This is a genomic window from Marinobacter sp. UBA5687 (assembly GCF_002420325.1).
Taxonomy (GTDB): Bacteria; Pseudomonadota; Gammaproteobacteria; order Pseudomonadales; family Oleiphilaceae; genus Marinobacter; species Marinobacter nauticus.
Genome location: NZ_DIHV01000084.1, coordinates 1 through 56,936 on the forward strand (window position 1 = coordinate 1; position 56,936 = coordinate 56,936).

At 57.6% G+C, this 56,936-nt stretch carries 48 protein-coding genes, 2 tRNA genes and 1 pseudogene; 31 read left to right on the top strand and 20 right to left on the bottom strand.

The features are described from left to right. Both B3Y70_RS08455 and B3Y70_RS08460 read left to right on the top strand, forming a co-directional pair. Positions 1-271, top strand: a pseudogene (locus B3Y70_RS08455) (ATP-dependent protease); the annotation flags it as partial. After that, positions 246-1,121, top strand: a complete 876-nt coding sequence (locus B3Y70_RS08460) for a universal stress protein (RefSeq protein ID WP_228285442.1) — start codon at positions 246-248, stop codon at positions 1,119-1,121. The pseudogene B3Y70_RS08455 and the gene B3Y70_RS08460, both read left to right, overlap by 26 nt. 27 nt (positions 1,122-1,148) lie before the next feature. On the opposite strand, the gene ftsH is transcribed toward B3Y70_RS08460, so the two are convergent. From ftsH to ggt, 3 genes are read right to left on the bottom strand one after another with little or no spacing between them, the layout of a single operon-like run. Then, positions 1,149-3,050, bottom strand: coding sequence for an ATP-dependent zinc metalloprotease FtsH (gene ftsH / locus B3Y70_RS08465; protein WP_199451788.1), 1,902 nt, complete (start codon positions 3,048-3,050; stop codon positions 1,149-1,151). Further along, a complete protein-coding gene (locus B3Y70_RS08470) occupies positions 3,047-3,295 on the bottom strand; it encodes a YkoF family thiamine/hydroxymethylpyrimidine-binding protein (RefSeq protein WP_023008138.1) in 249 nt (82 codons plus the stop codon). The genes ftsH and B3Y70_RS08470 overlap by 4 nt, the downstream gene beginning before the upstream one ends. Before the next feature lie 44 nt (positions 3,296-3,339). Further along, a complete protein-coding gene (gene ggt, locus B3Y70_RS08475) occupies positions 3,340-5,100 on the bottom strand; it encodes a gamma-glutamyltransferase (protein WP_286895022.1) in 1,761 nt (586 codons plus the stop codon). A gap of 144 nt (positions 5,101-5,244) precedes the next feature. On the opposite strand from ggt, the gene purU reads away from it, so the two are divergent. The 12 genes from purU (at position 5,245) to pyrF (ending at position 19,593) form a co-directional block, all read left to right on the top strand. Continuing rightward, on the top strand, positions 5,245-6,099 hold the full coding sequence (gene purU / locus B3Y70_RS08480) for a formyltetrahydrofolate deformylase (protein WP_011784530.1): 855 nt from the start codon (positions 5,245-5,247) through the stop codon (positions 6,097-6,099). A gap of 126 nt (positions 6,100-6,225) precedes the next feature. After that, positions 6,226-8,796 (top strand): DNA gyrase subunit A, encoded by a 2,571-nt coding sequence (gyrA, locus tag B3Y70_RS08485; RefSeq protein WP_199451790.1) that lies wholly within the window; start codon positions 6,226-6,228, stop codon positions 8,794-8,796. Next, positions 8,793-9,875: a 3-phosphoserine/phosphohydroxythreonine transaminase gene (gene serC, locus B3Y70_RS08490; protein WP_199451791.1), complete on the top strand. Its 1,083-nt coding sequence runs from the start codon at positions 8,793-8,795 to the stop codon at positions 9,873-9,875. The genes gyrA and serC overlap by 4 nt, the downstream gene beginning before the upstream one ends. A 2-nt stretch (positions 9,876-9,877) precedes the next feature. After that, positions 9,878-10,975 (top strand): prephenate dehydratase, encoded by a 1,098-nt coding sequence (gene pheA, locus B3Y70_RS08495; protein WP_011784533.1) that lies wholly within the window; start codon positions 9,878-9,880, stop codon positions 10,973-10,975. Between the two features lie 29 nt (positions 10,976-11,004). After that, positions 11,005-12,129, top strand: coding sequence for a histidinol-phosphate transaminase (gene hisC / locus B3Y70_RS08500; protein WP_288589619.1), 1,125 nt, complete (start codon positions 11,005-11,007; stop codon positions 12,127-12,129). Position 12,130: 1 nt separating this feature from the next. Beyond that, on the top strand, positions 12,131-14,359 hold the full coding sequence (locus tag B3Y70_RS08505; protein ID WP_113879800.1) for a bifunctional prephenate dehydrogenase/3-phosphoshikimate 1-carboxyvinyltransferase: 2,229 nt from the start codon (positions 12,131-12,133) through the stop codon (positions 14,357-14,359). Further along, entirely contained in the window at positions 14,359-15,039 is a 681-nt protein-coding gene (gene cmk, locus B3Y70_RS08510; protein ID WP_011784536.1) for a (d)CMP kinase, read from the top strand. The genes B3Y70_RS08505 and cmk overlap by 1 nt, the downstream gene beginning before the upstream one ends. 129 nt (positions 15,040-15,168) lie before the next feature. Beyond that, entirely contained in the window at positions 15,169-16,860 is a 1,692-nt protein-coding gene (gene rpsA / locus B3Y70_RS08515) for a 30S ribosomal protein S1 (RefSeq protein WP_011784537.1), read from the top strand. A 132-nt stretch (positions 16,861-16,992) separates the two neighbouring features. Beyond that, on the top strand, positions 16,993-17,289 hold the full coding sequence (locus B3Y70_RS08520) for an integration host factor subunit beta (protein ID WP_011784538.1): 297 nt from the start codon (positions 16,993-16,995) through the stop codon (positions 17,287-17,289). 71 nt (positions 17,290-17,360) lie between these two features. Next, entirely contained in the window at positions 17,361-17,663 is a 303-nt protein-coding gene (locus tag B3Y70_RS08525; protein WP_011784539.1) for a LapA family protein, read from the top strand. Beyond that, positions 17,663-18,835 carry a lipopolysaccharide assembly protein LapB gene (gene lapB, locus B3Y70_RS08530; protein ID WP_153741063.1) on the top strand — a complete coding sequence of 391 codons (1,173 nt, stop codon included), beginning with the start codon at positions 17,663-17,665 and terminating at the stop codon, positions 18,833-18,835. The genes B3Y70_RS08525 and lapB overlap by 1 nt, the downstream gene beginning before the upstream one ends. 47 nt (positions 18,836-18,882) lie before the next feature. After that, complete coding sequence (gene pyrF, locus B3Y70_RS08535) at positions 18,883-19,593, top strand: orotidine-5'-phosphate decarboxylase (protein WP_286894847.1); 711 nt, start codon at positions 18,883-18,885, stop codon at positions 19,591-19,593. Between the two features lie 236 nt (positions 19,594-19,829). Here pyrF and B3Y70_RS08540 read toward each other — a convergent pair. Together B3Y70_RS08540 and B3Y70_RS08545 are read right to left on the bottom strand one after the other, a co-directional pair. Then, a tRNA-Asn gene (locus tag B3Y70_RS08540) sits at positions 19,830-19,905 on the bottom strand. Positions 19,906-19,975: 70 nt separating this feature from the next. Next, positions 19,976-21,160 carry a pyridoxal phosphate-dependent aminotransferase gene (locus tag B3Y70_RS08545; protein WP_153741064.1) on the bottom strand — a complete coding sequence of 395 codons (1,185 nt, stop codon included), beginning with the start codon at positions 21,158-21,160 and terminating at the stop codon, positions 19,976-19,978. A 193-nt stretch (positions 21,161-21,353) separates the two neighbouring features. Between B3Y70_RS08545 and uvrB the strand changes: the two genes are divergently transcribed. After that, complete coding sequence (gene uvrB / locus B3Y70_RS08550; protein ID WP_286714961.1) at positions 21,354-23,411, top strand: excinuclease ABC subunit UvrB; 2,058 nt, start codon at positions 21,354-21,356, stop codon at positions 23,409-23,411. Here uvrB and rimI read toward each other — a convergent pair whose 3' ends face one another. Continuing rightward, entirely contained in the window at positions 23,412-24,527 is a 1,116-nt protein-coding gene (rimI, locus tag B3Y70_RS08555) for a ribosomal protein S18-alanine N-acetyltransferase (RefSeq protein ID WP_222533618.1), read from the bottom strand. 202 nt (positions 24,528-24,729) lie between these two features. On the opposite strand from rimI, the gene B3Y70_RS08560 reads away from it, so the two are divergent. Continuing rightward, positions 24,730-26,229, top strand: coding sequence for a RimK family protein (locus B3Y70_RS08560; protein WP_014421813.1), 1,500 nt, complete (start codon positions 24,730-24,732; stop codon positions 26,227-26,229). Positions 26,230-26,238: 9 nt separating this feature from the next. Here B3Y70_RS08560 and B3Y70_RS08565 read toward each other — a convergent pair whose 3' ends face one another. Continuing rightward, positions 26,239-27,402, bottom strand: coding sequence for a cation diffusion facilitator family transporter (locus B3Y70_RS08565; RefSeq protein ID WP_222562422.1), 1,164 nt, complete (start codon positions 27,400-27,402; stop codon positions 26,239-26,241). Positions 27,403-27,806: 404 nt separating this feature from the next. On the opposite strand from B3Y70_RS08565, the gene B3Y70_RS08570 reads away from it, so the two are divergent. After that, complete coding sequence (locus B3Y70_RS08570) at positions 27,807-28,829, top strand: quinone-dependent dihydroorotate dehydrogenase (RefSeq protein WP_286714960.1); 1,023 nt, start codon at positions 27,807-27,809, stop codon at positions 28,827-28,829. 174 nt (positions 28,830-29,003) lie between these two features. On the opposite strand, the gene rmf is transcribed toward B3Y70_RS08570, so the two are convergent. Continuing rightward, a complete protein-coding gene (gene rmf, locus B3Y70_RS08575; protein ID WP_011784548.1) occupies positions 29,004-29,216 on the bottom strand; it encodes a ribosome modulation factor in 213 nt (70 codons plus the stop codon). Between the two features lie 321 nt (positions 29,217-29,537). On the opposite strand from rmf, the gene rlmKL reads away from it, so the two are divergent. Further along, on the top strand, positions 29,538-31,715 hold the full coding sequence (gene rlmKL / locus B3Y70_RS08580; RefSeq protein WP_286894837.1) for a bifunctional 23S rRNA (guanine(2069)-N(7))-methyltransferase RlmK/23S rRNA (guanine(2445)-N(2))-methyltransferase RlmL: 2,178 nt from the start codon (positions 29,538-29,540) through the stop codon (positions 31,713-31,715). Here rlmKL and B3Y70_RS08585 read toward each other — a convergent pair. Further along, positions 31,703-32,305 carry an outer membrane beta-barrel protein gene (locus B3Y70_RS08585; RefSeq protein WP_286894835.1) on the bottom strand — a complete coding sequence of 201 codons (603 nt, stop codon included), beginning with the start codon at positions 32,303-32,305 and terminating at the stop codon, positions 31,703-31,705. The two genes, rlmKL and B3Y70_RS08585, sit on opposite strands and share 13 nt — an antisense overlap. A 106-nt stretch (positions 32,306-32,411) precedes the next feature. Next, entirely contained in the window at positions 32,412-32,894 is a 483-nt protein-coding gene (locus B3Y70_RS08590; RefSeq protein ID WP_288589620.1) for a hypothetical protein, read from the bottom strand. Positions 32,895-33,008: 114 nt separating this feature from the next. Here B3Y70_RS08590 and B3Y70_RS08595 point away from each other — a divergent pair, with 114 nt between their 5' ends. Beyond that, a complete protein-coding gene (locus B3Y70_RS08595; RefSeq protein WP_286894226.1) occupies positions 33,009-34,298 on the top strand; it encodes a M18 family aminopeptidase in 1,290 nt (429 codons plus the stop codon). Between the two features lie 51 nt (positions 34,299-34,349). On the opposite strand, the gene B3Y70_RS08600 is transcribed toward B3Y70_RS08595, so the two are convergent. Continuing rightward, positions 34,350-34,425 (bottom strand) — tRNA-Asn (locus B3Y70_RS08600). 73 nt (positions 34,426-34,498) lie between these two features. Here B3Y70_RS08600 and B3Y70_RS08605 point away from each other — a divergent pair. Then, on the top strand, positions 34,499-35,464 hold the full coding sequence (locus B3Y70_RS08605; RefSeq protein WP_286714957.1) for a YheT family hydrolase: 966 nt from the start codon (positions 34,499-34,501) through the stop codon (positions 35,462-35,464). Between the two features lie 4 nt (positions 35,465-35,468). On the opposite strand, the gene B3Y70_RS08610 is transcribed toward B3Y70_RS08605, so the two are convergent. Then, positions 35,469-36,110 carry an arylesterase gene (locus B3Y70_RS08610; protein ID WP_286714956.1) on the bottom strand — a complete coding sequence of 214 codons (642 nt, stop codon included), beginning with the start codon at positions 36,108-36,110 and terminating at the stop codon, positions 35,469-35,471. A gap of 61 nt (positions 36,111-36,171) precedes the next feature. On the opposite strand from B3Y70_RS08610, the gene B3Y70_RS08615 reads away from it, so the two are divergent. Together B3Y70_RS08615 and B3Y70_RS08620 are read left to right on the top strand one after the other, a co-directional pair. Then, positions 36,172-36,891, top strand: a complete 720-nt coding sequence (locus B3Y70_RS08615) for an ABC transporter ATP-binding protein (protein WP_288589625.1) — start codon at positions 36,172-36,174, stop codon at positions 36,889-36,891. Beyond that, complete coding sequence (locus B3Y70_RS08620; RefSeq protein ID WP_153741072.1) at positions 36,891-39,377, top strand: ABC transporter permease; 2,487 nt, start codon at positions 36,891-36,893, stop codon at positions 39,375-39,377. Before B3Y70_RS08615 ends, B3Y70_RS08620 begins: the two co-directional genes overlap by 1 nt. Positions 39,378-39,384: 7 nt before the next feature. Here the strand turns inward: B3Y70_RS08620 and B3Y70_RS08625 are convergent, their stop codons facing one another. The 4 genes from B3Y70_RS08625 to B3Y70_RS08640 all read right to left on the bottom strand — a co-directional run bounded on the left by B3Y70_RS08625 (position 39,385) and on the right by B3Y70_RS08640 (position 43,496). Continuing rightward, the gene (locus B3Y70_RS08625) at positions 39,385-40,155 is read right to left on the bottom strand and encodes a substrate-binding periplasmic protein (RefSeq protein ID WP_011784557.1); all 771 of its coding nucleotides are present in this window, start codon (positions 40,153-40,155) and stop codon (positions 39,385-39,387) included. A gap of 174 nt (positions 40,156-40,329) precedes the next feature. Continuing rightward, positions 40,330-41,517, bottom strand: a complete 1,188-nt coding sequence (locus B3Y70_RS08630) for an iron-containing alcohol dehydrogenase (protein ID WP_286714955.1) — start codon at positions 41,515-41,517, stop codon at positions 40,330-40,332. Then, positions 41,517-42,062, bottom strand: a complete 546-nt coding sequence (locus B3Y70_RS08635) for a hypothetical protein (protein WP_031209808.1) — start codon at positions 42,060-42,062, stop codon at positions 41,517-41,519. The genes B3Y70_RS08630 and B3Y70_RS08635 overlap by 1 nt, the downstream gene beginning before the upstream one ends. A 159-nt stretch (positions 42,063-42,221) precedes the next feature. Next, the gene (locus B3Y70_RS08640) at positions 42,222-43,496 is read right to left on the bottom strand and encodes a M48 family metalloprotease (protein WP_273031559.1); all 1,275 of its coding nucleotides are present in this window, start codon (positions 43,494-43,496) and stop codon (positions 42,222-42,224) included. Positions 43,497-43,664: 168 nt separating this feature from the next. Between B3Y70_RS08640 and B3Y70_RS08645 the strand changes: the two genes are divergently transcribed. From B3Y70_RS08645 to B3Y70_RS08680, 8 genes are all read left to right on the top strand, one after another. Beyond that, on the top strand, positions 43,665-44,405 hold the full coding sequence (locus B3Y70_RS08645; protein WP_014421798.1) for a DUF599 domain-containing protein: 741 nt from the start codon (positions 43,665-43,667) through the stop codon (positions 44,403-44,405). An 18-nt stretch (positions 44,406-44,423) separates the two neighbouring features. Beyond that, positions 44,424-44,894: a PaaI family thioesterase gene (locus tag B3Y70_RS08650; protein ID WP_011784562.1), complete on the top strand. Its 471-nt coding sequence runs from the start codon at positions 44,424-44,426 to the stop codon at positions 44,892-44,894. After that, positions 44,891-45,325, top strand: a complete 435-nt coding sequence (locus B3Y70_RS08655) for a PaaI family thioesterase (protein ID WP_286714954.1) — start codon at positions 44,891-44,893, stop codon at positions 45,323-45,325. Before B3Y70_RS08650 ends, B3Y70_RS08655 begins: the two co-directional genes overlap by 4 nt. 101 nt (positions 45,326-45,426) lie before the next feature. Beyond that, the gene (gene htpG / locus B3Y70_RS08660) at positions 45,427-47,319 is read left to right on the top strand and encodes a molecular chaperone HtpG (protein WP_288589623.1); all 1,893 of its coding nucleotides are present in this window, start codon (positions 45,427-45,429) and stop codon (positions 47,317-47,319) included. A 14-nt stretch (positions 47,320-47,333) separates the two neighbouring features. Next, positions 47,334-47,552, top strand: coding sequence for a DUF2835 domain-containing protein (locus B3Y70_RS08665; RefSeq protein WP_014421794.1), 219 nt, complete (start codon positions 47,334-47,336; stop codon positions 47,550-47,552). A gap of 350 nt (positions 47,553-47,902) precedes the next feature. Further along, a complete protein-coding gene (gene katG, locus B3Y70_RS08670) occupies positions 47,903-50,074 on the top strand; it encodes a catalase/peroxidase HPI (protein WP_273031551.1) in 2,172 nt (723 codons plus the stop codon). 150 nt (positions 50,075-50,224) lie between these two features. Next, entirely contained in the window at positions 50,225-51,202 is a 978-nt protein-coding gene (locus tag B3Y70_RS08675) for a tRNA dihydrouridine synthase (RefSeq protein ID WP_273031549.1), read from the top strand. Positions 51,203-51,328: 126 nt separating this feature from the next. Continuing rightward, complete coding sequence (locus tag B3Y70_RS08680; protein WP_273031579.1) at positions 51,329-52,285, top strand: MBL fold metallo-hydrolase; 957 nt, start codon at positions 51,329-51,331, stop codon at positions 52,283-52,285. Positions 52,286-52,292: 7 nt separating this feature from the next. Here B3Y70_RS08680 and B3Y70_RS08685 read toward each other — a convergent pair whose 3' ends face one another. Then, complete coding sequence (locus B3Y70_RS08685; RefSeq protein WP_286714952.1) at positions 52,293-53,312, bottom strand: class I fructose-bisphosphate aldolase; 1,020 nt, start codon at positions 53,310-53,312, stop codon at positions 52,293-52,295. Between the two features lie 150 nt (positions 53,313-53,462). Between B3Y70_RS08685 and B3Y70_RS08690 the strand changes: the two genes are divergently transcribed. Continuing rightward, complete coding sequence (locus B3Y70_RS08690) at positions 53,463-55,517, top strand: dehydrogenase (protein ID WP_286714950.1); 2,055 nt, start codon at positions 53,463-53,465, stop codon at positions 55,515-55,517. A 7-nt stretch (positions 55,518-55,524) separates the two neighbouring features. On the opposite strand, the gene B3Y70_RS08695 is transcribed toward B3Y70_RS08690, so the two are convergent. From B3Y70_RS08695 to B3Y70_RS08705, 3 genes are all read right to left on the bottom strand, one after another. Beyond that, the gene (locus tag B3Y70_RS08695) at positions 55,525-56,010 is read right to left on the bottom strand and encodes a GNAT family N-acetyltransferase (RefSeq protein ID WP_014421789.1); all 486 of its coding nucleotides are present in this window, start codon (positions 56,008-56,010) and stop codon (positions 55,525-55,527) included. 6 nt (positions 56,011-56,016) lie between these two features. After that, positions 56,017-56,349, bottom strand: a complete 333-nt coding sequence (locus B3Y70_RS08700; protein ID WP_113879638.1) for an SMR family transporter — start codon at positions 56,347-56,349, stop codon at positions 56,017-56,019. A 67-nt stretch (positions 56,350-56,416) separates the two neighbouring features. Continuing rightward, on the bottom strand, positions 56,417-56,936 hold a 520-nt coding region (locus B3Y70_RS08705; RefSeq protein ID WP_288589624.1), incomplete at its 5' end, for an aspartate/glutamate racemase family protein.

A 56,936-nucleotide genomic window follows, 5' to 3' on the forward strand; every position in this document is an offset into this window, starting at 1 on the left:
CAATGTGGAGCATCTGATGTTGAACGAATCGGTGCGGGAAGCCGTCCGTAACGGCGCCTTCTCAATCTATCCGGTGACTCATATCGACCAGGCCATTGAGTTGTTGACGGGCCTGGAACCGGGGCAACCGGATGCTGATGGCGTGTTCCCTGAGGGCAGCTTTAACCGGCGCGTGGCAGACAGGCTGGCCGCATTTGCCGAAGTTGGCAAAAGCAAGGACAAAGACACGGGTCAGGATAATGGCAATGGCGGACACAACGGTCAGTCATAAAACTCCGGAGCCAGACCCCGCCGTAGCCCGGCGGATATTGGTGTTGCTGGATGGTTCCAGGCGGAGTCTGGCAGCCCTGGAGGCTGCGGCAGACATTGCTCGTGCGCAGCAAGCCGAAGTTCTGGGTATCTTTGTGGAGGAAGTAAGCCTGCTGCGTAGTGCCGGTTACGGTTTTGCCCGGGAAGTGGGCCGGAGTTCCGGCGTGGCGAGGCCCATGGATGTCGACGCTCTGGAAGTCCGTATGCAGGCAACTGCAGAGAAGCTTCGCCGTACTCTCGAGCGAACCCTGGCGCCCTGGGGTGTGGCCCAGGCACTGAGATTATGCCGGGGTGAAGTGGTAGAGCAGGTATTGGGGCTGGTACAGCCTGATGATTTGTTGGTGCTCGGCGGGGCTGGCTGGTCCGGTATTTCATCTTTCAGGCTGGGCTCAACCGCGCGGAGCCTGTTACGGCAGGCGCCGGGAGATGTGCTGTTGTGGCCGGAATCTCGTTCATTACCACCGGGCAGGGTGGTGGTGTTGTTGAACCACGATCAGGGCGCGAATCATCGGGCTGTGCGGGTAGGCGTGGAGCTGGCCAGGCGTGGGCAGCGGGCGCTGACGGTTCTGGTGCGCTCAGACGCCGCTGATGATCGCGAATTTCTTGAGGAGCTTGCAGCCATGCTTGAAGCCGGGGGCATTTCTGCCCGGGTCAGGCGTTTGCCCAAAGCCGGTGCTGCTGCCATGGCGAGGGCCGTGCGGGAGGAGGGAGCCGCACAGCTGGTGATCAGCCGTCAGTGCAGCCTGTTTGAGCAGCAGGGCGCGGAGTCCCTGCTTTGCCAGCTGAATCTACCGGTCACCATCACGCCCTGAGCAAACCGCTGTTGTGCCGGCAGTTGTTCAGGCGGTCTCCCGGCTGCGAGCTTCCTCCAGCACCTCGGTTATTTCCCCGGCTGACAGGGTTTCCCTTTTCATGACGGCTCTGGCAAGGGCATCCAGTTCCTGCCGGTGTTCGGTCAGGAAGTTCACGGTAAAGGCTTCAAAGGCCAGTAATTGCGACTGGATTTCCGAGTCGATCATTTCCGCGAGTTTTTCGCTGTACTCCCGGGGCGCGCCCATTTCCCGGCCAAGGAACACATGTTCTTCGCCGATGCCCAGGCCCAGCGGGCCGATCTTTTCGCTCATGCCCCACTGGCCGACCATTCGTCTCAATAGTTTGGTGGCTTCTTTCAGGTCATTCTGGGCACCGGTACTGACTTCCCCGTAGATGATTTTTTCGGCAGAACGCCCGCCCAGCATCACCTTGATGCGGTCCTCCAGGTAACTTTCGGTGTAATTGTATTTGTCTTCTTTCGGGGTCTGTTCGGTCACTCCCATGGCCATGCCGTGGGGAATAATGGTGATCTTGGTGAGAGGATCTGCCTTGGGCATGTAATAGGCCATAATGGCATGCCCGCATTCGTGGTAGGCCACGGCTTCACGCTCTTCCGGTGTTAACTGGGCGTCCCGTTCCTCTCCCAGAATCAGGCGATCGTGGGCCGCTTCAAAACAGTGGTTGTTTACCTCAACGAGGTTGTCGCGGGCGGCTGTAAGGGCCGCTTCGTTCACCAGGTTTTTCAGGTCGGCGCCGGAGAAGCCGGTCGTGCGTGCGGCCACCTGCGTCAGGTCCACATCCGCAGCCAGCGGCACCTTGCGCACATGTACCTTCAGAATAGCTTCCCGGGCCTCCCGGTGAGGGCGGTCCAGGGTGATTTTCCGGTCAAACCGGCCCGGGCGCAGCAGAGCGGTGTCCAATACATCCGGGCGGTTGGTGGCGGCCAGCACAAGAACGTTCTCATGGGCCTCGAAACCGTCCATTTCCGTGAGAATCTGGTTCAGGGTCTGTTCGCGCTCGTCGTGGCCGCCCCCCAGGCCAGCTCCCCGTGAGCGTCCGACGGCGTCCAGCTCATCGATAAAGATCAGTGCCGGTGCTTCTTTGCGAGCCGTCTGGAACATGTCCCGAACCCGTGCCGCGCCAACGCCCACGAACATTTCGATGAACTCGGAGGCGCTGATGCTGAAGAAGGGGACTTCCGCCTCGCCGGCAATGGCCCGCGCCAACAGGGTCTTGCCGGTGCCCGGCGGGCCGACCAGGAGAACCCCTTTAGGCATCACGGCGCCCAGGCGACGATACTTATCCGGCGACTTCAGGAAGTCGATAATTTCCGAAATGTCCCGTTTTGCGGACTCGATGCCCGCCACGTCGTCCAGTGTCGTGGTGGAGGTTTCCCTGCGGGCGCGGCGGGCCCTGGACTTGCCATAGTCAAAGGGGCCGCCGCCCTGAGTCATGCGTTTCTGGGCGGCACCCCAGAACCAGAACATCAGCGCCAGTAACAGGATCCAGGGCAGGAAGCCCAGGATCAGCTCCTGCCACCAGGGGCGGCCGGAGCGGGAGCCCCGAACCAGGACTTGCTGTCTTTCCAGTAGTGGTAGTAGCTCCGGGTCTTCCACCTGTGGCCTGAGCGTTATGAAACTGCTCGACGGTGGCCGGCTGTCGTTGGCAAACCGGCTGGCACCGGAATCCGTAAAGCGTCCGCTGATCTCTTCGGTGCGCAGGGTAACTTCGGCAACCTGGCCGCTTATGACGGCCTGTTTGAACTCGGAATAGGCCAGTTCCTGTTGTTGCTGTTGGTTGTTCCCCTGTAGCCACAAGAACATCAGGAAAATGGCCGCGCTCAACCACAGAAACGAGTACTGGTTGGGTATCGTCGGTTGCGGCTGCGGTGTCTGGTCCTGCTTTCCGGGTTCGTTGCTGGGTGTCATCTCGGCCTCCGGTCACCCTCCATGATTTTTGCTACAAACACCGATTTGCCGTAGGTCTCGAAAGACCATTTCATGGTGTCTGAGAGCACCTTCATCACTTCGTCATACTCGCCGAAGATCTCGGTACTCATGCGACCAGGGTGGACCTCAAGGCTGGTCTGTTCCAGGCGTGCAATCAGATCCCAGATCGGTTGTTTGTAGTCGTCCTTGAGCGGATAGCAGCTCAGTTGTACGGAAAGATACATCAGTTACCTCCTGTCCGGGATGCGCCCGGTCAATATTGAATGGCTCAGAATCCCATGGCAGACGAGGTGCTGCGCCGGGGATCGGCTCCGCCGTAAAGCGTGCCGTCTTCGCCAATCAGGATGCTCTGGATGGCGCCCATGGCCGAGCCGGTGTTGATGGTGTGCCCTCGCGCCCGGAGCAGATCCAGAGTGTCCGGGCTGATACCCTGTTCCACCCGAATCTCGTCCGGTAACCACTGGTGGTGGATGCGCGGCGCACTGACGGCTGTCTGTATGTTCATATTATGGTCGATCACATTCATGATCACCTGCAAGGTGGTGGTGATGATTCGGGAGCCGCCGGGGCTGCCGGTTACGAGGAAATTGCGGTCGTCCTTTCGTACGATGGTCGGCGACATGGAGCTGAGCATGCGTTTACCTGGCTCCACCTTGTTGGCTTCGCCGCCGATCAGGCCATAAGCATTGGGAACCCCCGGCTTGGCGCTGAAATCGTCCATCTCGTTATTGAGCAGAAAGCCGGCACCGGCCACGGTAATGCCCGAGCCATAGCTGAAATTGATGGTGTAGGTGTTTGATACCGCGTTGCCCCAGCGGTCCACCACCGAGAAGTGTGTGGTCTCCGGGCTTTCCCAGGGCCCAGGTTTTCCAGGCGCGATCTCGCTGGCGGGCCGGGCCTTGTCTGCCTTGATGGATGTGCGAAGTTGGTCGGCGTAGCCCTTGCTGGTCAGCCCTTCCAGCGGCACAGCTACGAAGTCTGTATCACCCAGGTATTCCGAGCGAGCTGCGTATGCCAGTTTCATGGCCTCGGCCATGTGGTGAATGGTGTTTGCGGAGTTGTGCCCCCATTCGCCGATGGGGTAGTCCTCCAGAATGTTGAGGATCTGCACGATGTGAGTGCCGCCAGATGAGGGCGGCGACATGGAGTAGATATCAAATCCCCGATAGGTGCCGTGGACCGGCTGGCGAACGGCCGGTTCGTAGTTGCGCAGGTCTTCCAGAGTAATCAGACCCTCGCCCCGTTGCATTTCCGCCACAATCAACTGTGCGGTTTCACCTTCATAGAAGCCTTTTACGCCCTGCTCGGCAATGCGCTGGAGGGTGTCGGCCAGTTCCGGCTGGCGAAACACTTCGCCAGGTTGTGGGGCCGATCCATCTTTTATATAGAAGGTTGCGCGGGTGGCTGGCCAGCGTTCAAGGCGGTCCCGGGCCTGCTCCAGGCCTTCGGTGAATCGGTGGGGTACCACAAAACCCTCCCGGGCCAGTCGAATCGCCGGGGCCAGGGCCTGGCTCAGGCTCAGGGTGCCGTGCCGCTCCAGTGCCAGCGCCAGCCCGGCTACGGTGCCGGGTACCCCGGCGGCCTTATGGCTGAACCGGCTGCGCTCGCTCACGACATTGCCGTCCTGATCCTGAAACATGGTTTCGGTGGCTGCAGCCGGTGCGGTTTCGCGATAATCAATGGCTTCCGGGGCATCGCCGTTACCGGGCGAGTAGACCAGAAAGCCGCCACCGCCAATATTGCCGGAACGGGGTTGGGTGACGGCCAGGGCGAAGCCGGCGGTAACAGCGGCATCAATGGCGTTGCCCCCGTCTTTCAATACCTTCAGGGCAACCTCTGTGGCCAGGGTGTGGCTGGTGGCAACCATACCCTGGGAGCCCTGTACCGGATGGAAGCGCTCCCCTTCCAGAATGGCCTGTTCGTTGGCGTTTGTGCTACTGGCAAGCAGGAAAAGCATCAGCGCGGCTGTCGCTCTCCAGAGCCGCCTGTGGCTGATTTTCGAAGCGGGGCTGTAGATCACTCTGTCCATGGTCGGATTCCTCGTTTCTGGCTGTCAGATAGGCTATCATAGCCGGTCATTTTTACCGGTGCGTACCGACCATCGCCGTGAATGTCCGGTTTGTGGTTTCCTGTCGCGCCCGCTTTCCCCGGATTCAAGTTAAGGAAAGGCTTCATGGAGCATACCTATCGTCTTGTTATTTCCTGCCCGGACAGGGTCGGGATTGTTGCCAAGGTGAGTAATTTTCTGTCCACCTATAACGGCTGGATTACCGAGGCGAGCCACCACTCCGATACCCAGGCCGGCTGGTTTTTCATGCGGCATGAAATCAAGGCCGAATCGATACCGTTCGGGCTGGATCAGTTCCGTGCCGCCTTTGAGCCGATTGCCCGCGAGTTCAACATGAACTGGCACATTGCTGATTCCGCGCGCCCCAAGCGGGTTATCCTGATGTGCAGCAAGGAATCACACTGCCTCGCCGATCTGTTGCACCGCTGGCACAGCAAAGAGCTCAACTGCGAGATCGTTGCGGTGATTTCCAACCACGATGATCTGCGCCGCATGGTGGAGTGGCACGAGATTCCTTACCACCATGTGCCGGTGAGCAAAGAGAACAAGGCTGAGGCCTTCGCCCATATCGACGAGCTGTTCCAGCAATACGAAACCGACGTGGTGGTGCTGGCCCGTTACATGCAGATTCTGCCTGCCGAGCTGTGCGGAAAGTACTCCGGCAAGGTGATCAATATTCACCACAGCTTCCTGCCGTCGTTTGCGGGTGCCCGCCCATACCATCAGGCCTACAGCCGGGGTGTGAAGCTGATTGGTGCCACCTGCCACTATGTCACCCAGGATCTGGACGAGGGCCCGATCATCGAGCAGGACGTCATCCGGATCAGTCACAGTGACTCCATCGAAGACATGGTTCGCCTGGGTAAGGATGTGGAGAAAAATGTTCTGGCCCGGGGCCTGCGGTCCCACATTGAAGACCGCGTGATTACCTACGAAAACAAGACCGTGGTGTTTGATTAAGGCTTTACCACAGTTGCCCCCGGTGGGGGCGGTCTGTGGTATGCTTGGCGGCTTGTTGAAGAATAAAGACGGGGCCCGGAAACGGCCCCGGAACGACTTCCAGATAACGCAAAGGAACCTTTCTCGATGGGTGAGTTAGCCAAAGAGATCCTGCCGGTCAATATTGAAGACGAGTTGAAACAGTCCTACCTCGATTACGCCATGAGCGTTATCGTTGGCCGGGCATTACCCGATGTCCGGGACGGCCTGAAGCCGGTACACCGCCGGGTGCTGTTCGCCATGTCCGAGTTGGGTAACGACTGGAACAAGGCCTACAAGAAGTCTGCCCGTGTGGTGGGTGACGTTATCGGTAAATATCACCCCCACGGTGACTCTGCGGTATACGACACCATCGTTCGAATGGCCCAGCCATTCTCCCTGCGCTATCCGCTGGTAGACGGCCAGGGTAACTTCGGTTCCATCGACGGCGACAATGCCGCCGCCATGCGTTACACCGAAATCCGCATGGAGAAGATCGCCCATTCGCTGCTGGCGGATCTCGACAAGGAAACCGTCGATTACGTTGATAACTACGACGGCACCGAGCGTATCCCGGAAGTTCTGCCGACCCGTGTGCCCAATTTGCTGGTAAACGGTTCCTCCGGTATTGCCGTGGGTATGGCCACCAATATTCCGCCCCACAACCTGACGGAAGTGGTGAACGGCTGCCTGGCACTGATCGATAACCCGGATCTCACGGTCGATGAGCTGATGGAATTCATCCCGGGCCCGGACTTCCCCACCCAGGGCATCATCAATGGCCGTGCCGGTATCGTGGAAGCCTACCGCACGGGGCGGGGCCGCATTTATATCCGTGCCCGCCACGAGATCGAGCAGGACAAGAAAACCGGCCGCGAATCCATCATCATCACCGAGCTGCCTTACCAGCTGAACAAGGCCCGTCTGATCGAGAAGATCGCGGAACTGGTGAAGGAAAAGCGCCTGGAGGGTATCTCCGAGCTGCGTGATGAATCGAACAAGGAAGGTATCCGGGTTGTGATCGAATTGCGCCGGGGCGAGAACCCGGATGTGATCATCAACAATCTGTTCGCCCAGACCCAACTGGAAACCGTGTTCGGTATCAACATGGTGGCGCTGATCAACGGCGAGCCCAAGACCCTGAACCTGAAAGAAATGCTCGATGCGTTTGTGCGTCATCGTCGGGAGGTGGTCACCCGCCGCACCATTTATGAGCTGCGCAAGGCTCGTGAGCGGGGCCATATTCTGGAAGGTCTCACCGTTGCCCTGGCCAACATTGATGAAATCATCGAGTTGATCAAACAGTCGCCCTCCGCCGCAGAAGCGAAAGAAAAGCTGATGGACAAGGGCTGGGCACCTGGTGACGTACTGGCCATGCTGGAGCGTGCCGGTGAGGATGCTTGTCGTCCGGACGACCTGCCCGAGATCTATGGCCTGCGAGACGGCCTGTACCACCTGTCGCCGGAGCAGGCCCAGGCGATTCTGGATCTGCGACTGCACCGCCTGACCGGTCTGGAAACCGAAAAGCTCCAGAACGAGTACAAGGAAATCCTGGAGAAGATTGCCGATCTGCTGGATATCCTGGGTGATCCCGAGCGTCTGATGCAGGTGATTCGTGACGAACTGGCAGAGATTGTCAGCCAGTATGGCGATGAGCGCCGCACTGAGATCACCAGCTCTCGTCGCGACCTGACCATTGCAGACCTGATCGACGAAGAAGATCTGGTGGTGACTATTTCCCACAGTGGCTATGCCAAGACCCAGGCCGTTGAGGATTACCAGGCCCAGCGCCGTGGTGGCCGGGGTAAAGCGGCAACGTCGATGAAGGACGAAGACTTTATCGAGAAGCTGCTGGTGGCGAATTCCCACGACACCATTCTGTGCTTCTCCAACAAGGGTAAGGTGTACTGGCTGCGGGTATTCGAGATTCCCCGTGGCAGCCGCGGGTCCCGTGGCCGGCCCATGGTGAACATCCTGCCGCTGGACGAAGGAGAGCGTATTACCACCTTCCTGCCGGTGCGGGATTACCCGGAAGACCAGTTTGTGCTGATGGCCACCTCGGCTGGTGTGGTCAAGAAGACACCGCTGCCGAACTTCTCGCGCCCGCGCAGCAGTGGCCTGATTGCCCTGAATCTCGATGAGGGTGACACCCTGATTGGTGCCGCCATTACCGATGGTTCTGCCGAAGTGATGCTGTTTTCCAGTGCCGGTAAAGCGGTGCGCTTCCAGGAAGAGCAGGTTCGCCCGATGAGCCGGACGGCTCGTGGTGTCCGCGGTATCAAAATGCCGGAAGGCCACCATGTCGTGTCCCTGATCATTCCGCAGGAAGGCGGTGTGATTCTGACCGCCAGTGAGCATGGTTACGGCAAGCGCACGGCCATTGATGAATTCCCGGCCTACAGCCGTGGTAGCCAGGGCGTTATCGCCATGCAGTGCTCCGAGCGTAACGGTAATCTGGTGACCGCACTGCAACTGTTTGAAGGCGATCAGATGATGCTGATCTCCGACAAGGGCACCCTGGTGCGAACCCGCACTGATGAGGTGTCGGTGCTGAGCCGGAACACTCAGGGCGTGCGTCTGATCCGTCTGGCCCAGGAAGATGAGCGCCTGGTGGGTGTGGAGCGGATTGCAGAATCCGATGATGAAGAAGAAGTGGAAGGCGAGGAAACAGAAGAATGAGCAGGGCGTTCAATTTCTGTGCTGGTCCGGCCACCTTGCCGGAAGCTGTGCTGAAGCAGGCCCAGAGCGAAATGCTCGATTGGCGTGGCACTGGCATGTCAGTGATGGAGATGAGCCATCGCAGCGATGAGTTTGTTGCCATCGCAGAAGCGGCTGAGAAGGATCTCCGTGAATTGGCCGGTATTTCAGATGATTACGCCGTACTCTTCATGCAGGGTGGAGCTTCCAGCCAGTTCTCGACCATCCCGCTGAATCTGCTTGGTGACAAGACCTCGGCCGATTATGTGAACACCGGTATCTGGTCGAAAAAGGCCATTGCCGAAGCCAAGCGCTACGGTAATGTGAATGTGGTTGCGAGCTCTGAAGATAGCGGGTTTACCACCATTCCGGATCAGTCCGCCTGGAACACCAGCGCCGATGCCGCTTACCTGCATTACACGCCGAACGAAACCATCGGTGGTCTGGAATACGATTTTATTCCGGACAGTGGCAATGTGCCGCTGGTGGCGGATATGTCTTCCACCATGCTATCCCGGCCGCTGGATATCAGCAAATTCGGTCTGATCTATGCCGGCGCCCAGAAGAACATCGGCCCCTCGGGCCTGGTGGTGGTAATTATCCGTAAGGATCTCCTGGGTAAGGCCCGGAAAGAGACGCCGACCATGATGAACTATCAGGTCATCTCCGATAACGGCTCCATGTACAACACCCCGGCGACCTATTCCTGGTACCTGTCCGGGCTGGTGTTCAAGTGGCTGAAAGAGCAGGGCGGTGTTCAAGCCATGGGCGAGATGAACGCCCGGAAAGCAAAGAAGCTGTATGGTTTCATTGATGGCAACGATTTCTACGCCAACCCCATTGAACCACGCTTCCGCTCCTGGATGAACGTACCGTTCACTCTGGCCGATGATGCGCTTAATGCTGAATTTCTGAAAGGCGCTGAAGCCCGGCATCTGCTCAACCTGCAGGGCCACCGTTCGGTCGGTGGTATGCGTGCCAGCATCTACAACGCCATGCCGGAAGAAGGTGTCGACGCACTGATCGACTACATGGCGGAATTTGCGAAGGAGCGCGGCTGATCATGACGGATGAGAAGACCCGCCTGGGGGAGCTAAGGGAAGAGATCGACGCCCTCGATCAGCAGATCATGGAGCTGATCAGTGCGCGGGCGAAATGTGCGCAGGAAGTGGCCCATGTCAAAATGGCGGCCAATCCCGGTGAAGATGTGTTCTTTTACCGGCCTGAGCGGGAAGCTCAGGTGCTGCGCCGGATCAAGGAAAAGAACCCGGGGCCTTTGCCCGCTGAAGAAATGGCGCGGCTGTTCCGTGAGATCATGTCGGCTTGCCTGGCGCTGGAAAAGCCCATGCATATTGCCTTCCTGGGCCCGGTTGGCACCTTCACCCAGGCGGCGGCGCTCAAACACTTCGGCCACTCTGTCGTCAGCGTGCCGCTGCCTGCGATTGATGCGGTATTCCGCGAGGTGGAGTCCGGTGCGGCGCATTACGGTGTGGTGCCGGTGGAGAATTCCACTGAGGGTATGATCAATCACACCCTGGATATGTTCATGTCTTCGCCGTTGAAAATCTGCGGTGAGGTGCAGCTTCGCATTCATCATCATCTGCTGGTATCGCCGAAGCACAAGGATGAGGAAATTACCCGCATCTATTCCCATCAACAGTCGTTCGCCCAGTGCCGGCAGTGGCTGGATACACATCGCTACGGTATTGAGCGTATTACCGTTTCCAGCAATGCCGAGGCGGCGCGCCGTGCGGCTGAAGAGCCGGGTGCGGCGGCGATTGCCGGAGATATGGCGGCGGAGCTGTACGGTCTGGAAAAGCTGGCTAACAGCATTGAGGATCGCCCGGACAATACCACCCGCTTCCTGATCATTGGGCGGGAAGAGGTGCCGGCCAGTGGCCAGGACAAGTCCTCGATTCTGGTCTCCATGCGCAACAAGCCGGGCGCTTTGTACCAGCTGCTTGAGCCGTTCCATCGTCACGGCATCAGCCTGACACGGATTGAAACGCGGCCTTCGCCCAGTGGTACCTGGGCTTATGTTTTCTACATTGATTTCGAAGGTCACATGCAGGATGACAGGATCAGCAAGGTACTGGCTGAAATTGATGAAGAAGCCGTGGAGCTGAAGCGCCTGGGGTCCTATCCCATCGGCGTACTTTGATTTCGAATGTCGATCCTGAGGAGAGTTCAATGTCAGTGGATTACCAGAGTCTTGCGGTAAAAGGTGTTCAGGCTCTGTCTCCGTACCAGCCCGGCAAGCCGATTGAAGAACTGGCCCGGGAGCTGGGATTGAATCCGTCGGAGATCATCAAGTTGGCCAGCAATGAGAACCCGCTGGGGCCCAGTGAGAAGGCGTTGTCCGCCGCCCGAAATGCCCTCGATGAAATGTGCCTGTACCCGGACGGCAATGGCTTTGATCTGAAGCAGGCTCTGGCCCGTCGCTTTGGCGTAGACATTACCCAGATTACCCTGGGTAATGGTTCCAACGATGTGCTGGAAGTCATTGCTCGCTGCTTCGCCGACTCTGATAGCGAAGTGGTGTTTTCCCAGTATGCCTTCGCGGTTTATCCGCTGGTAACCCAGGCTATTGGCGCCCGAGGTGTGGCTGTGCCAGCAAAAGACTGGGGGCATGATCTGGATGCCATGGCCGATGCGGTGACCGAGCGCACCAAGCTAGTGTTTGTCGCTAACCCGAATAATCCCACCGGCACCGTACACACGGCCGATGCGATTGAAGCGTTTCTGGATCGTATTCCGGAACAGGTTCTGGTTGTTCTGGATGAAGCCTACTGCGAATACCTCGTTGGTGACGAGTATCCGGATGGTATTCGCCTGCTGGACAAATATCCGAACCTGATTGTCTGCCGCACCTTTTCCAAGGCGTGGGGGCTGGCAGCGCTGCGGGTGGGCTACAGCATCAGTTCTCCGGCCATTGCTGACATCCTGAACCGGGTTCGCCAGCCATTCAATGTCGATACCGTTGCCCTGGCGGCGGCCACAGCAGTTCTCGAGGATGAGGCCTATCTGCAGAAATCCCGGGAGGTGAACGAGGCCGGCCTGCAACAACTGGCGGAAGGCTTCGATCGCATGGGGCTTTCCTACATCCCTTCGGCAGGCAACTTCATTGCCGTGGAAGTGGGGGAGCCAGCCGCCGGTATCTATCAGGCCTTGTTGGCCCATGGCGTGATTGTTCGGCCCGTCGCTGGTTATGGCATGCCCCGGCACCTGCGTGTATCGGTCGGCCTTCCGCAAGAAAATGAACGTTTTCTTGATGCGCTGGCTGAGGCATTGGCGTCAGCAGGGCTGGGGGCATGAAGTGACAGTTCCCAGTGCGCCTTTTCGTCGGGTTGCGGTTATCGGCCTGGGGCTGATTGGCGGTTCTCTGGCCAGCGCCATACGCACGCAACAGCTTGCGGGAATGGTGACCGGTTTTGATACCCGTCAGGATGAACTGGCTCTCGGCGTTGAACTGGGTGTAATAGACGAGGCTGCGGATTCCATCGAGCAGGCCGTAAAGGGCAGTGATCTGGTGGTGTTGGCCGTTCCGGTGCGGGCCACCCGTGCGGTGCTGGAACAAATTCGGCCCGTCATCGAAGAGGGCGCCATTCTCTCTGATGTGGGCAGTACCAAGTCCAGTTTTGTTGCCGATGTGGAGGCGGTATTCGGAGAACTGCCACCCTGGGTGATACCGGGCCATCCCATCGCCGGTTCCGAGAAGAGCGGTATTCGTGCGGCCCGGCCCGATCTCTTTGCCAATCACAAGGTGATCCTGACGCCGTCGCAAAATGCCGACCAAGATGGCCTGAATCGTTTGCGGACCGTCTGGGAAGGTGCCGGTGCGACCGTGCTTACCATGTCGGTGGGGTATCACGATGAGGTGCTCGCGGCCACCAGCCATTTACCCCACCTGATCGCTTTTTCGCTGGTAGACACTCTGGCGGGCGAAGATGAGAATATGGATATCTTCCGCTATGCCGCAGGTGGGTTCCGTGATTTTACCCGGATTGCCGCAAGCGATCCGGTGATGTGGCACGACATTTTTCTCTCCAATCGGGATGCTGTGCTCCGGGTCATAGACCATTTTACCGAAGATCTGGATCAACTCCGCGCTGCCATTGCCTGTGGCGATGGTGCCACGTTGCTCAGGGTTTTCAGCCGTGCCAAGGCGGCGCGGGAACATTTTTCCAAAATGCTTTCAGGACAGGCGTACGTGACTAACAACAGCGATAAACAGGTGACTTTCCAAATGCAGCCGGGCGGCACCGTGAGAGGTGACATCCGGGTTCCGGGCGACAAGTCCATGTCTCACCGTTCCATCATGCTCGGTGCCCTGGCTGAGGGGACAACCGAAGTGAAGGGCTTCCTGGAGGGGGAGGACAGTCTTGCCACCCTGCAGGCGTTCCGGGATATGGGCGTCACCATCGAAGGTCCGGATGACGGCTTCGTGCGCATTCACGGCGTCGGTATGAAAGGCCTGCAGGCGCCCCGTGGCCCGTTGTATCTGGGTAACTCGGGTACGGCCATGCGCCTGTTTGCCGGATTGCTGGCCGCTCAGCCCTTCGATTCTGAGCTCACGGGCGATGCCAGTTTGTCGAAGCGGCCTATGGGGCGCGTGGCAGATCCACTGCGTGCCATGGGAGCGGTCATCGACACCGGTGAGGGTGGTCGGCCGCCGTTGAAGATTCGGGGTGGACATGCACTCACGGGCATTCATTACGAAATGCCGGTGGCCAGTGCCCAGGTGAAATCCTGCCTGCTGCTGGCGGGACTCTACGCTGAGGGTGTTACCTCGGTGACCGAGCCGGCGCCAACCCGGGATCATACCGAGCGCATGCTGGAGGGTTTCGGTTACCACGTTCACCGCGATGGTGCGACTGCCAGTGTCACCGGTGGAGGCAAACTGTCTGCTTGCGCCATTGATGTGCCGGCTGATATTTCCTCGGCCGCGTTTTTCCTGGTGGCGGCCAGTATTGCCGAAGATTCTGACCTGACGCTTCGCCACGTTGGCATGAACCCCACCCGTGTAGGTGTAATCAATATCCTGAAACAGATGGGTGCCAACATTGAAGTGTTCAATGAGAAGGTCATCGGTGGAGAGCCGGTAGCCGATCTTCGAGTACAGTCAGCCCGCTTGAAGGGCATCGACATTCCGGAAGAGCAGGTGCCGCTGGCCATTGACGAGTTCCCGGTACTGTTTATCGCCGCTGCCTGTGCGGAAGGGCGCACGGTATTGCGCGGCGCCGAGGAACTTCGGGTGAAAGAGAGCGACCGTATCCAGGTGATGGCGGACGGTCTCGCGGCTCTGGGTGTGGAGACCACCGTGACACCCGACGGCATCATTATAGATGGCGGCCAGGAAATAGGCGGCGGTACCGTGGAAAGCCATGGTGATCATCGCATTTCCATGTCGTTTGCGGTGGCATCATTACGCGCAACCGGACCTATCCGGATCAACGATTGCGCCAACGTCGCCACATCGTTCCCGGGTTTTGTTGATCTGGCATTGCAGACAGGTATTCGAATTAACGCAGAAGGTAGTGATTGATGAGTGATAGCAAGGCACCGGTAATTACGGTTGACGGCCCTGGCGGTTCTGGCAAGGGTACCGTTACCCAGATGTTGGCCCGCAAACTGGGCTGGCATCTGCTCGACAGTGGTGCCTTGTATCGGCTGACGGCCCTGGCGGCTGCCCGCCAGGGGGTTGCGCTGGACGACGAGCCGGCACTGGTTCGGGTTGCCGCAGGGCTCGATGTTGCGTTCATGCCGACGCCTCCGGGTGAGCCTGCGAAGGTTCTGTTGGCCGGGGAAGATGTTACCTCCGAAATCCGCACCGAGACCTGCGGTGATAACGCGTCAAAAGTCGCCGTCATGCAACCGGTGCGCGATGCCTTATTGCAGCGCCAGCGGGATTTCCGGGTGGCGCCCGGGCTGGTGGCCGATGGCCGCGATATGGGTACGGTGGTCTTTCCGGATGCACCGGTCAAAATCTTCCTGACCGCCAGTGCCGAGGAGCGGGCCCGCAGGCGCTACAATCAGTTGAAGGAAGCAGGTGTCGATGTTAACATTGACGCCCTTTTAGAAGAGATACGGGTACGTGACGAGCGGGATATGAACCGTTCTGCGGCCCCCCTCAAGCCTGCAGATGATGCGCAAGTCATTGATTCTACGGGTTTGAGTATCGAAGAGGTGTTAGTCAGGTGTATGGCCGCAGCAGGTCAGGCCTGACTACACCTTTTTGTCGTTGAAATGCCGGAACAGCGTACTCTGCCAGCCGCTGGCTGATTCCGGACATCGTTAACAGACCGTGTTGCTGGTGACACGGAGCACACTTGCGTTGATCATATAGGGCACATAATGAGCGAGAGCTTTGCGGATCTTTTTGAAGAAAGTCTAAAAGAAATTGACATGCAACCGGGTTCCATCGTCCAGGGAACCGTAGTTGACGTCGACAACGACTGGGTCACCGTTAACGCCGGACTGAAGTCCGAAGGCGTTATCCCCGCCTCCCAGTTCCTGAACGAAAAAGGCGAGTTGGAAGTAGCTGTCGGCGATGTTGTCGATGTGGCTCTCGATGCAGTTGAAGACGGTTTCGGTGAAACCCGTCTGTCCCGTGAAAAGGCCAAGCGCGCTGAAGCGTGGAAGGTTCTCGAGAAGTCCTTCGAAGCTGAAGAAGTGGTCAAGGGTATTATCAATGGCAAGGTCAAAGGTGGTTTCACTGTTGATCTGGCCGGCATCCGTGCCTTCCTGCCGGGTTCCCTGGTAGACGTTCGTCCGGTTCGCGACACTGCGCACCTGGAGAACAAAGAGCTTGAATTCAAGGTTATCAAGCTGGACCAGAAGCGTAACAACGTGGTTGTTTCCCGCCGCGCCGTTCTGGAAGCTGAAAACAGCGAGCAGCGTGAAGCTCTGCTGGAAACCCTGACCGAAGGTCTGGAAATCAAGGGTATCGTCAAGAACCTGACCGACTACGGTGCATTCGTAGACCTGGGCGGTGTTGACGGCCTGCTGCACATCACTGATATGGCCTGGAAGCGCATCAAGCATCCGAGCGAAATCGTGAATGTGGGCGACGAAATCAATGTTAAAGTCCTGAAGTTTGACCGTGAGCGCAACCGTGTGTCTCTGGGTCTGAAGCAGCTGGGCGAAGATCCCTGGGTCGACATCAAAGGTCGTTACCCGGAAGGTTCCAAGGTTACTGCTCGCGTAACCAACCTGACCGACTACGGCTGCTTTGCCGAGCTGGAAGAGGGTGTTGAAGGTCTGGTCCACGTATCCGAAATGGATTGGACCAACAAGAACATCCATCCGTCCAAGGTTGTTCAGGTAGGTGACGAAGTAGAAGTGATGATCCTGGATATCGACGAAGAGCGTCGTCGTATCTCTCTGGGCATCAAGCAGTGCGTTGCCAACCCGTGGGAAGATTTCTCCAGCAACTTCAACAAGGGCGACCGTATCTCCGGCAAGATCAAGTCCATCACGGACTTCGGTATCTTCATCGGCCTGGACGGTGGCATCGATGGTCTGGTTCACCTGTCTGACATCAGCTGGAACGAGACTGGCGAAGAAGCCGTTCGCGAATACAAGAAGGGCGACGAAGTTGAAACCGTTATCCTGTCTGTTGATCCAGAGCGTGAGCGCATCTCCCTGGGCATCAAACAGCTGGAAAGCGATCCGTTTGCCGAGTTCGTTCAGCTGAACGACAAGGGCTCCATCGTTAAGGGCACCGTATCTGCGGTTGACGCCAAAGGCGCCACCATTGCCCTGAACGAAGAAGTTGAAGCGGTACTGAAAGCCTCTGAAATCAGCCGTGACCGCGTAGAAGACGCGCGTAACGTTCTGAAGGAAGGCGAAGAAGTTGAAGCGAAGATCATCAGCATCGATCGCAAAAACCGCGTGATCAACCTGTCTGTCAAGTCCAAAGACGTTGAGGACGACAAGCAGGCCCTGGAAAACGTACGCAGTAAGGCTGCAGAATCCTCAGGTGCCACCACCATTGGTGACCTGATCAAGGAGCAGATGCAGCAACAGAACGCTAACAAGGACTAAGTTTCCGGTTGGTGTCAAAAAAACGGGCTCTAAGAGCCCGTTTTTTTTGTGTTTTTTTCTGGTTTGGCTAAACTAGAGGCATTGGAACCCGGTAATTTGCTGCGGAATAATAACGACAGAGGGAAAAGCCTCATGACGAAGTCCGAACTGGTTGAACTGATCGCTTCGAAGCAGACTCAGCTCTCCGTAAAGGATGTTGAGCTCGCGGTGAAAAGCATCATCGAGCATATGTCTCAGTCCCTTGCCGACGGCCAGCGAATTGAGATCCGTGGATTTGGCAGTTTTTCCCTGCATCATCGGGCTGCCCGCACCGGACGTAACCCGAAAACCGGAGACGCCGTGCAACTGCCAGCCAAGTTTGTGCCGCACTTCAAGCCCGGCAAAGAGCTGCGAGAGCAGGTCAACGACAGCATGAAAAAAGGTTTCTGAGGCCCCGAGAAGGCAATTAACACACGAAACCTCACATACCGGGCATCTGACCCGTTGGGAGCGCTTAAGACATGGCAGGACTGCGGAAGATCCTAATTACCTTGCTGGTTCTGGTTCTGATTCTTCTGGCGCTGGTGTTTTCCCTGAATAATCAGATGGCGGTCTCGCTCAACTTCCTGTTGTTCGAAACCCAGCCCCATGGCGTTGCTGTCTGGATCATCATGGCGTTTGTGATTGGTGCACTGGTTGGGGTGCTTGTGACTACCATGGCTACCGTCCGGACGTCTGTATCGCGCCGTCATCTGCAGAAGCGTCTTGAGCGGACAGAGCACGCACTCGAAAAATCCAGGGCACAAAACGACCGGGCACTTTGATGGACATGCTGTTTCAGTGGCTGCTTCTGACGGCGGCCGTTGCCGCTGGCTGGGCTGTAGGTCGATACGGAAACCGCTCTGGCCGCGCCTCCCGAGCCATTATGGACGAGGATTCCGTTCGGGACCGTCTGCAGTTTCTCTTTACCAACTACTCTGATCAGGCCGTCGAGAACTTCGTTCAATCCCTTGCCGTCAACAAAGACACCGTCAGCTTGCATCTCTCCATTGGCAGCCATTTCCGGAACAAGGGAGAGACAGACCGCGCCATTCTGATTCACCAGAATCTTCTTGCCAGACCTGAGCTCCCGGCCCGTTATTCGCCCCAGGTTACCCAGGAGCTGGCAATGGACTATCTGAATGCCGGATTGCTCGACCGGGCCGAAGCATTGTTTCACCAGTTGATGGGCGACCGCGAGTACGGGCGCCGCTCAGCCATTGCGTTGATTGAGCTCTATCAGCAGGAGAGAGAGTGGGAGAAGGCGGCCCAGGTGGCAAAAACCCTCACTCGTGGTGATGCGGATCCTGCTACCTTCAAAGCGCTGGCCTACATTACCTGCGAATTGTCTGATGGCGCCCTGAGCCGTAACGACGACCGCTGGACAGCGCAGAAGCTGGCGAAAGAAGCGCTGGATTACGACCGCTCCTGTGTGCGGGCAACCCTGCTGCTGATGAAGCTCCAGATTCGGCAGGGCAATTTTCGGGAGGCGGCAAACCAGTCCCTGAAAATTTTCGACCAGAATCCGGAGTTCGGTCCGGAAGCGATAGACCGGTTGATGAAGCTGGAGCGTGAGCATGGTGATGTTTCACGCCTTTATAAAAAGCTTCGTAAGCTCTATGAGCAGTATCCCAGTACCAGCCTGCTGCTGGCCCTGGTGGAGTCAGTTGAGCGTTCCTCCGGCCGGCCGGCGGGCATTGATCTACTGCGCATGGAGCTGGAGACCAGGCCCTCCGTGCGAGGGCTTTTGCGGTTGGTGGAGATGGCGGGCTATGAAAAAGGCATGACCACCGATGAGGGGCGCCTTGTCAGCAGAATAGGGCACCTGATTCTCGCAAACCGCCCGGTCTATCGTTGCGTAAGCTGCGGATTCTCCGGCCAACAGTTACACTGGCTGTGCCCAAGCTGCAAACAGTGGGAAACCGTGCGTCCCATTCAGGGCGTAGAGGCGGAATAACCTCGCTTTGACCCATCCCGATTACCTTTCTACCCAGGAACCTGAACGTGCAAAACCTGAACGACCCGAAAATCATCGTCGCGCTCGACTTTCCTTCCCAGAATCCCGCCTTGGCCCTGGCAGATCAGCTTGATCCGGCAAAATGCCGCCTGAAAGTGGGCAAGGAACTGTTTACGTGCTCAGGCCCGGATCTGGTAAAAGCGCTCCAGAGTCGCGGGTTTGATATCTTCCTGGATCTGAAGTTTCACGATATTCCCAATACCACCTCGGCTGCTGTGGCTGCCGCTGCAGAGCTGGGCGTGTGGATGGTGAATGTGCATGCCTCAGGGGGCGAGAAGATGATGGTAGCCTGCCGAGAGCGCCTGGAATCGTTCGGCAATGATCGCCCGCTCCTGATCGCGGTTACCGTGTTGACCAGCATGTCTGACGAGGACCTTGCTGGTATCGGTATAGCAAGTTCGGCAGAAGCCCATGTTTCCCGTCTGGCAACCCTGACCAAAAACAGCGGCCTGGACGGCGTGGTTTGCTCGGCTCAGGAAGCCCCGCGTCTGAAAGCGGAGCAGGGCAGTGACTTCCAACTGATCACGCCGGGAATCCGGCCACTAACCGCCGACAAAGGCGACCAGCAACGCATTATGACCCCGACCGATGCCCTTAAGGCTGGATCTGACTACCTGGTGATTGGTCGCCCGATTACCCAGGCGCCGGATCCCTTGGCTGCATTGGAATCCATTCACGCTGAGGTCGTAGCGGTCTAAGTTTCTCCCCCGTTTCGGGTCCTGTCCCTAGCTTTCCGGTTTGGCGGGTAGGGCACGGGCGGGTGTCGCTCCCGAAAACCGCTACAAGCACATCCATGTGCGCTTCTCTCCGGCCATCCATGGCCTCCGACATTTTCGGGAGCGACACCCGTCCGTGCCCGGCAGGCGATTATACGAATACGAGGTCTAACGAAAAAAGCCCGCTAATTCAGAGAACTAGCGGGCTTTCGAAATAGTGGCTCCCCGAGCTGGGCTCGAACCAGCGACAAACGGATTAACAGTCCGTTGCTCTACCAACTGAGCTATCGGGGAACGTCGTCGTGTGACGAGGCGCGTATATTATGTTGGCCATACCGCCCCGTCAACCCCTCAGCTTAAAATTTTAGCCAAGAGCCTTCTGCAAACGCTCGACCGCCTTCTGCAGGTTATCCATGCTGGTGGCAAAGCTCAGCCGCATGTGCCCCGGGCAGCCAAACGCAGAGCCCGGAACCAGAGCAACGCCGGCTTCGGTCAGCAGCTTCTCGGCGAATTCCACATCGGTGCTCACGCCGTCAGTGGCATCGATGGCACCCTGGAAGCTCGGGAAGACATAAAACGTGCCGTCACCGTTCAGGCAGTCCACACCAGGCAGTTTGTTCAGGGCCGCTACCAGCCAGTCGTGGCGTTCCCTGAAAGCCTTGACCATCTCGCCCACGCACGTCTGATCGCCGTCCAGAGCGGCTGTTGCGGCGGCCTGGGAGATAGAGCAGGGGTTGGAGGTGCTCTGAGACTGGATCTTCTTCATGGCACCGATGATTTTTGCCGGGCCAGCGGCATAGCCGATACGCCAGCCAGTCATGGAGTAGGCCTTGGAGACACCGTTCAGTACGAAGGTGCGGTCATACAGCTCCGGGCAAGCGTTCAGGATGTTGCAGAACGGCTTGCCAGTCCACAGGATCGGCTCGTACATATCGTCGGTGGCAATCATGATGTTCGGGTGCTTTTTAAGCACCTCACCGATGGCCTGCAGCTCTTCCATGGTGTAAGCCATGCCACTGGGGTTGGACGGGCTGTTGATCACGAACAGGCGGGTGCGCTCAGTAATGGCGTTTTCCAGCTGTTCCGGCGTGATCTTGAAGCGAGTCTCTGCGGTGGTTTCGATGATCACCGGTTTGCCTTCGGCCACCAGCACCATATCCGGGTAGGAAACCCAGTAGGGTGCGGGAATGATGGCCTCGTCGCCTTCATTCAGTGTCGCCAGGGCGAGGTTGAAAAAGCTCTGTTTGCCACCACTGCTTACCAGTATCTGGTTGGCTTCGTATTCCAGGCCGTTGTCCCGTTTGAACTTCGCAATAATCGCTTTCTTCAGCGCGGGCGTACCATCCACGGCGGTGTACTTGGTCTGGCCGTTGTTGATGGCGTCGATAGCCGCCTGTTTGATGTGATCGGGGGTGTCGAAGTCAGGCTCGCCAGCACCGAGGCCGATAATATCCTGGCCGGCCGCACGGAGTTCAGCGGCTTTATTGGTAACTGCGAGGGTGGGGGAAGGCTTGATCGCCTGTACTCGGCTGGAAAGTTGAAGGTCCAAACTTGAGCTCCTTAAAGCTGCGTCTTATTGGGCTGCGATCGGCCGGGCAACTGGAGCCAAAGTTACTGGCTGATTTTTCACCCAGCCGTCGATCGCACAGATGGTATCATGAAGCTGCCAGAACGCTAAATTTCTTGAGGATGCGACGCAAATATTCCGTCGTTTCCGGTGTCCGGAGGTTAAAACGCCAGATATGGCCAACAAAGCATCCAGTGCGAGGGAAGGGGCTTTTCGCGTCGATTCGCCCTACCAACCTGCAGGTGACCAGCCCAAAGCGATTGCGGGACTGGTTGACGGCATTGAATCCGGGCTTGCCCATCAAACCCTGCTCGGGGTAACCGGTTCTGGCAAGACTTTCACCATTGCCAATGTGGTTCAGCAGGTCCAGCGGCCAACCATCATCATGGCCCATAACAAGACCCTGGCGGCGCAGCTCTATGGCGAGTTCAAGGAGTTCTTCCCCGATAACGCGGTGGAGTACTTCGTCTCCTACTACGATTACTACCAGCCGGAGGCCTACGTACCGTCTTCCGATACCTTTATCGAAAAAGACGCCTCCATCAATGAGCACATTGAGCAGATGCGGCTGTCGGCCACCAAGGCTTTGCTGGAGCGGCCGGATGCCATCATTGTCGCGACGGTTTCTTCCATCTACGGTCTGGGTGATCCGCAATCCTATCTGAAAATGATGCTGCACCTGGACCGGGGTGACCAGATGGATCAACGGTATATCCTGCGGCGGCTGGCCGAACTGCAGTACACCCGCAATGACATCGAGTTCCATCGCGCCAATTATCGGGTGCGGGGCGATGTCATTGATGTCTTCCCGGCAGAATCCCAGAAGGAAGCCATTCGCATCGAACTGTTCGATGATGAAGTGGAGAACCTGAGCTATTTTGACCCGCTTACCGGAGAGGTGCTCAGGCGGGTGCCGCGCGTGACCATTTACCCGAAGTCCCACTATGTCACCCCCCGGCAGACCGTGCTGGATGCGGTCGAGGACATCAAGCAGGAGCTTGATGTTCGGCTGCAGCAGTTGAGGGATAACAACCGGCTGGTGGAAGCTCAGCGGCTGGAGGAGCGTACCCGCTACGACATCGAGATGATGCTGGAGCTCGGTTACTGCAATGGTATCGAGAACTACTCCCGCTATCTCTCCGGGCGTAACCCCGGTGAAGCGCCACCCACGCTGTATGACTACCTGCCACCCAACGCTTTGCTGGTAGTGGACGAGTCCCACGTGACCATTCCGCAGATTGGCGCCATGTACAAAGGGGACCGGTCCCGTAAGGAAACCCTGGTGGAGTACGGTTTCCGTCTGCCATCAGCACTGGATAACCGCCCCATGCGGTTTGAGGAGTGGGAGCGAATTGCGCCCCAGATGATCTTTGTCTCGGCCACCCCGGGGAATTATGAGGCCGAGCATGCTGGCCAGGTGGTGGAGCAGGTGGTACGACCGACCGGACTGCTGGACCCGGAGATTGAGGTTCGGCCCGCGTCTACCCAGGTGGATGATCTGCTGTCTGAGATTCACCAGCGCGTGGGGGTGAGTGAGCGGGTGCTGGTCACAACACTTACCAAGCGCATGGCCGAGGATCTGACCGACTTCCTGATGGAGCACGACATTCGCGTGCGTTATCTGCATTCAGATATCGATACCGTGGAGCGCGTTGAGATTATTCGGGATCTGCGGCGGGGCGAGTTTGACGTGCTGGTGGGCATCAACCTGCTCCGGGAGGGGCTGGATATGCCGGAAGTGTCACTGGTGGCAATACTGGATGCGGATAAAGAAGGCTTCCTGCGCTCAGAGCGTTCGCTCATACAGACCATTGGTCGGGCCGCCCGTAACGTGAACGGCAAGGCCATTCTGTATGGCGACAGGACCACCGGTTCCATGCAGCGGGCCATTGATGAGACCGAGCGTCGTCGTGCCAAGCAGATGGCACACAACGAGGAGCATGGTATTACCCCCACCGGTCTGAACAAGAAGATCGCGGATATTATGGAGGGTGCCGCGGGCGGCGGTGGTCGTGGCCGGCGCAAAGCGGAGCGTCCCGGGCAGAAGGCTGCTGAAGAAGCCGAGGATTATCGCGTAAAGGTAGGCAATCGCTCGCCGGAAGATGTCCTCAAGGAAGTGGCGAAACTGGAAGACGAGATGTACAAAGCCGCCGCGGGTCTGGACTTCGAGACCGCGGCACGACTGCGGGATCAGATTTCGGAACTGAAGGAAGCGGCCCTGCGGACCGGCTGATCACTGTCGTTTGGGGCCGACAATCACTGCCGCCTGCAGGGGCTGGTTGCGGCCATAGCGCGACATCTTGTCGAATACCCGTCGGTCGATGGGCAGGTATTGCTTGTCGGCCACGGTTTCCCCTTCCTCGGTATCGATTTCCGGGTCATGCAGGTACACGAAATCCTCGTCGATGGCACACACGGTTACCCAGTGCGGCACCCGGCTCCGGTTCAGTTGCCAGGTGCTGATCAGGATGACAGGGATGCGCCCGTCATGCAGGGCCTTCTCCATTGCCTCCAGGGTTAGCGGGTCGTGATGCAGCTGGATTTCTGTCTGCCCGATATCGTGCAGGAACCCCTCGTGCACCAGTTCCAGTACCCGCTTTTTATCTTCGTTGCGGACCGTATCTTTGAACAGCGCGCCTTCCTGGCTGATCCAGGCACTGGCCTCGAAGCCCCGGTGCCAGGCAGATAGCGCAAGCCCATGGGGGCCACAACCGCCATGCCCGGCCAGCATGAAGATGGTGGTGGCTTCACGCCAGATTTTCAGCTCCTCCAACGTGCTTACTGGTTGCTGTTCGTCAAGGGCCGCCATCGCCATGATTAATGCAGACGGACCGCAGGTGAACTCGGTGGTCTGGGGGTAATAGGGCACCGGAAGAAATTCGCGAGAGGGCTCGTAGTAGAGGATCCGCCGCTCGAACCGTAAGGCATCGCCGTGATCTTCGTAGTAGTCCCGGTAGGTGCCAAACTGCCGATATCCCAGCCGACGATACAGGGCAATGGCCCCGGTGTTGTCTTCACGCACTTCCAGCCGCATGATGATGCGATCAGCCTCAACCGCTTCCTTCTCCGCCTCACGGACCAGTCTTTCACCCACACCGCGGCCGCGGGCAACTGGTGAGACTGCAATCGAGTAAATCCGAGCCAGCCGGGTGGCTGCATTCATCAGCACCAGGCAGTAGCCCACCAGTTCGCCGTTCAATTCGGCGATAACCAGTCGGTCCCTGGGCATCTCCAGAAAGCGGCGGAAGCTGCGCCGGGATATTCTGTCCTCGGTAAAACAGCGGTTCTCCAGCTGAACGAGGGCATCCAGATCACTGGCATGGGCTTGGCGGAGCATTACATCGGTCATGGTCTGGTAAACCCGGTCAACGAGAAAAAGGTAGCGCCTGGCGGGCACGCTCATTGCCGCTATTATGGTAGACAGATGCCATCCCGTCATAGCAGCGGATGATGCGTAAAAGCACGCATCTTCAGGCGATTGTCTGGCAAGGTGATGGGGCGTATTGTTGCCGGAATTATCAGGCTTTACCTTCAGGGAGGAATGCCGCTTTATGTCCCGATTGCTCATCGTTGTAGACCGCGCCAAAGACTGGGCACCGTACTACCCCAGCGAAGACGTGCTTACCTTCGATCAATACCTTCAGTTTACCGCCCCGGTTAACAGCCGCGTGCGGGTGATAAACCTGTGTCAGAGTGCCAGGTATCTGAGCCGGGGCTACTACTGTTCGTTGCTTGCGGAAGCGCGCGGGCACCACGTGGTGCCATCGGTTATGACGCTCAACGACCTGAGCCGGAAGGGACTGTTTTCGCTTGAACTCGAAGAGCTGGACAGCAGTGTCATCCAGTGGCTGGAAAAATCAGCCTCCGAAATCGATCCCGCCACCGATGACCGGGACGCCACCCATGAAGTACGAATCCGAACCTATTTTGGCCAGGCCGAACATCCAGACCTGAAGCCCGTGGCCCGTGCCCTGTTCGAGCGGTTTCCGTGCCCGATTCTGGAAGTGGTGTTCCGTCACCGCAAACAATGGCAGATCGAAACCATGAAGCCGGCGGCGCCGGCGGATCTTGACGAGCGTGAGCAGGATTTGTTTGCGGCCGCCCTGGATCGCTTCAGCAGCATGATCTGGCGCAAACCGCGCACCCGTCGCCGCTACCGTTTTGATCTGGCTATGCTGGTGAACCCCGAGGAAGAGTTGCCTCCGAGCGATGAGATGGCCCTGAAGCGTTTTGAGCGTGCCGGCAGAAAGCTGGGAATTAACGTGGAGCGCATTACCCGCCGGGATTACATGCGCCTGCCGGAATATGATGGTCTGTTTATTCGTGAAACCACCGCTATTGATCACCACACCTATCGGTTTGCTCGCAAGGCAGAGGCCGAGGGGATGGTGGTAATTGACGACCCGGTGTCGATTCTGCGTTGCACCAACAAGGTGTTTCTGGCGGACCTGCTGAAAAACAACAAGGTGCCAACACCGAAAACGCTGATCCTTTCAAAGGATCAGAAGGATGCGGTACAGCAGGTGAGTAATGAACTGGGCTTTCCTGTGGTCATCAAAATTCCGGATGGCGCCTTTTCCCGTGGTGTGATCAAAGCCAAGGACGAAAAGGAACTTCGGGCAGGGCTGAAAGACCTGTTCAAACAGTCTGCGTTGGTATTGGCTCAGGAGTACTTCTACACGGATTACGATTGGCGCATTGGTGTGCTTGGCGGCCGGGCCATCTATGCCTGTAAATATCTGATGGTGAAAGGTCACTGGCAGATTTACCAGCACGGTGGTGCCACGGTGGAAAGTGGCGGTTTTGAAACCATGCCCACCTACGAGGTGCCTCGCAATGTCATCCAGGCGGCATTGAATTCGACCCGGTTGATCGGTAATGGGCTTTACGGTGTCGACATCAAACAAGCCGGGAATCGGGTGGCGGTGATTGAAGTGAATGACAACCCGAGTATCGACTCGGGTGTGGAAGACAAGTTCCTGGGCGGAGAGCTGTATACCCTGGTGATGCAGGAATTCCTCTCGCGCATGGAGGAGAACCGGCGCCGTTAAACCGGCGCGTCAGGTGGCAGCGACCCAGACCCGGACGCTGCCAAACCAGGGGTAGTCTGCCAGAACCGCTCGAACCTGTTCCGTGGTCAGGTGCGGCCCGGAATGGTTTTCATCCAGGAAGATTTCCAGGTGGATGCGATTCTTGAGGTAATGAAGCCGGAGCCGGCTTTGTGGTGGAAGCTCTCCCAGCTTCTCTGTCAGCAGGCGACGAAGTGCTTCGCGATCGGGTAGCCCCGGGTCGGTGGCGTGGGGCACTTTTTCATCGTTCTCGGCGTCGATATGGAAGTTGATGTCCCGAATGTTCTCCAGGGCATCCCGCATGCCCGTGACCACCTTCATACCAATCTGATGCCCCTCGGAAACGCTGATTTCCGGGCGAACCACCAGGTGAACGTCCAGCAGGATATCGTGCCCCATCCGCCGGCTGCGCAGTTCATGAACATTTCGCACGCCATCCGTTTCCAGGGCAATGGTTTTCAACATCCGGGTATCATCTTCGGACAGACCTGTATCGACCAGTTCTTTCACGCTGTCCCAGGTGAATTTCCAGCCGATGTGCACAATGATGGCTGCAATGAGGACGGCGGCTACCACGTCGAGCCAGACGAAACCCAGCATGGCACCGATGGTAGATACCAGAACGACCACTGACGAAAATGCATCGGTACGGCTGTGCCAGGCGTTGGCAATGATCAGGTCTGAGCGGATTTTCATGCCAACATGGCGAGTATAACGGTAGATCCATTCCTTGCCTGCTACCGAGGCCGCGGCCGCTACCAGCACTGGCCAGCCCGGAACCAGCTGCGCTTCACCGGACAGGAGCCTGAGAATATTCTCCCAGGCCAGGGCCGCGCCCACGGCAATAAGAATGCTGCCCAGTACCAGAGTGCCGAGGGTTTCGATTCGCTGGTGTCCGTAAGGATGGTCCGCATCTGGCTCCTTACGGGACAGGCGCATGACCGCCAGAACCACCCAATCCGATGCCACATCGGTAAAGGAATGGATACCATCCACCAGTAGCGCCTGGGAATTAAAAAGAGTGCCGCCAATGACTTTTATGATGCCCAGAACGGCATCGAGAATCATGCCAATGATCGTAACCCGGGTCGCCGCATGCTTCTCGGATTCGAGATTATTCTGGCGCTGCTGGCTGGGTTGATCAGGCTGTTCCATTGGATTCACTCCGGGCTTTTCGCGATGAGGGCAGTATAACGGGAATAAACGCAGAAATGGGTGGAATTAATGGCCTGGCTGTGGTCGATTTATGCACATCATGACGAATTGGTTACCTGTTAGCATTTTGTTACCAAAGCCGTCAAATGTTAATTTTATCTATTTAAGGTATTGATAAATAAAGGGAAAATAACTGATCAAAAAATGATCAATTTGTAGGCTGGCGCAGTTATCAAGGGGTCGGGGCGCTTGCTCGGCAATTTTCAACAGGGTTATCCACAGATTCCGTGGAAAAGCGTCGGGAGGCTATACAGGGCGGGGTTTTCGGGACTAATTGGGGTTTACACAAGATGGTGTGGAAAACTTTCGGTATACTCCTGCCACCCGGAGAAAGGAGTTTGACGATGTACGGCCTTCTGAGAAATCTGCTGTTCCGATTGCCCCCGGAGCAGGCCCATAATGTTGCCCTTGGCAGCCTGGATGTTGCTCAAAAACTGGGCATCCTGAATACATTTACCCGACAGCCGGAGCCTTGCCCGGTAAACGTGATGGGCCTGGAATTCCCGAATCCGGTTGGATTGGCTGCTGGGCTGGACAAAAACGCCGACCACATTGATGCTCTTGGTGCTCTCGGTTTCGGGTTTATCGAAGTAGGCACTGTTACGCCTCTGGCACAGCCAGGTAATCCAAAACCCCGAATGTTCCGGTTGCCGGAGCACCAGGCCATCATTAACCGCATGGGGTTCAATAATGAAGGCCTGGAACACCTCATTACCAATGTCCGCCACCGTCGTTACCGGGGCGTACTGGGCATTAATGTCGGCAAGAATAAAGACACCCCGAATGAGCAGTCGGAACAGGACTACCGTAGAGGAATAGCGGCTGTTTACCCCTATGCCGACTACATCACTGTCAATGTTTCTTCTCCCAATACGCCGGGCCTCCGGGATCTGCAGTTTGGCGATTCGCTCAAGCAGCTTTTGCACGCCATAAAGGAAGAGCAGGCAGCGTGTGAGCAAAAGCATGGCCGCTATGTGCCGGTGGCTGTAAAGATCGCCCCGGATATGGACGAGCAGGGCATTCGCTTTGTGGCTGCAGCATTGCTCGAAGCTGGCCTGGATGGTGTGATTGCCACCAACACCACGATCAGCCGGGAGGCGGTGAAGGGGCACGCTCACGAGCAGGAGGCGGGCGGTCTCAGCGGTGCACCGGTACGGGAAGCGTCTGTGAAAGTGATTCAGGGGCTGTATGCTGAGCTGGGCGATCGGCTGCCGATTATTGGCGTGGGCGGCATCACGGATGGCGACAGTGCGGCAGAGAAGATTCGGGCAGGCGCAAAGCTGGTGCAGATCTATACCGGGTTTATTTATCGAGGCCCGTCGTTGATCAACGAAGCTGTGGAAGCAATCCGGAAAGAAATCAGCTGAGGCCAGAAAGAAGGTGGGCCCGCTGAGCGGGCCCTTGCGGGGAATAAACCCCGTAGCGCTTCTTCGCATGGTACGGGGCGGGAGGCCCCGTTTGGGTTGCTCTGGTTACTGCTCTGATTGTGATTTGTGCGTAAAAATTGAAAAAAACAGATCAGGGTTAAACGGGGTTGGCCATTATGTTGCGGTTACGTTGGCCAGTTTATGGATGCCGGAGACGCCGGTCATGCCCTCCCAGTTATCTGTGCGGCCTTCTCGCCACCCGTTCAGCCATTCCTGGCGGACTTCCGGTTGTTCTAACGGGCAGCTGTCTTTGGATTTGCCGGACACGCCAGCGAGATAACCCCGCTTGAATGCACGAGCGTACATGTCTCTCTTCTGTCTTTTCATGCCGTTCCTCACTGATGGATTAACAGAACAAGCGTGTACACATCTGCAGTGACCTTGGCAGTCGGGAGCCTCTCCGGGACAACCCACTATTGCCAGCTCCGGTCAGAGCAGTCAGGATCCTGTTAACGGAGACTTTTATTCGGCCTCCGGAACGACGCGTCAACTACAAGGTAAGACGAACCTCGCGCCGGTGTACACTATTTATTTCATCTATATGGCGCTTCTTTTATATTTTTGTGAAATAACGATGACAGTCGCTAAAAGGCTTTTACTGCCATTCCGGAAACTTACCGGCCCTATTCAGAAAACCAGGAGTTGATCTTGTCCAAGCATGTCTTTTTCGTAACCTGCCCCAAAGGCGTCGAGTACCTCCTGGCCGATGAATTGAAAGAATTCGGCCTGAACCTTGTGCGGAATGCACCCGCTGGTGTCTGGGTTGAGGGCGAGCTGGAGAGTGGCTATCGGGCCTGCCTGTGGTCCCGTCTGGCGAACAGGGTGATTCTGAATGTGGCGGATGTGGATGCCCGGAGCGCCGACGAACTTTATGCCGGTGTCGTGGATCTTGACTGGCAGGCCCATATACCCGCGGGGGGGAGCTTCCGGGTAACGTTTCTTGGCCAGAACGAAGCCATCCGGAACACTCAGTTTGGCGCCCAGAAAGTGAAAGATGGCATTGTTGACAGCATTCGGGGTGCCGGTGCACCCAGGCCCTCGGTTGCGCCGAAAGACCCGGATGTCACGGTATCGGCGCGGTTGAACCGGGGCCGCTTGTCGTTGGGGATTGATCTGAGTGGCCACAGCCTTCATATGCGGGGCTACCGAACCGAAAAGGGTATCGCGCCCTTGAAAGAAAACCTTGCAGCGGCTTTGCTGCTGCGGGCAGGGTGGCCTGAGATTGCCGCTAACGGTGGTGACTTTGTGGACCCGATGTGCGGTTCCGGTACGCTGGTGGTTGAAGCTGCATTGATGGCGCTGGACATTGCGCCGGGGCGGAAGCAGGAGCGGTTCGGGTTCGAAAAGTGGCCAGGACACCAGCCCGAGCTCTGGCTGTCGCTGCGCCAGGAAGCGGAGCGTCGGGCCCATGAGGGCAAGCAGGGGCGCATTCCCATTTTTTCTGGCTTTGATCAGGATGGCAGCGTGATTTCAACCGCGGAGAAGAACATCCTGCGAGCTGGCCTGGAAGGTATCGTTCGCGTAGAAGCCAGGCCGATCTCCGAATTCACTCGCGAGAATGACTGGAGCGATACTGGCCTGGTGCTGACCAACCCGCCCTACGGTGAGCGGTTGAGTGAGCGCAAGGAACTGGCGGCCCTGTACCAGAGCCTTGGAGAGGTTGTGGCCCGTGAGCTGATCGGATGGCGCCTGGGCGTGTTCACCGGTGCGCCTGAGTTCGGGAAGTCTCTTGGTTTGCGAAGTTTCAAGCAGTACAAGTTGTTCAATGGCAAACTGCCGGCGCAGCTGTTGCTGTTTGAAGTACAGCCGGAGAATGCCCGCACGCCCCGTGATCCGGCCGCGCCGGGGCAGATTATGCCCCGCATCGCCAACGCCGAACGGGCAGACATGCTGCGTAACCGTCTCAAGAAAAATCTGAAAACGATTGGCCAGTGGGCCAGGAAGCAGAACATTGGCTGTTACCGCCTATACGATGCCGATATGCCGGAATATGCCCTGGCGATCGATATCTACGAGGGGCGGGTGCATGTTCAGGAATACCTGGCCCCGAAATCCGTCGACGAAAAGGCAGCCAGAGAGCGCCTTGCCGAAGCCATGGCGGTGATCCCGGAAGTGCTTGAGGTCGCGCCGGAGGATCTGGTGTGCAAGCAACGTCAGCGCCAGACCGGTACCCGGCAATATGAAAAACAGGCGGCGACCGGCGAGTACTTTAACGTGCACGAGCACGGCTGCGCCCTGAAGGTGAACCTGAAAGACTATCTGGATACCGGTCTTTTCCTGGATCATCGCCCGGTACGCCACTGGATCCAGCAACATGCCAGGGGCAAGCGTTTTCTGAACCTGTTCTGTTATACCGGCGCAGCGACCGTGCACGCAGCGGTTGGCGGAGCCAGCCGCTCCCTGAGCCTGGACATGTCCAAAACCTACGTCAGCTGGGCTCAGGATAACCTGGCTCTCAACTCGGCGGACCCGCGCAAGCACGTCGTCGAACAGGCAGACTGCCTGGCCTGGCTGGCAGACCGAAAAACCGCGAATCAGACCTTTGATCTGATTTTCATGGATCCGCCCACTTTCTCGAATTCAGCCCGGATGGCTGGCGTTCTCGATATTCAGAGAGACCATGCCGATCTGGTGCGGCAGTGTATGGCCCGGCTGTCCAGTGATGGTCTGCTGATTTTCTCCAATAACTTTCGTAAGTTCAGGCTGGATGAGGCGCTGGAGTCAGAGTTTGAAGTGAAAGAGGTGAGTGCCAGCACTCTGGACAAGGATTTTCAGCGCAACCCGAAAATCCATCGGTGCTGGCATATCCGGCATCAGAACTCGTAACGGATACCTGAGGAGAACTGGAAGGCATTGGCGCTGGTGTCCGTGTCTTCAAACAGCTTGCCGCCCTCGAAAACCAGGTAGGTGTTATCCATCAGTTCCAGGTCCAGGCCGGCCAGCCAGCTGAAGCTGAAGCTGCTGCTCGGGTAATCGCCCTCGATATCCCGAAACTGGGCATTGGCGTCGGCATCCCGGTTGTCGAGGGTTGCCTCCCCGCTGACATGGGTAAAGCCAGCCTGGGCATAGACATTGCCAAGCTCACCGATGGGGTAGTGCAGGCCCATGTACCAGCTGCCGAAGTAGTCGACGGCCAGGCTCAGGTCGCCACGGGAAATCTCCGCGTCTGCCAGGCCGCCACCCAGTCTCACCTCTGCATGAATCAGGTCGCTCAGGTGGCCGCCAATCACCAGTGTTGCGGCTTGCCCCCAGCCATCCTCGTCGGATGAACCGATCGACCGGTGTTCAATGGCTGTCGCCAACAGTCCGACATAGTGTTTATCGGAGCGAGGCGTCTCCTGGCCAAAGGTGGCGGAAGAAAACAGGCCAAGCGCAATCAGGCTGGATGTGAGGAAACGGGGTGTGACCTTGTTCATTATTATCGGGCTTCCTGTCAGTGACGGTACTGACGCCCGATTCTGCCTTGTGTAACGCAATGTTACGCAGACTCGTGTCACAGTTCCCCGTGATCAGGGCGGGACCTCATTCCTCCAGGTAGCCTTCCTCATGGGCCAGCAATAGCAGGGAATATACGCCGTTTTCCGGCAGCTGCGGTTCAAGCCCTTCATCAAAGAGCAACTGCCGGCGGCGGTCTTCCAGTGTTTCGCTGTCCAGGCCGGTAATCAGCTCGGAAATAGGCGCGATTTCGAACGGGGCGTCCTGGCGAACCGCACTGAAGATCAGGTCTACCAGGATTTCGTCCGGATCCAGTCCATCCACGTATACGGTCTGGTCTGGCAGGTCTTCGTGCAGTTCCCGGGCCAGTTCCAGCAATGGTACCCCTTGTTCTTCCAGGTACAGCAGGTCGATGTCGCCCAGGTCGCCATCTTCGGGCAACCAGACATCCTCCGGTGCAATTACCACGGTTTTCATCTGGCCGTCTGCAAGGGACCAGGCGATGGCTGTGGGAAACAGGGCGTCGTCGGTCTGGCAGTATTCGATATCCAGAAAGCGGGGTAGTGACACAGTGAACTCCGGAATCTTCGGTGAGTGCTTATGGCGGTGCGCGGCTTACCCGGTAGGAGCACGCGCGGCTTCATGCCATACTGTAGCGGCCATTATCATGCAATCAGGAAGATCATGGAACACACTGAATTCAATAAAGACTTGATTGAGTTTTTGAATGCCTCGCCAACTCCGTGGCATGCGGTCAATACCATGAAAACGCGTCTTGAAGCAGCGGGATTTGAACCGCTGGACGAGCGCGAAGAATGGTCTTTGCAGCCAGGGCAGGGCTACTACGTAACCCGTAATGGCTCGTCTATTGTTGCCTTTCGTACCGGCACCAAGGATGTGGTCAGTTCCGGCATCCGGATGGTGGGAGCCCATACCGACAGCCCCTGCCTGAAGGTCAAACCGAACCCTGAGATTCGCCGCAAGGGCTTTTTCCAGTTGGGTGTGGAAGTGTATGGGGGCGTATTGCTGAATCCCTGGTTTGACCGGGATCTTTCTTTGGCCGGCCGTGTGACGGTATTGGATGACAACGGAAAAGTACGCGACACCCTGGTGAATTTCCGCAAGCCGGTGGCGATCATTCCGAGCCTGGCCATCCATCTGGATCGTGAGGCGAACAGTAGCCGTACCGTTAACGCCCAGACTGATCTTCCGCCGGTGGTCATGCAGGTGCCGGAAACGGATACCACCACCTTTGCCGAGTTGCTGAAACAGCAGATTGCCAAAGAATCCGGACTACAGACCAGCAAGATTCTGGGCTATGAACTGAGTTTCTACGATGCCCAGGGTGCGGCTCTGGTGGGGTTGCGTGAAGAGTTCCTGGCCTCCGCACGGCTCGATAACCTGCTCAGCTGTTACATCGGCTTGCAGGCCTTGCTGGAAACCTCCGGTGATGAGCCGGCACTGCTGGTGTGTAACGACCACGAGGAAGTGGGCAGCATGTCCGCCGAGGGCGCCCAGGGGCCGTTCCTGACAGCGGTGCTGGATCGCTGGTGTGGTGCCGGGAAAACCCGTGCCATTGCCCGTTCCATGATGATTTCTGCGGATAACGCCCACGGTATCCATCCAAACTACATGGACCGTCATGATGAGAATCATGGGCCATTGTTGAATCAGGGGCCGGTCATCAAGGTAAACCACAATCAGCGTTACGCCACCAACAGCCGTTCCGCCGCCCTTTATCGTCACATCAGCGATGAATTGGGTTTGCCGCACCAGACGTTTGTGGTGCGCAGTGACATGGGGTGTGGCAGCACGATCGGGCCGTTGACTGCGGGAAATCTGGGCGTGACCACGCTGGATATCGGCGTGCCTCAGTTTGCCATGCACTCGATTCGTGAAATGATCGGTACACGGGATGGCTATACACTGTTCCAGGTGTTGCGGGAGTTCATGCAGCGGGCCGAGGTTTTCTGAGGCCCAAAAGAAAAGACCGCTGATGTTTGATCAGCGGCCTTTCGGAATAAGTGGCTCCCCGAGCTGGGCTCGAACCAGCGACAAACGGATTAACAGTCCGTTGCTCTACCAACTGAGCTATCGGGGAACAGCATCAATGTGGCGCGCATATTAAGTACTTTGATCAGGTTCGTCAACCCCCTGAAATGAAAGGTCAAAATTTGCACAAAGCTAAGCTCGAACCCTATCGTCCGCCGGTGTGGTTGCGTAATGGCCACATCCAGTCGGTGTGGCCGACCCTGTTCCGGAAAGTGACTCTGCCGGAACCGGAAACCGACATACTCGCCACCGACGATGACGACGAACTGCATCTGGACTGGTATCGCCAGGGCAGTGACCGTCTGGCGGTGATATCCCACGGGCTGGAAGGCCACAGCCGTAGGCCCTACGTGCTGGGTCTGGCCAGGGCATTGATGGCCGACGGCTGGGATGTGCTGGCATGGAACTTTCGGTCCTGCGGCGGGGTGATGAACCAACAGCCGCGCTTCTATCACAGTGGCGCCACTTCGGATCTGCATGCCGTCGTCAGTCACGCGCTGGGGCGGCGGTATCAGAACCTCTTCCTGTCAGGTTTCAGTATGGGAGGGAATCTCACGCTGCTGTACCTGGGCGAGCAGGGCGAGCGTGTGGACAGCCGTATCAGTGGTGCGGTGACCTACTCAGTGCCTCTGGATCTGGCGGGCAGCGCGGACGTGCTCGCACTGCCCAGCCGGCGTATCTACATGCAGCGATTTTTAACCGATCTACAGGTCAAAATGCGGGAAAAAGCTGAAAAATTCCCTGACCTGATAGACGTTAGCGGTTTTGAAAATATCCGGAGTTTTCACGAATTCGATAATCGTTACACGGCACCACTGCATGGATTCCAGGACGCGGCCGACTATTGGGCCCGGTGTTCTGCTCTGTTTCGGTTGAGTGATATCCGGGTGCCAGCTCTGGTAGTGAATGCAGCAGATGACCCGTTCCTTTCGGCCCGCTGTTTTCCGGACAGTCGCCGGGTATTGGGACATTACGTCCAGATGGAAATCCCGAAGTGGGGCGGGCATGTGGGGTTTGTCCAGCATGCCCGGGATGGTTACTACTGGTCTGAGCGCCGGGCCCTGGGATTCGTACGCCAGGTGATCTGAATGGCTAGCTGCTGGCCTGGTTGTTCAGCAGCGGTTCCAGCTTCGGCCAGATGTTTTCCAGCAGCCGAGGTTGCGCCTCTTCCGTCGGATGAATGCCATCGCCCTGCATCAACCCGTCCTGATCGTAGATACCGTCCAGGAAGAAGGGAACCAGAACCGTATTGTAGCGGTCTGACAGGGTCGGAAAGATATCGGCGAACATGGTGGTGTAGCGCTGGCCGTAGTTAGGCGGGATCTGCATGCCCACCAGCAAAGGCGTGGCGCCGGTATCGCGTACCTGCTCGATCATATTGGCCAGATTGGATTCAATCACATTGGGTGGGAACCCCCGCAGGCCGTCATTGCCGCCGAGCTCAATGATTACAATCGTGGGATCGTGGGTTTCCAGCAGACCTGGCAGGCGCCGCAGGCCACCGTCGGTGGTTTCGCCGCCGATACTGGCATTCACCACGGTCCAGTCCAGATCCTGGCTCTCGATGCGATCCCGCAGCAGCTCTACCCACGCGGTTTCCGAGGGTACGCCATAGGCGGAACTCAGGCTGTCGCCCAGTACCAGCACCGTGTTCTGGTTGGCCAGAACAGGCAGGGCGATAAGAAGCAGGGCCGAGAGTGCGATTGATCTGACGTACAGCGATATCGTATGCATAGTAAATTCATATACCCTTTACAGATTCAACAATACAGACAACGGAGCAACCGTGAACCAGATGACGGATCTCAGTAAAACCGATAGCAGCCCGATGTTGCGGGTGTCTGATCTGACCCATCGGGTCAGCCTGGAAACCGATAGGCTCACGATCTTGCAGGGGGTCAGTCTGGAAATCAATCGGGGAGAGTCCGTAGCCATTGTCGGTCGGTCTGGTTCCGGTAAAACCACGCTGCTTGGGTTGCTTGCTGGCCTGGACACGCCCACCGAAGGTACCGTAGAGCTGGATGGCTCGGTAATCAGCAAGCTGAGTGAAGACGAGCGTGCCAAGCTCCGGGCCCGTCGGGTCGGGTTTGTGTTCCAGTCGTTCCAGTTGCTGCCGGCGTTAACCGCGCTGGAAAATGTGATGTTGCCGCTGGAATTGGCCGGCATGGAAGCGCCGGAGCAGCGTGCCAGAGAGCTGCTTGAACGGGTCGGCTTGGGTGAACGGCTGAGCCATACCCCTCGTCAGTTGTCCGGTGGCGAGCAGCAGCGGGTCGCGATTGCGCGTGCCTTTGCATCCGACCCCGCCATTCTGTTTGCCGATGAGCCCACGGGCAATCTGGATAACCGGACCGGGCAGGCGGTGTCTGACCTGCTGATGGATCTGAACCGGGAGCAGGGCACTACACTGGTGATGGTTACCCATGATGAACACCTTGCCGAACGTTGTGGCCGGCAGCTGCACATCGAGGCGGGCATGCTGACTGAGCCGGATCTGGCCGGGGAGCCGGCACACTGATGGGAGCCTCAAAAAAACTCATGTCCGTGAGCCGTGACTGGCGCGAACGCGACGTTCGTGTGGTGCTGGTTGCGCTGATTATTGCTGTTGCCACCGTGGCCACGATTGCGCTGTTCGCCAGTCAGCTGCAGCGAACCCTGGTATCGTCTGCCAGTTCTTTTCTGGCGGCAGATCGGCAACTGGAAGCCGAGAACGGCCGTCCGATCCCACAGGAATGGTTAGAGAATGCCCAGTCCCGAGGCCTGGAAACCGGGCGCATGGTGGAGTTCTCCACCATGGTCTTCGGAGAAAGCAGGTTTCAGCTGGTCTCGGTCAAAGCCGTGAGCGACGAATATCCGTTGCGCGGCGAAATCGAGATCCAGCCCGGTGCTGAAGAGCCGAGACAGATTGTCAGTCAGGGCCCCGGCCCCGGCCAGGTGTGGGTGAATCCACGGTTGCTGCGTCTGCTCGAACTGGACATCGGCGATACTCTGGAAGTCGGCAATCTGAAGCTGGAAATTACTCGCTTGCTGATCCGCGAGCCGGATGGCGGCTTCCGGCTGTCATCATTGGCGCCACGGGTGATGATGCATGTGGACGATGTTGCCGGCACCGGTGTGGTCCAGGAAGGTAGCCGGGTGGAATACGTCTACCTGTTTGCCGGCGACGAAGGTGTGCTTGACGACTACTACCAGTGGCTGGAACCACAGCTGGGGCCCAGTCACGAGTGGGAAGGGGTCAGAGACGGTGAAACCTTCTCGCGCTCCCTGGAGCGGGCTGAACGCTTCCTGCTGCTGGGTGGCAGTCTTGCGGTGTTGCTGGCGGCGGTAGCCGTGGCGGTGGCCAGCCGGCAATACGCTCTATCCCAGAGGGACACGGTGGCATTGCTGAAAACCCTTGGATTATCCAGTCGTGGCATTGGTGAACTGTACCTGCGCCGCCTCACTCTGTGGGGTGTTGTTGGCGTGTTGGGTGGTCTGGCAGTGGCGTTACCATTGTTCTGGCTGTTGGTGCGTTTGCTGAGCGACCTGCTGGAACGGCCCGTTGATTTCTACCTGGATCCTTCCGCGTTAACGCCCTCCCTGTTAACGGCACTGGTTTCTCTATTCGCATTTGCCTATCCGCCCATTCGCCGCCTGCGTAATGTTCCCGCCATGCGGGTATTACGCTCCCAGCCCGGCGAAACCGGCCGGGAAGCCATTCCGGATATCCTGCTGGCGGTGGTCGCCGTGTTTGGGTTGGTATGGATGTACGCCGGCGAGCTGATGCTGGTGGCCGCACTTTTGGGCGGGCTGGTACTGCTGCTGGGTGTGCTCGGTCTGCTGGGGTGGGGCATGGTCGCCCTCTTGCGCAGAGTGAAGGGTGGCGGCAACTCCTGGCGCCTGGCCCTGGTGGGCTTATATCGGCACCGACGTGCCAGCATGGCGCAGATGGCGGTTTTTGCCATGACGCTTATGCTGGCTGCTACGCTGGTGTTGGTGCGTTCCTCCCTGCTGGACGACTGGCAGGCCCAGCTGCCGGACGACGCGCCAAACCATTTCCTGATCAACATTGCCCCGGATGCGGTGGATGATGTTGAGGAATTCTGGGCCACTCGCGGCGCGCCCCTGGAGACGCTTTATCCGATGGTTCGCGGTCGCCTGACCGAACTGAACGGCGAGCCGGTGAAAGAAGCGGTCAGCAAGGATGAGCGGGTTGGTGCGCTGAACCGGGAGCTGAATCTGACCTGGATGCCGGAGCTGCCGGAAGACAACCGGATTGTGGATGGCCAGTGGTTCGGGCCGGGCGAAACCGAGGGGGTTTCGGTAGAAGCTGAGCTGGCGGAGAAACTCGGTTTGCAGCTGGGTGATCGGCTGACCTTCACCATCGGCTCCAGCAAGGTGACCGAGCCGGTAACGAGTATTCGTACCGTGCAGTGGGACAGCATGAAACCCAATTTCTACATGGCCTTCCCGCCCGATGGCGGTCTGACTGACATGCCCGCCACCTGGATTACCGCGTTCTATCTGAACCCGGACAATAAACTGGCTCTTAACGACTTCTCGCGCCAGTTCCCGACGGTCTCGGTGCTGGAGATAGACCATATCATTGATCGCATCCAGCAGATTGTGCAGCAGGTAACTCAGGCCATTGAGGCAATCCTGGCGCTGATTCTCGCGGCCGCCCTGGTGGTGATGGCAGCGGTTGTCAGTGCCACCCTGCGGGATCGTCAGAGGGAGGGGGCGTTGCTGCGAACCCTGGGCGGCCAGCAGTCGTTGTTGGCACGCAGTACCATGCTGGAATTCGCACTGTTGGGGTTCTTTGCCGGCACGCTCGGTGTGATTGCGGCGGAAGGGGCGGTATATGCGCTTCAGGCCGGAATGTTCGAGGGCACTTTCCGCTGGCACTGGCAGGTGATGCTGCCAGTACCGCTGATTGCAGCCATTCTGTTGGCGTTGTTTGGCCGCTGGCAATTACGACCAGTGCTTAGCGTATCGCCGATGCTACTGCTTCGTCGCCTCGAGTGATCGGGTTTTAGCGATAGTTTGAGAGAATGGCGTCGAGTTCGCCATTCTCCTGGATATTTGCCAGCTCCTGGTTGAAGGCCTCGGCAAACGCTTTCCAGTCTTTACGCAGCATGATCCGGAAGCCGAACTGGCTGATTCCTTCCACAGAAGAGCGAAAGTGCTCGGTCAGTCCTTCGTTCCTGAGAATCCATTGCCCGACCAACCGATCCGCAAGCGCTGCGTGAAACTGCTCGCCATGCAGCACAAAGGTGAAAATCTCCCGATCTCTGGAGACGTCAAATCGCTTAATGCGATGATCTTTGAAATAGGGCTCGAGAAAGGGATAGTAGTATCCCAGTGGCGTGACAATCGTCTTGCCGTAGAGGTCTGCGGGGTGTTTGTATTCAAGCTCAGAGCTCTTCGGGAAGAAGAATACTTCCTCCACGTGAACGACCGGGTCGGTAAACAGGAACTTCTCCGGCTCTTCCGTCCACTCTATGGCCCTTGGCGTGCCGTCAATGTAGCCGTCGGCAAGCATAGGGTCTACCCGTTTTCTGGGGATTTTTACCGGTTCCACGTCGTAGCCCAGGCGGGGGACAATCAGGTTTACCACGTCCCACATAATACCGGAGGGCTTGCTGCCATCAACGATCAGATAAGGTGGGTACCCGTTAGGAGAGATGTTGAAGCGGAACACCCGCTCCTGATTGTCCACTTCGGCAGCGGCATTGCCACTGAAAGTGGTTAGCAGGCTCAACAGGATCGCGGTAAAGGAGAGCTTGAAAAGGAGTTTCTTCATGGCGGAACTCTGGATAGGACAGGCCCATACGCTGGTTAGATCGATACCCGGCCAACTCCCTGCCAGAATGCCCGCTAAATATTACCTTCTTACTATTTTATTTCAATCATTGTGAATCTGACTTTAGGCTAACCCCGGCCAGAGAGGGCCGGGGCGAGATATGCCTCCGAGGTATCAGGCCCAGGCGCGACGAAGCACCGCCATGGCATCTTCGTGGCTCACTTCCCGGGGGTTGAACATGATCGAGCCGTCGTCCAGGGCCAGCTTGGCAATGCTTTCCAGCTGATTTTCCAGTACTTTGCCGGTTTCTTTCAACGTCCGGGGCAGTTCGCAGCGCTTGTAGAGGGCATCCCGCAGTTTTCGAATGGCTGAAATACTGGCCTCGGCACGTCGGCTCGCAGGGGTGGCGGAGTAGACGTCCGGACCTTCCAGGTACAGCAGCAACTCGCCCAAAGGCTCCCGAATGCTCTCAAGGTTGAACTCAAGCACATAGGGCAGGTACAGGCTCATGCACAGTCCGTGGGGCAGGTGGCAGATGGCTCCGGTAGCATGTCCCAGAGAGTGGACCAGGCCCACCATGGAGTTGGAAAAGGCAATGCCCGCCATGGTTGACCCCTGAGCCAGTTCCAGTCGGCCATCACTGTCTTTCGGATTATCCATGACTGAAAGCAGGGATTGGCTCACCTTCTTGACTGCTGCCGTGGCGTACGCGTCGCTCAGGGGGTTTTTGGCCATGCAGGTGAACGCTTCCGTAGCATGGGTGAGCGCGTCCATAGCGGTGGCCGCCGTAATGTGGGGCGGCAGGGTCAGGGTCATACGCGGGTCGATGATGGCGGCGTTAGGCAGCAGGAATGATGAGGTAAACGGAAGTTTTACGCCTTTTTTCTCATCGGTGATGACCGCCACCGAGGTTACCTCGGAACCGGTACCCGCCGTGGTGGGCACAACAAAGAACGGCTTGAGCGGGTGCTTGAGAACACCGGCGCCACTGTATTTGGCGATATTATCGCCGCCTTCGGATACCAGAATATTGACCGCCTTGCCGGTATCAATGGCGGAGCCGCCGCCCACCGCAATGATCGAGTCGCATTTTTCCTTGCGGTAAACGCTGGCAATGTCTTTCACCACCGACGTGGAGGAATCCGGTGGCACATCATCGTAAATGGATACAATCTCCAGCCCGCTTTCTTCGCAGGCGGCAATCACCGGCTCGAGCAAGCCGGCCGCGCGCACCCCTTTATCCGTGACAATCATAGGCCGTTTGGCTGCCAGGCCAGTCAGTTCATAGGGAATGTGTTCCAGCGCGGCTTTACCGGCAATCACTTTTACCGGGCAGAAGAACTCGTAGTATTTGTTGGTCATTATGCTCTCACTGTCTCGACGAATTGGGTGGCGACTTTCAGATAAATGCGGGCGGCACTGATGAGTTTTTCAGGCAGTTTGATGCTTGCCGGATATTCTTTGACCGCCCTTTCGGCAATTAGTCGGGGCAGGATGAATGATTCCAGTCGGTTGAGAACCCGGGTCATCCGCACCGCGTAACTCACATCCCCATCCACCAGCATGCGGTCGTTGGCAAAGGCAACGGAGGTCTTCTCCTGAAACGACAGTACCAGGAAGGCATGGGCGATATGCTTGAACTGGATCGAGAGGTCAACGGGGCGTGGAGCTTCATCCCCGTGGAAGAGCAATTTACCGTTGCCGGTGTGCTCAACGATGAGTTTTGGCCCGTTGGGCATAACCTGCATCTCGAACAGGAAGCCCTCCGGCAGTTCGCAGGTTTCGTTTCGGGTGGCTTCATCCACCTCGCTGATTGCCTGCAGTGCGCGCCCCATCACCTGGAACATCAGCTCAACATAGCTGCGTCGTGCGTGGGACATCATTGGCTGAAGTCGTTTTACGATCATGGTCGCCATCCGATTGTTGTTGGTTAATCTGATTTTTAGAGTTATTGCTCTAGAAGTCAATGCAATCGTTGACGCGGTTTTTGTGTCAAGTCAGCAAATGCGACAACCATAAAAAAACCGGGCGTATTGGCGCCCGGCTTTTTTTGAAACTGCAAAGAGCTATTCGTTGAGTTCGGCCAGCTTGCGCTGAGCTTCAGCCCCCACATCACCACCGGCCTCAGCGGCCGTGGAGTAATAGGCTACTGCCTCCCTGCGTTGGCCCTGTTGCCGCGCGATATCACCTAGTCGGAGATAGGCAATGGAAGTGGGTACCACCTGATTGGCTTTCTCCAGATGGCTTTTTGCCTTGCCAAGGTTGTTCAGCTCCAGTTCGTTCAAACCGCTGTACAGCTGATACTGGAACATCTCCGGATAGAGTGACACGGCCTTGTCGAAATCGGCTTTGGCCTTCTCCGGTTGTTCCATGCCCCGATAGATTCGGCCGCGCAGCGCAAAGAACATGGCTTCTCGCGGTTCCAGCTTGATGGCCTTGTTTACCTGATCGAGAGCCGCTTCATACTTGCCTTCTGAGGCCAGCTTCATGGCTTCATCGTGAGCATCGTAGGCTGGCTGAAGTTCCTTGAGCTTGGCGATACGGCGCTGGTAAACGTCCCGGCCGCGATAACCGCCGGCACCGATCTTCTGAACCAGCTCCTGGTTTTCCTGAACCCGCTTGGCAGAGGGAGGGTGAGTGGCGAACAGGCCATCCAGCCATCCGCTCTGGCGGCCTTCCGATAGCTTCAGAAACAGCTGTTGGAGCTCTACGGCGGCTTGTGGATCATAGCCGGCTTCTTTCATGTATCGGATACCGTAGGCATCGGATTCCAGTTCGTCTCCCTGGCTGTACTGGGCCAGCGCCAGCTGTGCACCCAGAGCTGCACCACCCATGATCAACCCGGCCCATTCATTATCGGAAAGGGCGAAGCCCAGTCCGGCCACCCCGGCGCTGATCAACATGCCCTGCTGCATCCGCTGCACGCTGTGGCGGGCTGCTGCATGAACAATCTCGTGGCCCAGCACCGATGCCAACTGGGCTTCATCCTCCAGCTCCACCAGCAGGCCGCGGTTGATGGCGATCTTGCCGCCGGGCAGGGCCCAGGCATTGGGCACGCTGTTATTGAGCACGACAAATTCATAAGGAAGGTCTGGCCGGTCACTCACGCGCGCCAGCCTCTGGCCCACATCACGCACATAAATGGAAAGCTCCGGGTCGATGTAGAAGCGGCCGCCCTGGGTCTGTTGTGTGGGTGTGTACTGTTCCGCCCCCAGCGCCAGCTCCTGGTTCTCTGAAATCAGAGACAGCTGCTTCTCTCCGGTTACCGGGTTCACAGAGCATCCACCCAGCCCAGTCAGTGTGAGGGCGATTGCCGCTATTGCTATATATCTGGTCAACATTCCGGGTCTCACTTATGTCTCCTTAACGTTGGGGTAAGTTTATAGCACAGACCGGTTTCCGACGTCGGCACCGCCCGACAGACAGTGGTCGGCGCGCTCCCCTTGGCGTATCATAACGAAAGTTTTCGCCCTATTTACCTCCCCAATCCAGGCTTTTTTAACCACCCAATGAGCTACTATCTGGAATTTCTGGCACTGATCTGGTTTTTTGTCTGCTGGGGAGGGTACACCTGGTATTCGCGCAATCGCGCCAATTCTCGCTCGTGTCTGTCGAACACCCTGGATTTATACCGCGAAGACTGGATGCGGGTCATGCTCAAGCGTGAAAACCGTATTTCAGACGCCTCGGTTGTCGGTAACCTGGAACGCAACGGAGCGTTTTTTGCGTCCAGCTGTCTGCTGATTCTCGCCGGTATTATCACCGCCCTTGGCTACACCAGCGAGGCTATGGAAATTTTTGCCACCATGCCATTTTCCGCCGTGCCCAGTCGTGAAATCTGGGAATTGCGATTGGTGGTGTTGCTGGTGGTCTTTATTTACGCGTTTTTCAAGTTCACCTGGTCCATGAGAATGTACAATTTCGTGGCCGTCATGATTGGCAGTGCGCCGCTGCCAGACGACAGCAAGACCAGTCCAGCAGCGCGAGAGGCCTTTGCCCGCAGCGCCGGCAACATCTGTAACCTGGCCGGCGACGCCTTTAACCTTGGCTTGCGTTCTTACTACTATGCCCTGGCTGTGGTGGCCTGGTTCATTCATCCGGTGGCCTTTATGGCTGCCTCAACCCTGGTGGTGTACGTACTCTACCGCCGGGAATTCCACTCAGATGCATTATCCGCCCTGCGCGACGGCAAGGTCTTCGAAGAAGCCATACCCGCCCGTGCCGATGCGGACGTAAAATCCAAGAACTGATCTGCAGGACAGTCCTGAATGAATGATGAAACCCGAATAAACCGGGTTAACCGGTTTATCAGTACGCTCAACCAGGCAAGGGAACTGGGGCTGAACGCAACGGAGGCGGGTGAAGGCTATCTGGTTATGGAGCTGCCTTACAGCGACAGGATTATTGGCAACCCGGACACCGGCGTTATCCATGGTGGCGCTATCACCACCCTGATGGACACAGCCTCCGGCTCGGTGATGATCTGTGGTCTGGATGAATTCGAGCTTTGTCCGACCCTGGATCTCAGAGTGGATTACATGCGCCCGGCGGAGCCCCGGAAGCCGGTGTACGCCAGGGCAGAGACCTACAAGATCACCCGTAACATCATCTTTACGCGCTGCGAGGCCTATCAGGAGGGGGGTGAAACCATCGCCAATTGCGTGGGCACCTTCATGCGCATTGGCAAAGAAGCCACGCCGAAATCCTATCGCGACCTGATCACCGGAGGTGAAGAATGACCGACCCGGAAATTCTGCGCTACACCCAGGAAACCGGCGACTTCTCACGCATGATGGAGAGTATCCCTTACGCCAGCTGGATTGGCCTGCAGTGTGACCGTTTCGGGGATGACCTGATCTTCCGCCTGCCCGCAAAGCAAGAGAACATGGGCAATCCGATCCTGCCGGCTATTCATGGCGGTGTGATTGGTGGTTTTATGGAAATGTCTGCGGCTATTTACCTGATTATGTCCCAGGACGCCTTCCGCATGCCCCGAATTGTCGATTTCTCCCTCGACTATCTTCGGGCTGGCCTGAACCGGGAAACCTACGCCGAGTGCCGGCTTACCCGCCAGGGTAACCGGGTGGCGAACGTGATGATTTCCGCATGGCAGAAGTCTCGTTCCCAGCCCATCGCCACCGCCCGTGCCCACTTCCTGCTTGAAGACTGATTTTGGGTGCTCGCCGGGGTTGAAATACCCCGGCCAACCCCCACTCTCTTGCTCATAAAACTGTTTCTTTATTTGTGACACAGCAGGAGACCAAACCAGCCATGACGGTAGAAGCCAACAAAGAGACCCTGGGATTCCAGACTGAAGTGAAGCAACTGCTTCACCTGATGATCCACTCTCTGTACTCGAACAAAGAGATCTTCCTTCGTGAGCTTATCTCTAACGCCTCGGACGCCGAAGACAAACTGCGCTTCGCTGCCCTGAAAGACGACAAGCTGTTTGAAGGCGATTCGGATCTCAAGATTCGCCTGGATTACGATAAAGATGCCGGCACCATCACCATCGCCGACAACGGCATCGGTATGACCCGTGACGATGTGATCGCCAACCTGGGCACCATCGCCAAGTCCGGCACCGCCGAGTTCCTCAAGCAACTGTCTGGCGACGAGAAAAAAGACAGCAAGCTGATCGGTCAGTTCGGTGTTGGTTTCTACTCCGCGTTCATCGTGGCGGACAAAGTGGAAGTATTCACCCGCAAGGCGGGCGAGCCTGCCGACAACGGCGTGCACTGGGAATCCAAGGGTGATGGCGAGTTCACCATCGAGCCGGCGACACGTGAGCAGCGTGGTACCGAAATCGTGCTGCATCTGAAAGCCGAGGATAAAGAGTTTGCCGATGGCTGGAAACTGCGCAGCCTGGTGAAAAAGTATTCTGATCACATTTCGTTCCCGGTGGTGATGAAGTCCGAATCCGAGGAAGAGGACAAAAAGGGCGAAGAAGAGACGGTGAACGATGCCACCGCCCTGTGGACGCTGCCTCGTACCGAGATCAAAGACGAAGAGTACAAGGAATTCTACAAACACATCGCCCACGATTTTGAAGACCCGCTGACCTGGTCTCACAACAAGGTCGAAGGCAAGCTGGACTACACCAGCCTGCTGTACATCCCCAAGCGCGCGCCGTTCGACCTGTACAACCGGGAAGCGCCCCGTGGCTTGAAACTGTACGTGCAGCGCGTGTTCATCATGGACGACGCAGAACAGTTCCTGCCGCTGTACCTGCGGTTCGCCAAGGGCGTGATCGATTCCAACGATCTGTCCCTGAACGTATCGCGGGAAATCCTGCAGAACGACAGCACCGTGGAGAGCATCCGCACCGCCATGACCAAACGGGTGCTGGACATGCTGTCCAAGCTGGCCAAGAAAGACGGCGATGAATACCAGGGCTTCTGGGATGAGTTTGGCACCGTGCTGAAAGAAGGTCCGGCAGAGGACTTCAGCAACCGCGAAAAAATTGCGGGACTGTTGCGCTTTGCCACCACCCATACCGGCGAAGCCACCCAGAACGTCTCTCTGGATGATTACATCAGCCGGATGAAGGAAGGCCAGAACAAGATCTACTACATCACCGGCGACAACTTTGCCGCCGCCAAGAGCAGCCCGCACCTTGAAGTGTTCCGCAAGAAAGGGATCGAGGTACTCATCCTCTCTGACCGCATCGACGAATGGATGATGGGCTATCTGAGCGAATACGACGGCAAGCAGTTCCAGGACGTGGCCCGTGGTGATCTCGACCTGGGTGAAGTGGAAACCGAGGAAGACAAGAAGCACCAGGAAGAAGCCGCCAAAGAGCACAAGGATCTGCTGGAGCGCATCAAGACCGCTCTGGAAGACCAGGTGCAGGAAGTACGGGTAACCAACCGACTGACCGATTCACCGGCCTGCCTGGTGGTGGGGCAGTTCGATATGGGCGCCCAGATGAAGAAGATCATGGAAGCTGCCGGCCAGAAAGTGCCGGAGAGCAAGCCGATCTTTGAAATCAACGTGGATCATCCGCTGGTGCAGCGACTGGAAACAGAGCAGGGCGAACAGCGCTTCAGGGAGCTTTCTGCCGTTCTGTTCGACCAGGCCACTCTGGCCAGCGGCGAACAGTTGAAAGACCCGGGCGCCTACGTAAGCCGCCTGAACCGTCTGCTGCTTGAACTGGCCAACTGAGCCAGGCATCGCCAATGCAGCAGATCATTGTGGACATCAGCATCAGCCCTGATGAGTGGATCAAGCTTTATCAGGGCGTGGCGACCGATGTTCACACCAGGGCCCGGGACGGACGTTCTGTCCGCTTCCCGGCCCGTATCCTCTCCCGTTTTTTCCTCAACGACGGCGTACGTGGCAGCTTCCGTATCCTGTTTGACGATGCCGGAAAGTTCACCTCTATCGAACGCCTTTAGGTGATAAATAAAAACTCTCGTAAATTTATTTTTAATTAATTGTTTCTCTTGATGGCGTCGGCGGTAAGGTAACGGTGTTCTCGTTAACACAGGAGTTGCCCTATGTCAGCGTTGTCCTATCTCACATCGGTAGCATGGAGTGACTCTCTGGGAATTCTGGCGGATTACTGCGGGAATTATGCGATTGCCCAGTGAGTTACAGATTTGCCAGTGAAGCGGGAGAGTCGATAGTCCTTCACTATTCTGGCGGTAGGAAACATTCAAGCAGCCAACTGTGAATGATCTATATTGATAGTTGCTCTTGAATAATAAACGCCTTTTTGCCAATGACGCAGAAGCAGGAGAGTACGATGAGTGAGACGAATTCTGGTGGTAAGTGCCCGGTTATGCACGGTGCTAATTCAACTGAAAATCGCGATGTCATGAACTGGTGGCCGGAGGCGCTGAACCTCGACATCCTGCACCAGCACGATCGCAAGACCAATCCCCTGGGCGAAGACTTTGACTATCGCGAAGAAGTCAAAAAGCTCGACTTCGAAGCCGTCAAAAAAGACCTGCACGCCCTGATGACAGACAGCCAGGACTGGTGGCCGGCAGACTGGGGCCACTACGGCGGCTTGATGATCCGTATGTCCTGGCACGCAGCGGGCACCTACCGTATCCAGGATGGCCGTGGCGGCGGTGGCACCGGTAACCAGCGCTTTGCGCCGCTGAACTCCTGGCCCGATAACGTCAGCCTTGATAAGGCCCGCCGCCTGCTGTGGCCGATCAAGAAAAAGTACGGCAACAAGCTGAGCTGGGCCGACCTGATCATCCTGGCCGGTACCGTGGCCTATGAGTCCATGGGACTGCCGTCATACGGTTTCTCCTTTGGCCGCGAGGACATCTGGCACCCGGAAAAAGATATTTACTGGGGTAACGAGAAAGAGTGGCTGGCTCCCTCTGACGAGCGCTACGGCGACGTAGAAAAGCCTGACACCATGGAAAATCCGCTGGCAGCGGTTCAGATGGGCCTGATCTATGTGAACCCGGAAGGCGTGAACGGCCAGCCGGACCCGATCAAGACCGGTGAGCAGGTGCGCGTCACCTTCGCCCGTATGGCGATGGATGATGAAGAAACCGCAGCCCTGACGGCTGGTGGCCACACTGTTGGTAAGTGTCACGGTAACGGTGACGCAGGTGCCCTCGGGCCCGAGCCGGAAGCGGCTGATGTGGAAGAGCAGGGCTTTGGCTGGAGTAACCCGAACATGAAGGGTAAAGCTGCCAATGCCGTGACTTCTGGTATTGAGGGGGCCTGGACGACTCATCCGACCAAGTTTGATATGGGATACTTTGACCTTCTGTTCGGCTACGAGTGGGAGCTCAAGAAGAGCCCGGCCGGTGCCTGGCAATGGGAACCCATCAACATGAAGGAAGAGGACAAGCCGCTGGATGCCAGCGATCCGTCCAAGCGCCACAACCCGATCATGACTGATGCCGACATGGCCATGAAGATGGATCCGAAGTACCGTGCAATCTGTGAGAAGTTCATGGCAGATCCGGAATACTTCAAGGACTGCTTCGCCCGTGCCTGGTTCAAGCTGACTCACCGGGATCTCGGCCCCAAGGCCCGTTACATTGGCCCGGAAGCCCCGGCAGAAGACCTGATCTGGCAGGATCCGGTACCGGCTGGCAGCACCGACTACTGCGAAGAAGTGGTCAAAGAGAAGATTGCGGACAGTGGCCTGAGCATCAGTGAGATGGTCAGCACCGCCTGGGACAGCGCCCGTACCTTCCGCGGCTCTGATATGCGTGGTGGCGCCAACGGTGCGCGGATCCGCCTGGCACCTCAGAAAGACTGGGAAGGCAACGAGCCTGCTCGTCTGAGCAAAGTGCTGAAGGTTTACGAGCAGATCTCTGCTGAAACCGGTGCCAGCGTGGCCGATGTGATCGTCCTGGCCGGTAGCGTGGGTATCGAGAAAGCAGCGAAATCGGCCGGTTACGAGGTTCGCGTGCCCTTCCTGAAGGGGCGTGGCGATGCAACCGATGAGATGACCGATGCCCCGTCTTTCGAGTACCTGGAGCCGGTAGCCGATGGCTTCCGGAACTGGCAGAAGAAAGACTACATCGTGAAGCCGGAAGAGCTGCTGCTCGACCGCGCCCAGCTGATGGGTCTGACTGCACCGGAAATGACGGTACTGATCGGCGGTATGCGGGTGCTGGGCACCAACCATGGCGGTACCAAGCATGGTGTGTTCACAGACCGCGAAGGCCAGCTTACGAACGACTTCTTCGTGAACCTGACCGACATGGCTTACAGCTGGAAGCCAGTGGGTAACGGTACGTACGAGATCCGCGATCGCAAGACTGACCAGACCAAGTGGACCGCTAGCCGGGTAGACCTGGTGTTCGGCTCCAACTCCATCCTGCGTTCCTACGCAGAGGTGTACGCCCAGGACGACAACGGCGAGAAGTTCGTGAAGGACTTTATCGCTGCCTGGACCAAGGTCATGAACAACGACCGTTTTGACGTACAGGCATAATCTGCCGGTAACGTTGTGAGAAGCCCCCAGCCGGGCATCCTGTTTCGGGATGCCCGGCTACCTATTTTCTCCCGAATTCCTTACAATCGGCTCCGCCTGATTTTTGATCAGCCGCACTCTGATTCACTCCTCTCAGTTTCTGGAGCCTTCATGCGAATCATCCTTGCCCCGATGGAAGGGCTGGTCGACGCACCTATCCGTGAAACCTTGACCAAGGTCGGCGGGATTGACCGGTGCGTGACGGAATTTATTCGCGTGACCCACGGCATGTTGCCGCCCCGGATTTTCTACAAGTACGCTCCGGAGCTTTACAACGGTGCGCTCACAGAAGTAGGTACACCCGTAGCCGTTCAACTGCTGGGTTCCAATGCCGACATGATGGGCCGCCATGGTGCCAAGGCTGCCGAACTGGGCGCAGGGCAGGTGGACATCAACTTTGGCTGCCCGGCCAAGACCGTCAACAAGCACAAAGGCGGTTGTGTGCTGATGCGCGAGCCCGAGCTGATGTATGAAATTACCGCGGCGGTGCGTAAAGCGGTGCCTGCCCACATTCCGGTGACCGCCAAGATGCGCCTGGGCTATGACGACCGCTCCATGGGCGTGGCCTGTGGCCAGGCTCTGGATGCGGCCGGTGCTTCTGAGATTGTCATTCACGCCCGCAGCAAGGTAGATGGCTACAAGCCGCCCGCTTACTGGGAAGAAATCGCCAAGGTACGCGAAGCGGTCAAAAGCCACGTAATCGCCAACGGCGAAATCTGGACCGTGGAAGACTACTGGCGCTGCCGGAAGGTCTCTGGCTGCGACGATGTGATGATCGGTCGGGGCCTGATTGCCCGGCCGGACCTGGCGGCGCAGATTAAAGCCTCCCAGAACGGCGAGGTGCTGGAACCCATGAGCTGGGCAGAGGCCGTGGTTCTGGTGCGGGAATACGCTGCCGCCCTGCAAACCCGCCTGGAAGACAAATATGTGACCGGCCGCATCAAGCAATGGCTCAACTACCTGCGCCAGGGTTTCGCTGAAGCCGAGGCGCTTTGGCCTCAGGCCCGAAAAATCCGTGAGGTTGCGCCCATGCTCGCCTGCCTGGATCAACCAGTCGACCTGCCGCAACGCAGCACCAACGCCGCCTGACTCCTCACTTTTCGTTCCTCTGGGCTAGACTGGTACAAACCGGGACTGTTGTCGTAAATCCTTCCGGTTCATGTAAACGAGAGGGACAACACCATGAGAACAAGAATAGTGGGCATGGCGGCCCACATGTTTTTCGGCGCCGCCCTGGCGGTGACGGCGGTTACCGCCGCGCAGGCAGACGATCACGCGGTCAAAGTCACGCCATTGGGCAGTCACGACGGCGAGTTCTGTAGTCGTGACCGTGCCCTGATCTTTGAAGACCCCAACGGCACCCGCATTCTCTACGATGCCGGCCGAACCGTGGCCGGCTCCGATGACCCACGGCTTGGCAACATTGATGTCGTTCTGGTTTCGCACATGCATGGTGACCACGTGGGAGACCAGCGCATCGCCAAAACCAACCAGGGCAGTTGCGCCAGCCCGGATACCTCCGTTTCCAGCCTGCCTCAGTCCAACACCGTGGACATTGCCCTGAAGAAAAACGCCACCATCGTGACCGGCAGCGAAATGCCCGCGTTCTTTGCGGCGAAACTGAAAGAAGGTAGCGGTGATCCATCGAAATCCGTACTGGTGCGCTTTGGCGGAAGCAGGGACATCGGTGGTGTATCCATCACCACCGTGCCGGCTGTGCACAGTAACGGGGTGTCACCGTCGTTTCTTTCCGGGCCGCTGGCGGACTATCTGGCGGCAGCCGGCGTGGGGGCCAGTGTGGGACCGCCTACCGGTTACGTGTTGACCTTCAGCAATGGCCTGGTGGTGTATCTGTCCGGGGATACCGGGATTACTGCCGAGCAGAAGCTGGTGGTTAATGACCACTACGAGGCCCAACTAGTGGTGATGAATATCGGCGATACCTTTACCACCGGCCCGAAAGAAGCAGCCTACGTGGTGAATGATCTGATTGAACCGGCTGCGGTGATCGCGTCGCACGCCAACGAGCCGGCCACTGAGGGTGGAAAGGTGAAAGAGGGCACCCGCACGGCGCAGTTCCAGGCTCTGGCGTCCATGCCAGTTCATGTGCCGCTGAGCGGCCAGACCATGGCCTTCAACGGTTCCGCCGGGTGCGTGAGCGGTTGTAACTGAGGGCCGGTCAGCCCTCGTTCTCCATTGCTGGGGTATAGTCACCGGAACGGGCCAGGCCATTGAGTCTGGCCCGTTTTTTCATGGCCGCCTGCGCTGCATCGGCGTTTTCAAGTTTGCCTACCCAGGCTTTCTGGGCAGGTTCCTGCAGGGCCCGGCCGTAGGAGAAACTCAGCTCCCAGGGATGGTAGCCCATGCTGTTCAGAGCATTGAGGTTCTCGGTGGATTCTTCAGGTGTCTGGCCTCCGGAGAGAAAAAATATCCCGGGGACGGCCGCTGGCACCACTCGCCGGAAGACGCTCAGTGTCGCTTCGGCAACCTGTTCAGGCGTGGCTTTGCCGGATTCCTTGCCCGGTGTCACCATGCTGGGCTTCAGCACCATGCATTCCAGGTTCACCCGGTGCCGATGCAGGGCCTTGAAGACTTCCAGCAATACGTCTTCGCTCACCTCTGCAGCCCGCTCGATGGTGTGATTTCCGTCAATCAGTACCTCCGGCTCCACGATCGGCACAATACCCATCGACTGGCACACGGCGGCATAGCGGGCCAGCACCTCGGCATTGGATTTGGTGGCCTGGAACGAGGGCAGGGTATCCGAGATATGGAACACATCTCGCCACTTGGCGAAGCGGGCACCCATGGCTTTGTAGTGCTCAAGCCGGGCTGCCAGGCCATCCAGCCCGTAGGTAATCTCGTCCCCCGGGGCATTCACCAGCGGGCCTTTGCCCTGATCGACCTTGATGCCCGGCACCATGCCCTGGCTGGTAAGGAGCTTGGGAATAGCAACGTCGTCCAGACTCAGTTGCTCCAGGGTCTCTTCGTAAAGAATCACGCCACTGATGTGGTCGCCAAGACCGGGCGTGGAGAAAATAATGCTTCGGTATTCGCGCCGCGTGGCTTCCGTGGATTCAACGCCTACGGCTTTGAAGCGTTTTGCAATGGTCGGGGAGCTTTCGTCTGCGGCCAGAATGCCTTTGCCCGGTTGGACCAGATCGGCAATGGTGGCGTTAAGTTCTTCCTGAATGGTCATGGAGCCTCCCTGAATCGGACTGGGGTTTGAGGGTTAGATACAGCATGAGTTTAGCCGGTTATTTTGTGCCTGCTATTTGATCTGAGCTAAAGCGGCGGAGCGTTCCATCTTCTAAACTGATTGCAGAACAAAACAACAAGGATGCCCGCCATGAAAACGGTCGTTAGTGTCAGCCAGGGATCTTCGGAATACGATTACGAACTGGAAACCACGTTTCTGGAACAGCCATTCCGGATTATTCGGGTGGGCACGGATGGCAACCTGGAACGTGCCGAAGCCGTGCTGGATTCGGTTCGCGGGGAGGCTGATGCCATTGGCCTGAGCATGATTCACGATCACTACCAGGTGGGCCGTGAACAGCTGGAACATCCGGACACTGCCCGGCTGGAAGCCTGCGTTCCCGACAAGCCGGTGACGACCGGTGCCGGCCTCCGAGGTATCTTGCAGGAGTGGGCGGTGCGCCATACCCAAACAGAGCTGGGGCACTTTTTTGACAACGCCCGGGTGCTGTTTCTGAATGGCCAGGCCGGTTACCGAATTGCCAAGGCGTTGTCTGAACACACCGATAACCTGTTTTTTGCCGATCCCTATCTGGATTTCGGCGTACCGAGATTGCTTACCTCCCTTCGCCAACTGGAAACCTATACCTCGCTGACGGCTCCGGTGACCTTCCGCCCCGCGGCAGTCAAGCTTATTGAAGCACTGCACAAAACACCGATTTACCGCATGGGCGAGAAGCTCATTCGTGGCTCGTTGCATGAGTCGGTAAAGGACTCCCATGTGATTGTGGGAGCCATGGGCGATCTGGAGGCCTTCTCGGAGAAAGAGCTGGACGGTAAAACCGTGATCACCTCCCGGGTCACCGAATCCGCCCTGGACTGGTTTCGCTCCCGCAAGGTGGCCATGGTGGTGGACTACAGCCCCTGGTTGGAAGGTCGACCCGTGGGCGTGAATGTGATGGAGGCGATGATCAGCGCGGCGATGTCCCGCACGCCGGAGCAGCTGGGCGCAGACGACTTCCTGGATGTTATTCAGACCCTGGGAATTGAGCCGCGGATTCTTTACCCCAACGGTTATCGGCGGGTAAACCGCTTCGCCTTCGTGATTCATCCGTTGTCTCAGCAGTACCTGACCAAAACCCCACCACTGGACTGGATTGCCAATGTCTCTCCACCCACCGTGATGAACCTGGTGGAGAAGGCTGTGGCTTACACACCGCCTTTCATTTATTCCAAGGTGAGCGGCATCAAATCCCCCACCGGAGATGAAGCCGAGGGATGGCTCATCACCGTAGGCGGCACACCCAAGGAAATCATGGCCCACGGCCCGGAGTTTACCTACAGCCGGTTGTTGGCGGCGGCAAAACTGGCCAAGAAACTTGGGGCCCAGATTATGGGGCTGGGTGCCTTCACCAAAGTGGTGGGGGACGCCGGCATTACTGTGGCCAAACGCGCACCTTTACCGATCACCACGGGTAACAGCTACAGTGCCTCCGGCGCGCTCTGGGCCGCCCACGATGCCGCCAAAAAAGTCGGCCGCGTGAGTATTGGTAAGAGCGGCAAAATGGCGGGTAAGGCGATGGTAGTCGGGGCCACAGGCGCCATCGGTTCCGTGTGCGCGCGCCTGCTGGCCAAAGCCGTGGATGAAATCCACATGGTGGCCCCAGAGGCAGCCAAGTTGCTGGCGCTGAAGGAAAGTATCGAACTGGAAACTCCTGGGGCCATCGTTCACGTCTCTGCCACCACGGACCGCGATCTTTCCGAAATGGACATGGTGGTTACCGCTACGTCCGGGGCCGGTAAACGCATCCTGGACATCATGCAGGTGAAACCAGGCTGTGTGATTACCGACGTGGCCCGGCCGCTGGATATCCCGGCGGAGGATGTGGCCAAGCGGCCGGATGTGCTGGTGATCGAATCCGGGGAAATCCAGCTACCGGGAGACGTGCGCATGAAGGACATTGGCTTGCCCCGGGGCATCGCCTACGCCTGTCTGGCGGAGACGATTGTGCTGGCACTGGAGGCCCGGTTCGAGAATTTCACGCTCGGCCGTAACATTGAATGGGAGAAGGTGCGGGAGATCTACAAGCTCGGGCTCAAGCACGGCATGGAGCTGGCCGCCATATCCGGGGTGAATGGTGTGTTTACTGAGGAAGACTTTGAGCGGGTGCGGACTCTGGCCGAAGAGGCCGAAGAGCCCGCTTGAGTCCAGGTCAGGCGTCGAGCTTCTTGCGCATCAGATAACGCAGGAACTGGGCGCCACGCACCGTGACTCGCTGCTCATCCACCACCTCAAAACCGTGGCGCTCGAAGAAGGGCCGGGCGACCACGCTGGCCTCGGTCTTGAGTTCTGTTACGCCCAGCTCTTTGAGCTGCTGTTCTGCCTCGTGATAAAGGGCAGAAGCAATGCCGCGACGGGCGTAGTTGGGAGCGGTGAATACCAGATCGATATGGCCATCTTTTTCATAGGAAATGAAACCGGCGAGATCTGAGCCTTCTTCTGCCACCAGGGTCTCCAGAGACTCCAGGCGCTCGCGCCAGGTATCCAGATGGGGTGTGCGTGAAGCCCATGCATAGCGCTGGGTTTCGTCGTAGGCGCCTGCCGTGAGCTCGTGCACGGAATCGGTGAACAGGCGAACCACCGGGCTCAGATCCTGAATCCGGTATTTACGAATGGTGATCGAAGTTACGGTACTCATGTCGGTTCAGTGTGCACCTGTGTTGGAAAGCAGGTTGATAACCAATACGCCAGCTACAATCAGCAGCATACCGACAACCGCAGGAAAATCCAGCTTTTGACCGAGCAGTAACCAACCAATGAGCGAAATTAATACAATGCCCAGCCCGGCCCAGACGGCATAGGCAATCCCCACTGGAATCACCTTGATGGCCAGCGCCAGAAAATAGAAGGCCACACTGTACCCGATCACCACCACAACACTTGGCAGCAGGCGGGTGAATCCGTCACTGGATTTCAGTGCCGAGGTCGCAATCACTTCAGCCACAATGGCCAGGCCGAGAAGTAGCCAGCTTTTCATAGAACGTGTTAATACCATCACCAAGTGAATGAGGAGCTAAACTGTGGCGGCTGAAACGGCTCGCTGGTCACGCTAAAGCGTGCGCCACGGCTTGTTCAGCGTGGATGCGGGTGGTGTCGTAAAGCGGAATGGCAGTATCAGCCTGCTGCACCAACAAGCCGATTTCGGTACAACCCAGTATTACGCCTTGCGCTCCCCGTGCGGCCAGTGAGTCCAGCACCTTCAGATAGCCCTGTTTCGAAGGCCTGCGGATAATACCACGGCAAAGCTCGTCATAAATGACCGTATGCACCAATGCCCTCTGGGCATCATCCGGCACCAGTACGCGAATGCCCCGGTTCTCCAGACGCTCCTTGTAGAACGCCTGTTCCATGGTGAATTTTGTGCCGAGAAGGCCGACACAATCGATCCCGTCGCGATGAAGCGCATCAGCTGTCGCATCGGCAATGTGAAGCATGGTCAGGCCAGAAGCCTTCTCAATACTATCTGCCACTTTGTGCATGGTGTTCGTGCATAACACAATGAAATCCGCACCTGCCGCGGCCAACGCCTTGCCGGCCGCACCAAGAATTTCTCCGGTCGCCGCC

Bases quoted from the DNA above. Each gene is read 5' to 3' on its own strand.
- B3Y70_RS08460 (WP_228285442.1), top strand. From the start codon at position 246: ATGGCGGACACAACGGTCAGTCATAAAACTCCGGAGCCAGACCCCGCC.
- ftsH (WP_199451788.1), bottom strand. From the start codon at position 3,050: ATGACACCCAGCAACGAACCCGGAAAGCAGGACCAGACACCGCAGCCG.
- B3Y70_RS08470 (WP_023008138.1), bottom strand. From the start codon at position 3,295: ATGTATCTTTCCGTACAACTGAGCTGCTATCCGCTCAAGGACGACTAC.
- ggt (WP_286895022.1), bottom strand. From the start codon at position 5,100: ATGGACAGAGTGATCTACAGCCCCGCTTCGAAAATCAGCCACAGGCGG.
- purU (WP_011784530.1), top strand. From the start codon at position 5,245: ATGGAGCATACCTATCGTCTTGTTATTTCCTGCCCGGACAGGGTCGGG.
- gyrA (WP_199451790.1), top strand. From the start codon at position 6,226: ATGGGTGAGTTAGCCAAAGAGATCCTGCCGGTCAATATTGAAGACGAG.
- serC (WP_199451791.1), top strand. From the start codon at position 8,793: ATGAGCAGGGCGTTCAATTTCTGTGCTGGTCCGGCCACCTTGCCGGAA.
- pheA (WP_011784533.1), top strand. From the start codon at position 9,878: ATGACGGATGAGAAGACCCGCCTGGGGGAGCTAAGGGAAGAGATCGAC.
- hisC (WP_288589619.1), top strand. From the start codon at position 11,005: ATGTCAGTGGATTACCAGAGTCTTGCGGTAAAAGGTGTTCAGGCTCTG.
- cmk (WP_011784536.1), top strand. From the start codon at position 14,359: ATGAGTGATAGCAAGGCACCGGTAATTACGGTTGACGGCCCTGGCGGT.
- rpsA (WP_011784537.1), top strand. From the start codon at position 15,169: ATGAGCGAGAGCTTTGCGGATCTTTTTGAAGAAAGTCTAAAAGAAATT.
- B3Y70_RS08520 (WP_011784538.1), top strand. From the start codon at position 16,993: ATGACGAAGTCCGAACTGGTTGAACTGATCGCTTCGAAGCAGACTCAG.
- B3Y70_RS08525 (WP_011784539.1), top strand. From the start codon at position 17,361: ATGGCAGGACTGCGGAAGATCCTAATTACCTTGCTGGTTCTGGTTCTG.
- lapB (WP_153741063.1), top strand. From the start codon at position 17,663: ATGGACATGCTGTTTCAGTGGCTGCTTCTGACGGCGGCCGTTGCCGCT.
- uvrB (WP_286714961.1), top strand. From the start codon at position 21,354: ATGGCCAACAAAGCATCCAGTGCGAGGGAAGGGGCTTTTCGCGTCGAT.
- rimI (WP_222533618.1), bottom strand. From the start codon at position 24,527: ATGACCGATGTAATGCTCCGCCAAGCCCATGCCAGTGATCTGGATGCC.
- B3Y70_RS08560 (WP_014421813.1), top strand. From the start codon at position 24,730: ATGTCCCGATTGCTCATCGTTGTAGACCGCGCCAAAGACTGGGCACCG.
- B3Y70_RS08565 (WP_222562422.1), bottom strand. From the start codon at position 27,402: ATGGAACAGCCTGATCAACCCAGCCAGCAGCGCCAGAATAATCTCGAA.
- B3Y70_RS08570 (WP_286714960.1), top strand. From the start codon at position 27,807: ATGTACGGCCTTCTGAGAAATCTGCTGTTCCGATTGCCCCCGGAGCAG.
- rmf (WP_011784548.1), bottom strand. From the start codon at position 29,216: ATGAAAAGACAGAAGAGAGACATGTACGCTCGTGCATTCAAGCGGGGT.
- B3Y70_RS08585 (WP_286894835.1), bottom strand. From the start codon at position 32,305: ATGAACAAGGTCACACCCCGTTTCCTCACATCCAGCCTGATTGCGCTT.
- B3Y70_RS08595 (WP_286894226.1), top strand. From the start codon at position 33,009: ATGGAACACACTGAATTCAATAAAGACTTGATTGAGTTTTTGAATGCC.
- B3Y70_RS08610 (WP_286714956.1), bottom strand. From the start codon at position 36,110: ATGCATACGATATCGCTGTACGTCAGATCAATCGCACTCTCGGCCCTG.
- B3Y70_RS08615 (WP_288589625.1), top strand. From the start codon at position 36,172: ATGACGGATCTCAGTAAAACCGATAGCAGCCCGATGTTGCGGGTGTCT.
- B3Y70_RS08620 (WP_153741072.1), top strand. From the start codon at position 36,891: ATGGGAGCCTCAAAAAAACTCATGTCCGTGAGCCGTGACTGGCGCGAA.
- B3Y70_RS08625 (WP_011784557.1), bottom strand. From the start codon at position 40,155: ATGAAGAAACTCCTTTTCAAGCTCTCCTTTACCGCGATCCTGTTGAGC.
- B3Y70_RS08630 (WP_286714955.1), bottom strand. From the start codon at position 41,517: ATGACCAACAAATACTACGAGTTCTTCTGCCCGGTAAAAGTGATTGCC.
- B3Y70_RS08635 (WP_031209808.1), bottom strand. From the start codon at position 42,062: ATGATCGTAAAACGACTTCAGCCAATGATGTCCCACGCACGACGCAGC.
- B3Y70_RS08640 (WP_273031559.1), bottom strand. From the start codon at position 43,496: ATGTTGACCAGATATATAGCAATAGCGGCAATCGCCCTCACACTGACT.
- B3Y70_RS08645 (WP_014421798.1), top strand. From the start codon at position 43,665: ATGAGCTACTATCTGGAATTTCTGGCACTGATCTGGTTTTTTGTCTGC.
- B3Y70_RS08650 (WP_011784562.1), top strand. From the start codon at position 44,424: ATGAATGATGAAACCCGAATAAACCGGGTTAACCGGTTTATCAGTACG.
- B3Y70_RS08655 (WP_286714954.1), top strand. From the start codon at position 44,891: ATGACCGACCCGGAAATTCTGCGCTACACCCAGGAAACCGGCGACTTC.
- htpG (WP_288589623.1), top strand. From the start codon at position 45,427: ATGACGGTAGAAGCCAACAAAGAGACCCTGGGATTCCAGACTGAAGTG.
- B3Y70_RS08665 (WP_014421794.1), top strand. From the start codon at position 47,334: ATGCAGCAGATCATTGTGGACATCAGCATCAGCCCTGATGAGTGGATC.
- katG (WP_273031551.1), top strand. From the start codon at position 47,903: ATGAGTGAGACGAATTCTGGTGGTAAGTGCCCGGTTATGCACGGTGCT.
- B3Y70_RS08675 (WP_273031549.1), top strand. From the start codon at position 50,225: ATGCGAATCATCCTTGCCCCGATGGAAGGGCTGGTCGACGCACCTATC.
- B3Y70_RS08680 (WP_273031579.1), top strand. From the start codon at position 51,329: ATGTTTTTCGGCGCCGCCCTGGCGGTGACGGCGGTTACCGCCGCGCAG.
- B3Y70_RS08685 (WP_286714952.1), bottom strand. From the start codon at position 53,312: ATGACCATTCAGGAAGAACTTAACGCCACCATTGCCGATCTGGTCCAA.
- B3Y70_RS08690 (WP_286714950.1), top strand. From the start codon at position 53,463: ATGAAAACGGTCGTTAGTGTCAGCCAGGGATCTTCGGAATACGATTAC.
- B3Y70_RS08695 (WP_014421789.1), bottom strand. From the start codon at position 56,010: ATGAGTACCGTAACTTCGATCACCATTCGTAAATACCGGATTCAGGAT.
- B3Y70_RS08700 (WP_113879638.1), bottom strand. From the start codon at position 56,349: ATGAAAAGCTGGCTACTTCTCGGCCTGGCCATTGTGGCTGAAGTGATT.